The 57,671-nt window shown below is 64.6% G+C and carries 50 protein-coding genes, 2 tRNA genes and 1 pseudogene (2 of these 53 only partly in view); 33 read left to right on the forward strand and 20 right to left on the reverse strand.

Features of this window, described 5'->3' with window-relative positions:
- Together ABD791_RS02835 and leuA are read left to right on the forward strand one after the other, a co-directional pair.
- On the forward strand, positions 1-280 hold the end of the coding sequence (locus tag ABD791_RS02835; protein ID WP_345062085.1) for a phosphatidylglycerol lysyltransferase domain-containing protein. Its footprint begins 2,255 nt before the window's first position; only the last 280 of its 2,535 coding nucleotides appear in the window; its start codon lies beyond the left edge, outside the window; it ends in the stop codon at positions 278-280.
- Positions 281-436: 156 nt separating this feature from the next.
- Positions 437-2,203: a 2-isopropylmalate synthase gene (gene leuA / locus ABD791_RS02840; RefSeq protein ID WP_345062087.1), complete on the forward strand. Its 1,767-nt coding sequence runs from the start codon at positions 437-439 to the stop codon at positions 2,201-2,203.
- A gap of 255 nt (positions 2,204-2,458) precedes the next feature.
- On the opposite strand, the gene ABD791_RS02845 is transcribed toward leuA, so the two are convergent.
- Positions 2,459-3,133 carry a hypothetical protein gene (locus ABD791_RS02845; RefSeq protein ID WP_345062089.1) on the reverse strand — a complete coding sequence of 225 codons (675 nt, stop codon included), beginning with the start codon at positions 3,131-3,133 and terminating at the stop codon, positions 2,459-2,461.
- Positions 3,134-3,301: 168 nt separating this feature from the next.
- Positions 3,302-3,961 (reverse strand): trimeric intracellular cation channel family protein, encoded by a 660-nt coding sequence (locus ABD791_RS02850; RefSeq protein WP_345062091.1) that lies wholly within the window; start codon positions 3,959-3,961, stop codon positions 3,302-3,304.
- A gap of 78 nt (positions 3,962-4,039) precedes the next feature.
- Here ABD791_RS02850 and recO point away from each other — a divergent pair, with 78 nt between their 5' ends.
- The 4 genes from recO (at position 4,040) to ABD791_RS02870 (ending at position 6,553) form a co-directional block, all read left to right on the forward strand.
- Entirely contained in the window at positions 4,040-4,762 is a 723-nt protein-coding gene (recO, locus tag ABD791_RS02855; RefSeq protein ID WP_345062093.1) for a DNA repair protein RecO, read from the forward strand.
- On the forward strand, positions 4,759-5,601 hold the full coding sequence (locus tag ABD791_RS02860; RefSeq protein ID WP_345062095.1) for an isoprenyl transferase: 843 nt from the start codon (positions 4,759-4,761) through the stop codon (positions 5,599-5,601). The genes recO and ABD791_RS02860 overlap by 4 nt, the downstream gene beginning before the upstream one ends.
- A gap of 140 nt (positions 5,602-5,741) precedes the next feature.
- Complete coding sequence (locus ABD791_RS02865; protein WP_345062097.1) at positions 5,742-6,425, forward strand: DsbA family oxidoreductase; 684 nt, start codon at positions 5,742-5,744, stop codon at positions 6,423-6,425.
- A gap of 5 nt (positions 6,426-6,430) precedes the next feature.
- Positions 6,431-6,553, forward strand: coding sequence for a hypothetical protein (locus ABD791_RS02870; protein ID WP_345062099.1), 123 nt, complete (start codon positions 6,431-6,433; stop codon positions 6,551-6,553).
- Positions 6,554-6,721: 168 nt separating this feature from the next.
- Here the strand turns inward: ABD791_RS02870 and ABD791_RS02875 are convergent, their stop codons facing one another.
- Positions 6,722-7,240: an aminoacyl-tRNA deacylase gene (locus ABD791_RS02875; protein WP_345062101.1), complete on the reverse strand. Its 519-nt coding sequence runs from the start codon at positions 7,238-7,240 to the stop codon at positions 6,722-6,724.
- 34 nt (positions 7,241-7,274) lie between these two features.
- On the opposite strand from ABD791_RS02875, the gene dusB reads away from it, so the two are divergent.
- From dusB to ABD791_RS02935, 12 genes are all read left to right on the forward strand, one after another.
- Positions 7,275-8,450: a tRNA dihydrouridine synthase DusB gene (dusB, locus tag ABD791_RS02880; protein ID WP_345062103.1), complete on the forward strand. Its 1,176-nt coding sequence runs from the start codon at positions 7,275-7,277 to the stop codon at positions 8,448-8,450.
- A complete protein-coding gene (locus ABD791_RS02885; protein ID WP_345062105.1) occupies positions 8,443-9,693 on the forward strand; it encodes a deoxyguanosinetriphosphate triphosphohydrolase in 1,251 nt (416 codons plus the stop codon). Before dusB ends, ABD791_RS02885 begins: the two co-directional genes overlap by 8 nt.
- 52 nt (positions 9,694-9,745) lie before the next feature.
- Positions 9,746-11,614, forward strand: a complete 1,869-nt coding sequence (dnaG, locus tag ABD791_RS02890) for a DNA primase (RefSeq protein ID WP_345062107.1) — start codon at positions 9,746-9,748, stop codon at positions 11,612-11,614.
- Between the two features lie 154 nt (positions 11,615-11,768).
- A complete protein-coding gene (locus ABD791_RS02895; protein WP_345062109.1) occupies positions 11,769-13,412 on the forward strand; it encodes an ABC transporter substrate-binding protein in 1,644 nt (547 codons plus the stop codon).
- Positions 13,413-13,509: 97 nt separating this feature from the next.
- Complete coding sequence (locus ABD791_RS02900) at positions 13,510-14,601, forward strand: ABC transporter permease (RefSeq protein ID WP_345062111.1); 1,092 nt, start codon at positions 13,510-13,512, stop codon at positions 14,599-14,601.
- A 2-nt stretch (positions 14,602-14,603) separates the two neighbouring features.
- Positions 14,604-15,698 carry an ABC transporter permease gene (locus ABD791_RS02905; protein ID WP_345062113.1) on the forward strand — a complete coding sequence of 365 codons (1,095 nt, stop codon included), beginning with the start codon at positions 14,604-14,606 and terminating at the stop codon, positions 15,696-15,698.
- Positions 15,695-17,383, forward strand: coding sequence for a dipeptide ABC transporter ATP-binding protein (locus tag ABD791_RS02910; RefSeq protein ID WP_345062115.1), 1,689 nt, complete (start codon positions 15,695-15,697; stop codon positions 17,381-17,383). Before ABD791_RS02905 ends, ABD791_RS02910 begins: the two co-directional genes overlap by 4 nt.
- A gap of 4 nt (positions 17,384-17,387) precedes the next feature.
- Entirely contained in the window at positions 17,388-18,230 is an 843-nt protein-coding gene (locus ABD791_RS02915) for an ABC transporter ATP-binding protein (RefSeq protein ID WP_345062117.1), read from the forward strand.
- 2 nt (positions 18,231-18,232) lie between these two features.
- Entirely contained in the window at positions 18,233-18,601 is a 369-nt protein-coding gene (locus tag ABD791_RS02920) for a TfoX/Sxy family protein (RefSeq protein ID WP_345062119.1), read from the forward strand.
- A complete protein-coding gene (locus ABD791_RS02925) occupies positions 18,601-19,635 on the forward strand; it encodes a D-isomer specific 2-hydroxyacid dehydrogenase family protein (RefSeq protein WP_345062120.1) in 1,035 nt (344 codons plus the stop codon). Before ABD791_RS02920 ends, ABD791_RS02925 begins: the two co-directional genes overlap by 1 nt.
- A gap of 77 nt (positions 19,636-19,712) precedes the next feature.
- A tRNA-Asn gene (locus ABD791_RS02930) sits at positions 19,713-19,785 on the forward strand.
- A gap of 219 nt (positions 19,786-20,004) precedes the next feature.
- Positions 20,005-22,440 carry an InlB B-repeat-containing protein gene (locus ABD791_RS02935; RefSeq protein WP_345062123.1) on the forward strand — a complete coding sequence of 812 codons (2,436 nt, stop codon included), beginning with the start codon at positions 20,005-20,007 and terminating at the stop codon, positions 22,438-22,440.
- Between the two features lie 565 nt (positions 22,441-23,005).
- Here ABD791_RS02935 and ABD791_RS02940 read toward each other — a convergent pair.
- Positions 23,006-24,334, reverse strand: a complete 1,329-nt coding sequence (locus tag ABD791_RS02940) for an HNH endonuclease signature motif containing protein (protein WP_345062125.1) — start codon at positions 24,332-24,334, stop codon at positions 23,006-23,008.
- Between the two features lie 574 nt (positions 24,335-24,908).
- Positions 24,909-25,721 carry an EI24 domain-containing protein gene (locus ABD791_RS02945; RefSeq protein WP_345062127.1) on the reverse strand — a complete coding sequence of 271 codons (813 nt, stop codon included), beginning with the start codon at positions 25,719-25,721 and terminating at the stop codon, positions 24,909-24,911.
- 329 nt (positions 25,722-26,050) lie between these two features.
- Between ABD791_RS02945 and ABD791_RS02950 the strand changes: the two genes are divergently transcribed.
- From ABD791_RS02950 to ABD791_RS02960, 3 genes are all read left to right on the forward strand, one after another.
- Positions 26,051-26,929 carry a sensor histidine kinase gene (locus ABD791_RS02950; protein WP_345062129.1) on the forward strand — a complete coding sequence of 293 codons (879 nt, stop codon included), beginning with the start codon at positions 26,051-26,053 and terminating at the stop codon, positions 26,927-26,929.
- 139 nt (positions 26,930-27,068) lie between these two features.
- Positions 27,069-27,782 (forward strand): AzlC family ABC transporter permease, encoded by a 714-nt coding sequence (locus tag ABD791_RS02955; protein WP_345064457.1) that lies wholly within the window; start codon positions 27,069-27,071, stop codon positions 27,780-27,782.
- Positions 27,779-28,084, forward strand: a complete 306-nt coding sequence (locus ABD791_RS02960) for an AzlD domain-containing protein (protein ID WP_345062130.1) — start codon at positions 27,779-27,781, stop codon at positions 28,082-28,084. Before ABD791_RS02955 ends, ABD791_RS02960 begins: the two co-directional genes overlap by 4 nt.
- A gap of 17 nt (positions 28,085-28,101) precedes the next feature.
- On the opposite strand, the gene def is transcribed toward ABD791_RS02960, so the two are convergent.
- Positions 28,102-28,668: a peptide deformylase gene (gene def, locus ABD791_RS02965; protein ID WP_345062132.1), complete on the reverse strand. Its 567-nt coding sequence runs from the start codon at positions 28,666-28,668 to the stop codon at positions 28,102-28,104.
- Positions 28,669-28,708: 40 nt separating this feature from the next.
- Here def and ABD791_RS02970 point away from each other — a divergent pair, with 40 nt between their 5' ends.
- The 3 genes from ABD791_RS02970 to ABD791_RS02980 all read left to right on the forward strand — a co-directional run bounded on the left by ABD791_RS02970 (position 28,709) and on the right by ABD791_RS02980 (position 31,225).
- A complete protein-coding gene (locus tag ABD791_RS02970) occupies positions 28,709-29,623 on the forward strand; it encodes a DMT family transporter (RefSeq protein ID WP_345062134.1) in 915 nt (304 codons plus the stop codon).
- A 187-nt stretch (positions 29,624-29,810) separates the two neighbouring features.
- Complete coding sequence (locus ABD791_RS02975; RefSeq protein ID WP_345062136.1) at positions 29,811-31,070, forward strand: glycosyltransferase; 1,260 nt, start codon at positions 29,811-29,813, stop codon at positions 31,068-31,070.
- Between the two features lie 81 nt (positions 31,071-31,151).
- Positions 31,152-31,225: transfer RNA gene (locus ABD791_RS02980), tRNA-Ile, on the forward strand.
- A 70-nt stretch (positions 31,226-31,295) separates the two neighbouring features.
- Here the strand turns inward: ABD791_RS02980 and ABD791_RS02985 are convergent.
- The 4 genes from ABD791_RS02985 to ABD791_RS03000 are packed head-to-tail and all read right to left on the reverse strand — an operon-like array spanning position 31,296 to position 34,008.
- Positions 31,296-31,604, reverse strand: coding sequence for a dihydrofolate reductase family protein (locus tag ABD791_RS02985; protein WP_345062138.1), 309 nt, complete (start codon positions 31,602-31,604; stop codon positions 31,296-31,298).
- A gap of 34 nt (positions 31,605-31,638) precedes the next feature.
- Positions 31,639-33,111, reverse strand: coding sequence for an MFS transporter (locus tag ABD791_RS02990; protein ID WP_345062140.1), 1,473 nt, complete (start codon positions 33,109-33,111; stop codon positions 31,639-31,641).
- Entirely contained in the window at positions 33,098-33,691 is a 594-nt protein-coding gene (locus tag ABD791_RS02995; protein WP_345062142.1) for an SRPBCC domain-containing protein, read from the reverse strand. Before ABD791_RS02995 ends, ABD791_RS02990 begins: the two co-directional genes overlap by 14 nt.
- Positions 33,688-34,008: an ArsR/SmtB family transcription factor gene (locus ABD791_RS03000; RefSeq protein ID WP_345062144.1), complete on the reverse strand. Its 321-nt coding sequence runs from the start codon at positions 34,006-34,008 to the stop codon at positions 33,688-33,690. Before ABD791_RS03000 ends, ABD791_RS02995 begins: the two co-directional genes overlap by 4 nt.
- 103 nt (positions 34,009-34,111) lie before the next feature.
- Here ABD791_RS03000 and ABD791_RS03005 point away from each other — a divergent pair, with 103 nt between their 5' ends.
- The 3 genes and pseudogenes from ABD791_RS03005 to ABD791_RS21225 all read left to right on the forward strand — a co-directional run.
- Complete coding sequence (locus tag ABD791_RS03005) at positions 34,112-34,687, forward strand: dienelactone hydrolase family protein (RefSeq protein ID WP_345062146.1); 576 nt, start codon at positions 34,112-34,114, stop codon at positions 34,685-34,687.
- 339 nt (positions 34,688-35,026) lie between these two features.
- On the forward strand, positions 35,027-35,377 hold the full coding sequence (locus tag ABD791_RS03010) for a hypothetical protein (protein WP_345062148.1): 351 nt from the start codon (positions 35,027-35,029) through the stop codon (positions 35,375-35,377).
- A 129-nt stretch (positions 35,378-35,506) separates the two neighbouring features.
- Positions 35,507-35,881, forward strand: a pseudogene (locus tag ABD791_RS21225) (PLP-dependent aminotransferase family protein); the annotation flags it as partial.
- Between the two features lie 158 nt (positions 35,882-36,039).
- Here the strand turns inward: ABD791_RS21225 and ABD791_RS03020 are convergent.
- The gene (locus ABD791_RS03020; RefSeq protein WP_345062152.1) at positions 36,040-38,274 is read right to left on the reverse strand and encodes an ABC transporter permease; all 2,235 of its coding nucleotides are present in this window, start codon (positions 38,272-38,274) and stop codon (positions 36,040-36,042) included.
- Between the two features lie 160 nt (positions 38,275-38,434).
- On the opposite strand from ABD791_RS03020, the gene ABD791_RS03025 reads away from it, so the two are divergent.
- Positions 38,435-39,067, forward strand: coding sequence for a TetR family transcriptional regulator (locus ABD791_RS03025; protein WP_345062154.1), 633 nt, complete (start codon positions 38,435-38,437; stop codon positions 39,065-39,067).
- Positions 39,067-39,225 carry a hypothetical protein gene (locus tag ABD791_RS03030; protein WP_345062156.1) on the forward strand — a complete coding sequence of 53 codons (159 nt, stop codon included), beginning with the start codon at positions 39,067-39,069 and terminating at the stop codon, positions 39,223-39,225. The genes ABD791_RS03025 and ABD791_RS03030 overlap by 1 nt, the downstream gene beginning before the upstream one ends.
- 113 nt (positions 39,226-39,338) lie before the next feature.
- Here the strand turns inward: ABD791_RS03030 and ABD791_RS03035 are convergent, their stop codons facing one another.
- Both ABD791_RS03035 and ABD791_RS03040 read right to left on the reverse strand, forming a co-directional pair.
- Positions 39,339-42,116 carry an Ig-like domain repeat protein gene (locus ABD791_RS03035; RefSeq protein ID WP_345062158.1) on the reverse strand — a complete coding sequence of 926 codons (2,778 nt, stop codon included), beginning with the start codon at positions 42,114-42,116 and terminating at the stop codon, positions 39,339-39,341.
- A gap of 78 nt (positions 42,117-42,194) precedes the next feature.
- Positions 42,195-44,177 carry a hypothetical protein gene (locus ABD791_RS03040; RefSeq protein WP_345062160.1) on the reverse strand — a complete coding sequence of 661 codons (1,983 nt, stop codon included), beginning with the start codon at positions 44,175-44,177 and terminating at the stop codon, positions 42,195-42,197.
- 258 nt (positions 44,178-44,435) lie between these two features.
- Between ABD791_RS03040 and ABD791_RS03045 the strand changes: the two genes are divergently transcribed.
- Together ABD791_RS03045 and ABD791_RS03050 are read left to right on the forward strand one after the other, a co-directional pair.
- Complete coding sequence (locus ABD791_RS03045) at positions 44,436-44,732, forward strand: hypothetical protein (protein WP_345062162.1); 297 nt, start codon at positions 44,436-44,438, stop codon at positions 44,730-44,732.
- 453 nt (positions 44,733-45,185) lie between these two features.
- Complete coding sequence (locus ABD791_RS03050) at positions 45,186-46,835, forward strand: HNH endonuclease signature motif containing protein (RefSeq protein WP_345062164.1); 1,650 nt, start codon at positions 45,186-45,188, stop codon at positions 46,833-46,835.
- 9 nt (positions 46,836-46,844) lie between these two features.
- Here ABD791_RS03050 and ABD791_RS03055 read toward each other — a convergent pair whose 3' ends face one another.
- The 7 genes from ABD791_RS03055 to kdpF form a co-directional block, all read right to left on the reverse strand.
- Positions 46,845-47,615 (reverse strand): metal-dependent hydrolase, encoded by a 771-nt coding sequence (locus ABD791_RS03055; protein ID WP_345062166.1) that lies wholly within the window; start codon positions 47,613-47,615, stop codon positions 46,845-46,847.
- Between the two features lie 189 nt (positions 47,616-47,804).
- Positions 47,805-48,494, reverse strand: coding sequence for a response regulator (locus ABD791_RS03060; RefSeq protein WP_345062167.1), 690 nt, complete (start codon positions 48,492-48,494; stop codon positions 47,805-47,807).
- Positions 48,491-51,082: a DUF4118 domain-containing protein gene (locus ABD791_RS03065; protein WP_345062169.1), complete on the reverse strand. Its 2,592-nt coding sequence runs from the start codon at positions 51,080-51,082 to the stop codon at positions 48,491-48,493. Before ABD791_RS03065 ends, ABD791_RS03060 begins: the two co-directional genes overlap by 4 nt.
- Positions 51,083-51,085: 3 nt before the next feature.
- A complete protein-coding gene (gene kdpC / locus ABD791_RS03070) occupies positions 51,086-51,697 on the reverse strand; it encodes a potassium-transporting ATPase subunit KdpC (RefSeq protein ID WP_345062171.1) in 612 nt (203 codons plus the stop codon).
- A gap of 54 nt (positions 51,698-51,751) precedes the next feature.
- Positions 51,752-53,911, reverse strand: a complete 2,160-nt coding sequence (kdpB, locus tag ABD791_RS03075) for a potassium-transporting ATPase subunit KdpB (RefSeq protein WP_345062173.1) — start codon at positions 53,909-53,911, stop codon at positions 51,752-51,754.
- A 23-nt stretch (positions 53,912-53,934) separates the two neighbouring features.
- Entirely contained in the window at positions 53,935-55,608 is a 1,674-nt protein-coding gene (kdpA, locus tag ABD791_RS03080; protein WP_345062175.1) for a potassium-transporting ATPase subunit KdpA, read from the reverse strand.
- The gene (gene kdpF, locus ABD791_RS03085) at positions 55,608-55,697 is read right to left on the reverse strand and encodes a K(+)-transporting ATPase subunit F (RefSeq protein ID WP_345062177.1); all 90 of its coding nucleotides are present in this window, start codon (positions 55,695-55,697) and stop codon (positions 55,608-55,610) included. The genes kdpA and kdpF overlap by 1 nt, the downstream gene beginning before the upstream one ends.
- 418 nt (positions 55,698-56,115) lie before the next feature.
- On the opposite strand from kdpF, the gene ABD791_RS03090 reads away from it, so the two are divergent.
- Both ABD791_RS03090 and ABD791_RS03095 read left to right on the forward strand, forming a co-directional pair.
- A complete protein-coding gene (locus ABD791_RS03090; RefSeq protein WP_345062179.1) occupies positions 56,116-57,324 on the forward strand; it encodes a ScyD/ScyE family protein in 1,209 nt (402 codons plus the stop codon).
- Between the two features lie 118 nt (positions 57,325-57,442).
- Positions 57,443-57,671, forward strand: partial view of a COG4315 family predicted lipoprotein gene (locus ABD791_RS03095; protein ID WP_345062181.1) — the 5' end (the start) only. 323 nt of this gene lie beyond the right edge of the window; only the first 229 of its 552 coding nucleotides appear in the window; it begins with the start codon at positions 57,443-57,445; its stop codon lies off the right edge, out of view.

Genomic DNA, 57,671 nt, shown 5'->3' on the forward strand with positions numbered 1-57,671 from the left:
TGATCTGCCCGCGCGGATGCTCGATTTCTTGGGGCGGGTGCTCGAACCCGTCTATGGGTTTCGGTCGCTCTTCGCCTTCAAGCGCAAGTTTCAGCCTGAGCTTCAACCCTTGATCATGGCCTTCCCTGATGCCGTCGCCCTGCCCGCGATCGGCGTCGCGTTGGCCAGGGCCTATTTGCCGTCGCTCTCGGTGCGGGAGGCCCTGGCCTTCGCACGTGGACTTGGCGAGTCGGCCAACTCGAACAACGCCGGCTCCCACGCATCCGCTTCCCACTCGTGACCGGGCAGTGTTCAAAGGTCGCCCAAACGGTGATACCCTAGATTCGTGTTGTTTGGTGCGCTCCTCCTTAGCTGCCGCGACGAGTCCTAATCTGAGGCCTCCCTCGTCGCGGAGTTTGTCGTTGGCATCCCAACTTTTGCGAGGAGATCACAGATCATGAAAAACAACCAATCAGCATCGGCAATGCCGATCCACAAGTACCGCCCGTACCACGAGCAGTTCCGCGTCAATCTGCCGGATCGCACCTGGCCGAGCAAACAGATCACCGTCGCACCGCGTTGGTGTGCTGTCGACCTGCGTGACGGTAACCAGGCCCTGATCGATCCGATGAGTCCAGAGCGCAAGCGGATCATGTTCGACCTGCTGGTGCGCATGGGCTACAAGGAAATCGAGGTCGGCTTTCCGTCGGCCAGCCAGACCGATTTCGACTTCGTGCGCAGCCTGATCGAAGAGGGCGCGATCCCCGACGACGTCACCATCCAGGTGCTGACCCAGGCGCGCGAGCACCTCATCCGTCGCACCTACGAGTCGATCGTCGGCGCCAAGCAGGCCATCGTTCACCTCTACAACTCGACGAGCGTGCTGCAGCGCGAGGTCGTGTTCCGTCAGGACAAGCAGGGCATCATCGACATCGCCCTGACCGGCGCGCGTCTCTGCCGCGAGATGGAAGCACTGGTACCCGGCACCGACGTGTACTACGAGTACTCGCCAGAGAGCTACACGGGCACCGAACTCGAGTTCGCCGTTGACATCTGCAACCAGGTCGTCGAGATCTTCGAGCCGACGCCGGAGCGCAAGATCATCCTGAACCTGCCGTCGACGGTTGAAATGTCCACGCCGAACATCTACGCCGACTCGATCGAGTGGATGGGTCGCAACCTGGCCCAGCGTGAAAACATCATCATCTCGCTGCACCCGCACAACGACCGCGGCACCGCCGTCGCCGCCGCCGAACTGGGTTACCTGGCCGGCGCCGACCGTATCGAAGGCTGCCTGTTCGGCAACGGTGAGCGTACCGGCAACGTCGACCTGGTCGCCCTCGGGATCAACCTGTTTACGCAGGGCATCGACCCGCAGATCGACTTCAGCAACATCGACGAGGTCAAGCGCACCGCAGAGCACTGCAACCAGTTGCCCGTTCCCGAGCGCAGCCCGTGGGCTGGCGACCTGGTCTTCACCGCATTCAGCGGCTCGCACCAAGACGCCATCAAGAAGGGCTTCGAGGCGATGGCAGCGGATGCAGAGAAGCAGGGCGTCGAGGTCGACGACCTGGTCTGGGCCGTTCCCTACCTGCCGATCGACCCGAAAGACCTGGGTCGCAGCTACGAAGCCGTCATCCGGGTCAACTCGCAGTCGGGCAAGGGCGGCGTCGCCTACCTGCTGAAGACCGACCACAACCTCGACCTGCCGCGCAAGCTGCAGATCGAGTTCTCCGGGGTCGTGCAAGCCAAGACCGATGCCGAGGGTGGCGAAGTCTCCAGCGACCAAATCTGGGACATCTTCAACGACGAGTACCTGCCGACGAAGCACTCGGACCATGACGCCAAGTGGGGCAGGTTCGAGCTCATGTCGACCCGCACCGCCAGCGACCTCGCCGGATCGGTCGACCTGACCGTCGACCTGCGCGACGGGGACTCGGTGTCCACCGCCACCGGATCCGGCAACGGACCCGTCGCCGCGTTCCTCGGCGTGATGGCCGAGCGTGGCATCGAGATCACGCTCTACGACTACGTCGAGCACGCCATGTCGGCCGGCGGAGACGCTCTGGCCGCCGCCTACGTCGAACTCGATGTGAACGGCAAGCGCTACTGGGGCGTCGGCATCGACGCTGACATCTCGACCGCTTCGCTGAAGGCCGTCGTCTCGGCGGTCAACCGTGGTGTGCGTGTCGAGTCGGGCGATCGCACGCTCGCGACCGTTTAGTCTCCTTATACCTCGTTGGTCGACGAGGCCGCCCGCGGCCGTCTCGTGACCCCGTGAGCCAATGTTTGAACGCAACTCAAGTTCTAGGATTGGCTCGCGAGATCTCGAGACGCGTGCTCCTTCGTCGGCTGCTCCTCGATCAACGAAACGGTCATATGCCTAGTAGACGCGTGCTCGCGCGCTCGCGCGCTCGCGCGCTCCTCGACCAACGAGATGGTGCTCGGACGTTCAACCGACGACGTTCAGCCGCGCGAGTTAGACGCGACTGTGCGTTTTCGCAGGCTGCGGCGCGGGGGTGGCCAGAACCGCAGCGCAGTCGTCGATCGCGGCGGCGAGCAGCCGGTTGAGTCGGCCATCGGTGTCGGGGTCGCAGGCTTCTGCGATGCCCTGCACCGCGGTGCGCACGATCGAGTCGGCAGTGCGCGAGGTGAACTTGGCACGCGCAAAGGTTCCGGCATCTGCGATGAAGCGATGAGCCCACGGCTCGGTGTCTGGAGCGAGATCGAAGGCAGCCCGAATCTGCTCCGGCACTCCGGGAAGCGGCCGGCCCTCGAGCTTCAGCAGTGCATGCTCACAGGTCAGAATGCCGACGGCCAAGGCCCGCTGTCGTTCCATGTTGGCCACGGGAAGCGCCGACGTTGCAGCCCGCAGCGCCACGAGCAGCGCAACGCGCGGGTCGTCGCCGTTCAAGCCGATCACCGAGGGAATCAGCACGGCGAGTTTCGATCGTGCCGCATCCGAGGTGCAGTCGTTGGTCATGCGCGCCAGCGAGGCCAGCTGCGGATGCGTGCAGGCCGGATGATCGCTCCAGGATTCGCCCGCGAGGTAGGACGCGAACTCCATGAAGCAGCCGCCGCCCCTGGGCGTCCTGTGTTTTCCGCGCGAGAGCACCGGCATGAAGTCGGGCGTAGTGACGGCATGTAGCGACATCTGAAACCTCCCTGCACGGGGACAAGATGACTCCAGTCTGCTCCCCGGCCGGGCGAATGGCTAGGGTGTTTTAACGTGAGATCGACCCTGAGTCTGAGCGGGCGCATCCGAGGTCCGCACGCAGGGTGAGGTTTGCCGTCAGGTTCAGCGCCGGGCTCAGCGTCGGGCTCAGCGTCGTCGCCAGCGCGGCCAGCTGCCGATCGCGCGTTGCTGCGGCAGGCTCCAGCCGTAGCGAGCAGCGAGAATTCGGATGGCCGTTGTCACGACGACGCAGATGATGGCGGCAATCGTAATCTGCACGTTCAGCAGCACCAGAATGATGAGCAGTCCGCAGCCCACGCCCGCGGCCACCGCGTAGAGCGAACCGACGTGCATGATGGCGATCGGAACGTTGAGCATCATGTCGCGGATGATCGACCCGCCGACCGCAGAGACGACTCCGACGAACAGCGAGGGAATCTCCGGAAGACCCTGCGAGAGGGCCTTGGTCGTGCCGATCGCGCCGAACAGGCCGATGGTCACGGCATCGAGTCCCACGATGAGCGGATTCAACCGGTGGAACAACCGTTGCAACAGCATCCCGAGCAGAGCGAATCCGGTCGCGACCGGCAGGTACCAGTTGCTCTGCAGGGCGGCAGGAACGCCGCCGAGCAGGATGTCACGCAGAAGACCGCCGCCCAGCCCGACAACGATGCCGATGAGTGCGACGCCAAGCAGATCGAATCGGCGGTCGGTGAAACGACCGGCGAACATTGCGCCCTGGATAGCACCGATGGCGACCGCGGACAGGTCGATCCAGAGGGGGATGGTGAAGAGCGTCGGTGTCACTCACTATTGGTACCACGAATGGGCCTCTGAACCCGTCGCTTCGCGCGTGATCCCAGGCGGAAGTGGGAGAATTGGGTTGTGCCTGTTTACCGTGATGAAGCCGTCGTGCTGCGAACCCAAAAATTGGGCGAGGCCGACCGCATCGTCACGCTGCTCACCCGGCAGCACGGCAAGGTGCGGGCCGTCGCCAAGGGGGTGCGCCGCACGGCGTCGAAGTTCGGCGCCCGGCTCGAGCCGTTCATGGTCGCCGACCTGCAGCTCTACGAGGGCCGCAGCCTCGACGTCATCACGCAAGCCGAGTCGATCAGTTCCTACGGGGCGTTGATCACCGCCGACTATTCCAGCTACACCGCGGCCAGCGCGATGGTCGAGACGGCCGACAAGCTCACCGAGTCGGAGGGGTCGCTGCAGCAGTACCTCCTGCTCGTCGGGGCGCTGCGTTCGCTGTCACGGCACGAGCACGGCGCGAGCCTCACCCTCGACTCCTATCTCTTGCGCGCGCTTTCGATGGCCGGCTGGGCACCGAGTTTTCAAGACTGCTCCCGCTGCGGAGCGCGCGGTCCGCACTCTGCGGTGGTCGTTCAACTCGGCGGCGTGGTCTGTGACACCTGCGCACCTCCTGGTTCGCCGCGACTCACCGCCGACACCATCGCCCTGCTCGGTGCGCTGTTGACCGGCGACTGGGACTACGCCAAGCAGTCAGCAGAACAGACCAAAGCCCAGGCCACCGGGGTCGTCGCCGCATACACGCAGTGGCACCTCGAGCGCGGCCTCCGATCCTTGGAGCACGTCAGTCGATGAGCCGTAACCCCTTTTCAGGCGCAAAATCTACCACCGCGCCGTCCGCGCGGTACACCCACAAAGATGCGGTTGCGTTCAAGCCCCTCGACTGGACCGGTGTCTACCCGCCGGCGATTCCGGCCAAGGCGGTGCCAGAGCACGTCGCTGTCGTGATGGACGGCAATGGCCGCTGGGCCAACGGCCGCGGACTGACCCGTATTGAAGGGCACAAGGCGGGGGAGGCGGCGCTACTCGACGTCGTCGCCGGCGCCATTCAGATCGGCGTCAAACACCTCAGCGTCTACGCGTTCTCGACCGAGAACTGGAAGCGTTCGCCCGACGAGGTGCGCTTTCTGATGGGCTTCAACCGCGAGGTGCTGCACCGCCGCCGCGATCAGCTCAACGAGTGGGGCGTGCGCGTGCGGTGGGCCGGCCGCAAGCCGCGTCTGTGGGCATCCGTCATCAATGAACTCCAATATGCCGAGCAGCTGACCGCGCACAACAACGTCATCACGCTGACGATGTGCGTGAACTACGGTGGCCGCACCGAGATCACGGATGCCGTGCGCCAACTGGCCGAGGACGTCGCCGCCGGCAGGCTGAAGCCGTCGGGAATCACCGAGAAAGCCATCCAACGGCACCTCTATGCCGGCGACCTGCCCGATGTGGATCTCTTCGTGCGCAGCTCGGGGGAGCAGCGCACCAGCAACTTCATGCTCTGGCAGAGCGCCTACGCCGAGATGGTCTTTCTCGACACGCTCTGGCCGGACTTCACCAGGGTCGACCTGTGGCGGGCGATCGAGCTCTATGCCGCGCGTAACCGTCGCTACGGCGGGGCCGTGGACGCCCCGACGGCCTGACCTGCGTTTCCTCCCGTGAGGTGCCATCTTTTGCTAGTTGGAGTGCCTCGTAACTAGCAAAAGTTGGCACCTCACGGCCAATCCGGCGGGCAGGGTGGCGCGCGGGAATAACTTCGCGGACCGAGGACGTTGGGGCCAGAGTGAGTGAAACTATCAAAGTTGACATCTGGTCAGACATTCAGTGCCCCTGGTGCTATATCGGCAAGCGCAAGTTCGAAGCGGGCGCAGCCCAGTTCGGTGGTGATGTTGAGGTCGAGTATCACAGCTTCGAGCTGGCGCCCGACACACCTGTCGACTTCGACGGCAGCCCGGCCGACTACCTCAGCCAGCGCAAGGGCTTGCCCCTGCCGCAGGTTGAACAGATGCTCCAGAACGTCACGGAGATCGCAGCGAGCGTCGGGCTCGACTACGACTACGATTCCGTGCACCAGACCAACACGGTCAAGGCGCACGAGCTGATCCACTACGCCAAGTCGAAGGGGCGTCAGCTCGAGATGAAGGAACGCCTGCTCAAGGCCTACTTCGTCGAGGGCGGCCACGTCGGGCGCATCGAAGACCTCGCCGACATGGCTGCAGAAATCGGCTTTGACCGCGCCGATGTCGTGCGCGCGCTGACCGAGAACGAGTTTCTCACCGATGTGAAGGCGGATGTCGCGCTGGCCCAGGAGTACGGCATCCAGGGTGTTCCGTTCTTCGTCATCGACGGCAAGTACGGCGTCTCCGGTGCGCAGGACGCGGCGACCTTCGCCCAGGTTCTGGAACAAGTACGATCAGAGAAGGCAGAGTCAGCTGTGCCGACCCCGAACGAATCGACCAAGGAGTAGTCCGCATGAGCGAGAACACCATCACCACCGAGGCCCCCGTCGTCGAAGCCGAAGGCCGCCCCACAATCGAACTCGTCGGCCAGGCTGACGCCGGCGGATGCTGTGGCGGAGGCGCCTGCGGCGTCTAACTGACTCGCGATTCGCTTCGGCGCATCGCGAGTCTTTCTGTCTGCCCGAGTGCGCCCCCCATTCGACGGAGATTTTTGTCTGTGACCTATGAAACAGGCAGAAATCGGGCCAAAATGCGCAAATCTCCGTCGAATGGGGAGTTCGGACTGCTGGATGCGCGCGCGGCGCTACTCCGGATCGGTCAGGTCTGCGACGGTCGCGTCGAACGCTCGAATCAGCGCATCGGCGTCGACGAACGCGCTGTAGCCGTGCTCGCCGGCACCCATCGCCACCTCCTGGCCCTGCAGCGTCACATCAGCGAACACCGGCCACGCCTGCGTGCTGCCGAGGGGAGTGATGGTGCCGCGCTCATAGCCCGTCGCTTCCAAAGCAAGGGCAGCGTCGGGCAGCTGCAGCTTGTTCACCCCGACCAGCGCGCGCAGCTTCGGCCAGGAGATCTTGCGGCCGCCCGGCACCAACGCGAACAGAAAGTCACCGCTCGACCGCTTCACGACGAGGGTCTTCACGATGCCGGACGGCTCGATTCCGAGCAGCTCGGCTGCCTCGTGCAGGCTGCGTGCGGCGGGCCGTTCGATGATCCGCACGTCGAGGTTGCGCGCCGCGGCATCCTGCAACACTCGCTCGCGCCCGATCGGTTGTGCACCGACATCTGCAGTGGAATCTGCACCGGAATCTGGTTTTTGCATGAGCGGCCCGCGCTTTCTGGGAGAATTAGAGGCAATGATCACTCCCACATCCACGATAAGCCAGGCGGCCCCCCTTCGAATCGGTTCGCTCGAGCTCGACGTACCCGTCGTACTGGCGCCGATGGCCGGCATCACCAACACCGCCTACCGCCGGCTCTGCCGCGAGTTCGGCGCCGGGCTTTACGTGAGCGAAATGATCACGTCGCGTGCCCTCGTCGAGCGCACGCCGGAGTCGATGCGTCTGATCACGCACCACGAGAGTGAGAAGACCCGGTCGATCCAGCTCTACGGGGTCGACCCGAAGACGGTGGCGGATGCCGTGACGTTGCTGGTCGCCGAGGATCGCGCCGACCACATCGACCTCAACTTCGGCTGCCCGGTGCCCAAGGTCACCCGCAAGGGCGGCGGCTCAGCCCTGCCCTGGAAGAGCACGCTCTTTCGCCAGATCGTCGAGGCCGCGGTCAAGGCTGCGGGGCCCCTGCCGCTCACCGTCAAAATGCGCAAGGGCATCGACTCAGACCACCTCACCTACCTCGAAGCCGGCAAGGCCGCCGAGGGTGCCGGCGTTGCGGCGATCGCGTTGCACGCCCGCACCGCCGCCGAGTTCTATTCGGGCCAGGCCGACTGGGCGTCGATCGAGAAGCTGAAGAGCACGGTCACCTCGGTGCCGGTGCTCGGCAACGGCGACATCTGGTCGGCCGACGACGCCCTGCGCATGATGAGCGAGACCGGATGCGACGGCGTCGTCGTCGGCCGCGGCTGCCTGGGGCGCCCGTGGCTGTTCGGCGATCTCGCCGCAGCGTTCAACCCAGAGGCACATCCGGGGGAGGGCCTGATCCAGCCGAACCTCGGACGGGTCGCAGCCACCTTCCGTCGGCACGCAGAGCTGCTCACCGAATTCTTCGAGAGTGAAGAGCGCGGATGCCGCGACATCCGCAAGCATGTTGCCTGGTACTTCAAGGGTTACCCGGTCGGCGGCGACCTGCGCGCCAGCATGGCCACCGTGCAGTCGCTCGCCCAGCTGGACGACCTGCTCGGGCAGTTGGATGCCGACCAGCCGTACCCGGGCATCGGAGCAGAAGGCCCCCGCGGCCGCGCCGGAACGCCGAAAAAGCCGGCCCTGCCGGAGAATTGGCTCAACTCGCGCGAGCTCGACGGCGCGCAGCGTGAGAATCTGACCGAGGGCGAAGGGGACACCAGCGGTGGCTAACTCAACGGGCTACAGCGCACACGACGAGGCACGCTGGCTGCCAGAGAAGCACGGCTCGAAGCGCAGCGATTTCGCGCGCGACCGGGCCAGACTGCTTCATTCGAGTGCCTTGCGCCGCCTGGCCGCCAAGACCCAGGTGCTCAGCCCGTCGGCCGGTCTCGACTTCGCGCGCAACCGGCTCACCCACTCGCTCGAGGTCGCCCAGATCGGCCGGGAGCTCGCCTCCCGCCTCAACCTCGACCCCGATATCGTCGACTCGGCCTGCCTCGCTCACGACATCGGACACCCTCCGTTCGGGCACAACGGTGAAAAAGCCCTCAATACCTGGGCCGCCGATGTCGGCGGCTTCGAAGGCAACGCGCAAACCCTGCGCCTGCTCACCCGCCTGGAGCCGAAGGTGTTCGGCGCCGACGGTCGCAGTTTCGGGCTCAACCTCACCAGAGCCAGCCTCGACGCGAGCTGCAAGTACCCATGGCCCACCGACTCCTCTGTCGACGACCCGAGCGGGCGGGCCAAGTTCGGCTTCTACCCCGACGACGTCGATGCCTTCACCTGGTTGCGTGACGGAGCGCCGGAGCGCCAGCTCTGCATCGAAGCGCAGGTGATGGACCTTTCCGATGACGTGGCTTACTCGGTGCACGACTTTGAGGATGCGATCTTCAACGGCTATGTGGATGTCGAGGCGCTCGGTGACCGGGTCAATCACGACGAGCTCGTCTCGTCAATGTACGAATGGATCGGCGGTGAGATTCCGCACGACGAGCTGATTGCCGCGTTCGACCGCCTCGATTCGCTCGACGACTGGCTCGTGGGATGGTCGGGGAGCCGACAGGACCAGGGGCGACTGAAGAATCTGACCAGCCAGCTGATCGGGCGCTTCTCCGGAGCCGCGGTGCACGCGACGCGCGACGCCTACCCGGTGGCCAGCCTCATCCGTTTCAATGGCGCAGTGGTCGTGCCACGTGAGATCCAGGCGGAGATTGCCGTGCTCAAGGGCATCGTCGCCACCTTCGTGATGTCGACGACGACTCGCAAACCGATCTACCAGCGGCAGCGACAGGTGCTGACGAATCTGGCCGACACGCTCTACGCCTCGGGCGGCGTCGATCTCGACCCGGGGTTCACCGAGGACTGGCGGTCGGCAACCGACGATGCCGCGCGCAAGCGGGTCGTCGTCGACCAGGTCGCGAGCCTGACCGACCAATCGGCCCTGGCCTGGCACCAGCGCTTAATCGGCGACTAACAGGCGAGAGCGCTCGCGGTCCCTCGGCCACCGGCTCGTCTAGAATCGAGGTATGGCAGGCCTCATTAAACAAAGCGACATCGAAGAGGTCAAAGCCCGCACAAATATCGCCGACATCATCGGCGACTATGTGAGTTTGAAATCTGCCGGCGTCGGCTCGATGAAGGGCCTCTGCCCCTTCCACGACGAGCGCAGCCCCAGTTTTCACGTGCGCCCGCAGGTCGGTTTCTACCACTGCTTCGGCTGCGGAGAGTCGGGCGACGTCTACTCGTTCTTGCAGAAGATGGATCACGTCAGCTTCAGCGAAGCCGTCGAACGCCTGGCCGGCCGCGTCGGCCTGCAGCTGCACTACGAAGACGGCGAGGGTGCGCCAGACCACACCAACCGCGCGCGTCTGCTCGCCGCGAACCAGGCTGCCGCCGACTTCTTCGTCGCGCAGCTCGGGAGCCCAGGCGCCGAGGTCGGCCGTCAGTTTCTCGGCGAACGCGGCTTCGACGCCGCGGCCGCCGAACGATTCGGCATCGGCTTCGCCCCCAAGAGCTGGGACGAACTGACCAACCACCTGCGCGGCAAGGGCTTCAGCACCGAAGAGATCACCCTGGCCGGCTTGGTCTCCAGCCGCGAGGGGTCGAGCGGAGTCTACGACCGGTTCAGGGGCCGCCTCGTCTGGCCGATTCGCGACATCACCGGGCAAACGATCGGCTTCGGCGCGCGCAAACTGCTCGACGACGACAAAGGCCCCAAATACCTCAACACGCCGGAGACCCCGGTCTACCACAAGGCCCAGGTGCTCTATGGGCTCGACCTGGCCAAGCGTGACATCTCCCGCAGTCATCAGGTCGTCGTCGTCGAGGGCTACACCGATGTGATGGCCTGCCACCTGGCCGGCATCACCACCGCCGTCGCCACCTGTGGCACCTCGTTCGGCGTCGACCACATCAAAGTGCTGCGCCGCGTGCTCGGCGACGACAGCGGCATCGGCGAGGTCGTCTTCACGTTCGACCCGGATGCCGCCGGCCAGAAGGCCGCGGTGCGCGCGTTCGGCGAGGAACAGCGTTTCGCCGCGCAGACCTTTGTCGCCGTCGCGCCGGAAGGGCTCGATCCCTGCGACCTGCGGCTGAAGCGCGGCGATGACGCGGTGCGCCGCCTGATCGACGGCAAGAAGCCGATGTTCGAATTCATGATTCGGCAGGTGCTCAGCCAGTACAACCTCGACACCGTCGAAGGCCGCATCTCGGCGTTGCGAGCGGCGGCCCCCGTGGTCGCCGGCATCCGTGACCCCTCACTGCGTCCCGGCTATGTTCGTGAGCTCTCCCGCATGCTCGGTGTCGAGATGAGTGAGGTCAGCCGTGCCGTCTCGTCGGCACTCTCGCACCCCAAGGCCGAGACCCGTGAGACCCCACGCCGGTACGACGATCAGCCGGCCGAGCCACAGCCGGAAAAGCAGTTCTCTCTCGTCGAGCTGCCGACCGACCCGGCCACCCGGCTCGAGCGGGATGCCCTGATGGCGATGCTGCAGCATCCGACTCAGGTCGGCATCGACGTGATCGGGCGCGCGGTGCACACCAACTTCGTGCACCCGTCGCTCGCTATCGTGCGCGACGCGATCGCGGTCACGGTGAACACCGCCGCCGAACCGGGCTGGCTCGACCGCGTCATCGCCGAGGTACCGGACTCGCTGTCCAAACTAGTCACAGAGCTAGCGCTGGCCCCGCTGCCGGAGCGCACAGAACGCGACCTCACGCGCTATGTGAAAGACATCGCAGTGGCATTGATCGACCGTGACCTGCTGCGTCAGAAGGCCGAGCTGCTCGGGCGCCTGCAGCGCACGGATGCCACCGATCGCGAAGTATACGTCGCAATCCAACGCGAGCTCGTGCGCGTTGAGGCCGAACGTCGCAACCTGCGCGAAGAGGCGTAGATTCGGCCGCCGGCCAACATTGCAGCTTCGTAAAGACTTCTACCTTTTCTCCGACTGACCCGTTTTCTGTGCTAGTTCTTGCTCTACAGCACTGTCGCCGTAACCACTGTTTCGGCGACGCCGCATGAGATAACGACAGAAAGAGGTTACGGATATGACATCCGCATCCACGAACGGAAAACGCGTTTTCGCGGTCGCAGCAACAGCAGCTGCGGCCGCTCTCGTTCTCGCTGGTTGTTCGGCCGGCGGCTCCACCGAGGGATCCACCAATGCCGCAGGCGGTGGCACGATCATCATCGGCACCACTGACTTGGTCACGGTGCTCGACCCGGCGGGTTCCTACGACAACGGGTCATTCGCGGTCATGAACCAGGTGTTCCCGTTCTTGATGAACACCCCGTACGGCAGCCCGGATGTCGCACCAGACATCGCGACTTCGGCGGAGTTCACCGCACCGACGGAATACACCGTCACATTGAAGCCCGACCTCAAGTTCGTGAACGGCAACGCGCTCACCTCGTCCGACGTGAAGTTCACCTTCGACCGTCAGATCAAGATCAACGACGCCAACGGCCCGGCATCGCTGCTGTACAACCTCGACAGCGTCGAAGCGAAAGATGACACCACCGTCGTCTTTCACCTCAAGCAGGCCAACGACCAGATCTTCCCGCAGATCCTGTCGAGCCCGGCCGGCCCGATCGTCGATGAAGACGTGTTCTCGGCCGACGCGATCACGCCAGACAAAGACATCGTCGACGGCCACGCGTTCGCCGGACAGTACGACATCACAAGCTACGACTTCAACAACCTCGTCGCCTACAAGGCAAACCCCGACTACAAGGGCCTGCTCGGAGCACCGAAGAACGACGTCGTCAACGTGAAGTACTACACCGACGCGTCGAACCTGAAGCTTGAAGTGCAGAAGGGTGACATTGACGTCGCTTGGCGCAGCCTGTCGGCGACCGACATCGACAGCCTGCGCGGCGACAAGAACGTCCAGGTTGTCGACGGCCCCGGCGGTGAGACGCGCTACATCGTCTTCAACTTCAACACCCAGCCGTACGGCGCGACGACCGCAGAAGCCGACCCGGCCAAGGCGCTTGCCGTGCGTGAGGCGGCAGCGGACCTCGTTGACCGCTCTGAGATCGCGAAGCAGGTCTACAAGGACACCTACACCCCGCTCTACTCCTACGTTCCGGCCGGCCTGACCGGGGCGACAGAGTCACTGAAGCCGCTCTACGGCGACGGTAACGGCGGCCCGGATGCCGACAAGGCGAAGGCGACGCTTGACGCTGCCGGAGTGACCACCCCGGTCGTGCTGAACCTGCAGTACAGCAACGACCACTACGGCCCCTCCTCTGGCGACGAGTACGCGCTGATCAAGTCCCAGCTGGAATCGACCGGTCTCTTCACGGTCAACCTGCAGACGACGGAATGGGTGCAGTACTCGAAGGATCGCTCCAGCGACGTGTACCCGGCCTACCAGCTCGGTTGGTTCCCTGACTACTCAGACGCCGACAACTACCTCACGCCGTTCTTCCTCAAGGAGAACTTTCTGAAGAACCACTACGACAACCCTGAGGTGAACGACCTGATTCTGAAGCAGGCCGTCACCCCAGACGCGACGGAGCGCACCGGGCTGATCGAACAGATTCAAGACAAGGTCGCCGTCGACCTCTCGACCCTGCCGCTGCTCCAGGGCGCTCAGGTGGCCGTGACCGGCGCCGACGTGACGGGAACCTCCGACACACTCGACGCATCGTTCAAATTCCGTTACGCGGCACTCTCGAAAGGCTAGTCAGATCCACCGTTAGGGTTCGCCCTAGCTTGAAATGATGGGGGCATTCAGTCGCAACGGCTGGATGCCCCCCTCGCCTTGAAATCGTGAGGACAGCATGACCACTGTGGCAACGGCGCCGGCAGCACAATCAGGCACAACGCCTGGGCGCAAACGAACTTCATCGGGCGGGGGGATCGGGCGTTACATCCTGGTTCGGTTCCTGCTCATTTTTCCGACTATTTTCATCCTGGTTTCAATGGTGTTCTGGCTGATGCGCACCACCGGCGATCCGATCACGGCAGCGCTCGGCGGCAAGCTCGGCCCTGAGCAATTGGCCGAACGCATTCACGAGGCCGGCTACGACCGGCCAATCCTGATTCAATATGTCGAGTATCTCGGGCAGATCTTCACCGGCAATTTCGGCACGACGATCAGCACAAACCGTCCGGTCGTCGAGGTGCTGACCACCTATGGCGCCGCCACGGCCGAGCTGGCGTTCTACTCGCTCCTGGTGGCGTTCATCGTGGGTATTCCGCTCGGCATGGTCGCCGCATACTGGCGCGACAAAGGTCAGGATGCCGGCCTGCGCGTCTTCGCCATCCTCTGCTACGCCACACCGGTGTTCTTCTCCGGCCTGCTGTTCAAGTTGGTCTTCGCGGTCTGGCTCGACATTCTGCCGGTTTCGGGTCGGGCCTCGACGCGCGCCGAGCTCGAAATGCAGATGCTCCCGCACAAAACCGGGTTCTATACGATTGACGCGATCCAAACCGGTAACCCCGCGGTGTTGGCGGATGTGCTCCAGCACGCGGTGCTGCCCGCGCTCGCGCTCGGGCTCCTGACGGCCGGCGTCTTCTTGCGCCTGGTGCGCGCGAACGTGATCGGCACCCTCGGCACCGACTACGTCGACGCGGCACGTTCCCGCGGAGTCAGCGAGTTTCGCCTGGTGAGCAAGCACGCCTATCGGCCGGCGCTCATCCCGATCATCACCGTGATCGGGCTGCAGATCGCGCTGCTGCTCGGCGGCGCCGTGCTGACCGAAACCACCTTCGAGTGGAAGGGCCTCGGCTTCATGCTCTCCGAGTTCTTGAAAGCGCGAGACTTCGTTGCCGTGCAGGGCATCGTCGCCCTGCTCGCCGTGATCGTGGCGTTGTCCAATTTCATCGTGGATATCATTGCCGCGATCATCGACCCGAGGGTGAGGTACTAGCCATGACCGAGCTCATCGAAACGCCGGCTGCCGGCATCCGTCGCCCGTCGCTGTGGCAGCGGCTCCCCGTGGTGCACCAGGTGCGCCAGAGCATGGGGTGGCAGCGGGGCATGCTGCTCACCGGCCTGGTGATCACAGCCCTCTTTGTGTTCACCGCGATCTTTGCGCCCCTGTTGGCGCCGTACAGCTATGACCAGCTGCGCGATGCGAGCGGCGTCTTCGGCGCCCAGCTGCCCCCGGGCGGCGCTCATCTCTTGGGTACGACGGTCGGCGGCTACGACGTGCTCTCCCGGGTGATCTGGGGAGCACAGACCGCGATCTTCGTGATCGTCGTCGCCGTGACGCTGTCGCTCTTCGCGGGAGTGGCGCTGGGGCTCGTCTCCGGCTATTTCGGCGGCTGGCTCGACCGGGTGCTCGTCGTGGTCTGTGACGCGGTGTACGCATTCCCCTCGCTGCTGCTCGCCATCGTGATGTCCATCGTCATCTCTGGTGGAAAGTCAGACCTGGTCGGTGGCGTGTTTGCCGCGGCGATTTCGATCACCGTGGTGTTCATTCCGCAGTATTTTCGGGTGATTCGCGCGGAGACCGTGCGCATTAAATCTGAGGCCTATGTCGAATCAGCGCGGGTTCTCGGTGCGAGCAACAGTCGGATCATGTTCCGCCATGTGCTCAGAAATGCCACTCGTACCCTCCCGCTGATTTTCACTCTGAATGCATCGGAAGCGATCCTCACGCTCGCCGGCCTCGGTTTTCTCGGCTTCGGTATTGAGCCGTCTTCGGCTGCCGAATGGGGTTACGACCTGAACAAGGCGCTGTCGGATGTCACGAGCGGCATCTGGTGGACGGCGCTGTTTCCCGGGCTGGCCATCGTGTTGGCTGTACTCGGCATCACGCTCGTGGGGGAGAGCCTCAATGACCTCGCCGACCCACGGCTGCGCGGTCGGCGCCGAGTCGGCCAAGACTCCGGCCTTGTCGCCGAAACCTCGGTCGTTCCCGGCGGTTCGCTTGACGAGGTGCCCGGTATCTCGGGTATCGAGCCCAGCGGGATGCCTGACCGAAGAAGACCCGATGACGACGGATTCGAGGCAAGACTATGAACGACATCGTGACAATCACCAACCTCGGGGTGTCGTTCTCGACCGATGCCGGAGCGGTGAAGGCGGTCGACGGGATCAGCCTCACCGTGGCACCTGGCGAAGTTCTCGCCATCGTCGGGGAGAGCGGCAGCGGAAAAACCGTCACCGCCAAGACACTTCTCGGGCTCCTGCCCGAAACTGCGACAACCAACGGCGTCGTGATCGTGCGGAGCAAAGACGGGTCTGACCAGAACGACGTGCTCTCGGTCAGCAAGAGCCGGTTGCGCTCTCTGCGCGGCACGGATGTCTCGATGGTGTTCCAGGAGCCGTCAACGGCGCTGAACCCCGTCTACACCGTGGGGTGGCAGATCGCTGAAGGGATCATGGCGCACGGCAAGTTCAGCAAGGCCGAGGCGCGGGCGAAAGCCATCGACATCCTGGGCCGGGTCGGTATTCCCGAGCCTGAGGTGCGCGTGAACTACTATCCTCACCAGTTCTCGGGCGGCCAGAAGCAGCGAGTGGTCATCGCCATGGCCTTGGTGCTCGACCCGGGCCTGATCGTCGCCGACGAACCGACGACGGCACTGGATGTGACGGTGCAGGCCGAGATTCTCGATTTGCTGCGGCGGTGTCGTGACGAGTTCGGCACCGCGATTGTGCTGATCACTCACAACATGGGGGTTGTCGCCGACCTCGCCGACCGCGTTGCAGTGATGTACCAAGGCAAGTTGGTCGAGGAGGCCGACGTTCAGACTCTGTTCAGCAACCCGCAGGCCGACTACACCAAGCGCCTGTTGGCCGCGGTTCCGCATGTCGGGCAAGGAATCGTGTTCGCCAGGGCGCGTGCAGAGGCTCGCACTCCCGAATGGGAAGCGCAAGCGCCGGTCGTTGTCGCCGACAACCTGCGGATCGAGTACCCCGGCCGGTTCGGGCGTGCCGGGTTCACGGCGGTCGACGGGATCAGTTTCTCGATCAAACCGGGTGAAGTCTTGGGTCTGGTGGGGGAGAGCGGGTCGGGAAAGACCACGACCGGGCGGGCAATCGCCGGGCTGACGCGTGTCACCGGCGGGTCGTTGCAGGTGCTGGGTCATGAGATGAACGGAGTCAAGGAGCGCCAGTTCAAGAAGGTGCGCGGCAACATCGGGTTCGTCTTTCAAGACCCGGCGTCGAGCTTCAACCCGCTCTTGACCATCGCTGATTGCGTGGCCGAGCCGCTCGTCGTGCACGGCCGGGCTGCGAATCCGGCGGCGGCGAGAGCCAGGGTCAATGAGCTGCTCGAGGCGGTGCAATTGCCGCGTGCGTACGGCGACCGGTATCCGCACGAGCTGAGCGGTGGGCAGCGGCAGCGCGCCAGCCTGGCCAGGGCGCTCGCGCTGGAACCCGCGCTGCTGATCGCCGATGAACCGACATCCGCTCTGGACGTCTCAGTTCAGGCGCGCGTGCTCGAGCTCTTCGCCGAGCTGCAGCGCGAGTTCGGATTCGCCGCGCTCTTTATCAGCCACGACCTGGCCGTCGTCGACATTCTCGCCGACCGGATTGCCGTGCTGTACCGGGGCAAACTCGTCGAGGAGGGAACCGGAGCCGAGGTGCTCGGTGCGCCACAGGATCTCTACACGCAACGGCTCCTCGCTTCGCTTCCGGTGCCAGACCCCGCTGAGCAAGCGCTGCGGAGGGAAGGGCTTCGGCGCCTGCGTGCGGCAGGATAGAGGTATGACCAGCGGCAAAGCCTCAGCCTTTCCGATCTCGACGAGCGATCTGACGATTGAGTACCCGCCGCACGGCGCCAGCTCGGCGTTCGTCGCCGTGCACGGGCTCACTCTGCAACTCGCTCCCGGCGAGGTGCTCGGTCTACTCGGTGAGAGCGGATCGGGCAAGAGCACTGTCGCGCGCATTCTCTCCGGTGCGGCCTTGACCAGCGACTTCGGCGACGTACGCCCGGTGATCACCGGGGGAGAGGCGAGCGTGCTCGGCCACAAGCTGCGCCGAATCGGCCGTCGCGCGCTCAATGAGGTCACGTTCGGTGTCGGCATGCTGGCCCAGGATGCCGCCGAAACGCTCCCCGCCACGATGACGGTTGCCGAGATCGTCGCCGAGCCGGTGCTCGACCGGGATCGCCGGTACAACAGCGTTGCGCTGGCGACCCGGGTTGCCACCATGATCGACGCGGTGCGGCTTCCGTTGTCGGTGCTCGATAAGTTTCCCTACGAACTCAGCAGCGGGCAGCGCCAGCGGGTTGCTCTCGCCCGCGCTCTGGTCTTCGGACCTGAGCTGCTGATCGCCGACGAACCGACGGCCGGGGTCGACGCGACAGTGCGCCATGCGGTGATCGATTTGATCAGCGAGTTGCAGCGGGAGCGGGAGTTCTCAGCGCTGGTCATCAGCCATGACCTGGCCGTATTGCGGCGCGTGGCGAACCGAATCGCCGTCATGCACCAGGGAGTTCTCGTCGGCCTGGGAACGATCGAAGACGTCTTCACTGACCCGTGGCATCCGTATGTCGCAGAGATGGCGAAGGCGTTGACCATCACGCAGCACCACACAGAAAGCGTCTAAGCATGTCGACAAGCCCTGACGTCGTCGCCTTCATCGAAGACCAACTGGGCGGGCTCTTCGTGCGAACGCGAGCGATGTTCGGCGAGTTCGGCCTGTATTGCGATGAGAAGATCGTGGCACTGATCTGTGACGACGATCTGTTTCTGAAACCCAGCTCCATCGATCCGGTGTTGCTCGAGCGCACCGAGCTCGCGCCGCCGTATCCGGGCGCGAAGAACTACTACCGGGTGCCCGGTGATGCTCTCGAAGACCGGGACTGGCTGAGAGCGGTGGTGCAGGCCACGGCTGACGCATTGCCGCTGCCGAAGCCGCGCACGCCGAAGCAGGCCAAGCCGCGCAGTGTTACACCGTCGCCCTCGCAGGACTCCTGATGACCCCGTCGAACGCGCCCCGCCACCGCGCTGTCGTTCCGACAGACATCACGCCGCTCCCGGCCGGGCAGCGTCCGACGCCCGGTCCGATCGCGGTATTGGCGAATTCGTCGGGGGACGCGGCGGAGGAGTCGTCCGCCGCGGCGCTGTTCGCAGACGCGGTGACGGATGCCGGTGGCACGCTCGCCCCGCTTTCGAACGACACACGCGGCCTCGTCTGGCTCTCGTACTCCCGCTCCGACGAGCTGGGAGAGATTCTCGCGGCGCATCCGCAGATTGGCTGGGTGCAGCTTCCCTGGGCCGGTGTTGACGCGTTCAGCGGCATTCTGGCGGCCCGCGATCGCCCCGGGCTGATCTGGACGAGCGCCAAAGGCGCCTATGCGCAGCCGGTCGCCGAACACGCGCTCGCCCTCAGCCTGGCGCTGCTGCGGGTTCTGCACACGCGTGCCAGAGCGACGACCTGGAATTCGGTGCCGGCCGGACGTTCGTTCTATGGGCGCAACGTCGTGATCATCGGGGCCGGCGGCATCGCCCTCGAGCTGATCAATCTGCTGGCCCCGTTCGGAGCGCACGTCACGGTCGTGAGGCGCAGCGACGCTCCGGTGCCCACGGCCGAGCGCACGGTGACCACTCGCGACCTGCTGCAGGTTCTGCCGGATGCCGACGTCGTCGTGGTCGCCGCAGCGCTCACCGGCGACACTCGCCATCTCATCGGCACGGCCGAGCTGGCGGCCATGAAGCGCGAGGCCGTGCTCGTGAACGTGGCGCGCGGGGGCCTGGTCGACACCGCTGCACTCGTGCAGGCGCTGGCCACGTCAACCATTGCCGGAGCCGCGCTCGACGTGACCGATCCGGAGCCTTTGCCCGACGGGCATCCGCTCTGGAACGAGCCACGATGCCTGATTACGCCGCACATGGCCGACACGCCCGAGATGACTTCGCCGCTGCTCGCGGAGCGAATTCGCCTGAATGTGCGTGCGTTCCTTGAAGATTCAAGGTTCGTGGGCGTGGTTGACCCCGCCAGAGGCTACTGAAGTGGATGCCTGGACAGCCGAGTGGATTTGGTGATGCGGCAACCTTTGATAAAGTAGCAACGCTGCTCAGGCAGTATTCCTCGATAGCTCAATTGGCAGAGCAGCCGGCTGTTAACCGGCAGGTTGTTGGTTCGAGTCCAACTCGGGGAGCGAAAGGCCACCAAGGGCTCCACCCCTGGTGGTCTTTTTTGCTTTAACCCTCAGTAGCGGGCTGCGCCGCCGTGAGGGTCGTGCCCCCTACTGGGGCGTTGTATCCCCGATTGTGCCCCACTAGGTTTTTCGAGGGTCTAATCGTGAAGTTCAGAATTGTCGTCTGTGAGGGCGCGCCCCGCGAGGGGGACCACCCACAGCGACACTGAGGACTCCACGATGCCCCGTACAACGATCGACGCCGCTCCGAACCACGGGCGAGTTCGACGCATGCTGACTCGATCGATCGGGATGGCCGCATCCGTTCTTCTCGCCATGACTGGGGTGATTGCAATCGCCGCCCCCGCGCATGCGGATGCGCAGAGCATCGATGTCGACAATGTGACCTACTCATACGACGACGCCGATGTTGCGGCGGGTGCGACGGTCACCGATTTCGTACAGGTGGGAACCACGCTGACGATTCCGGGCACGATCGACGTGGCCGGCACGAGCTACGTTGTGACCGCCATCGGTGCCCATGCGCTTGAGGGCGCCCTCGACGGCACGGGGCTGACCTCCGTGACGTTGCCGGATTCGATCGCCACGATTGGCGAATACGCCTTCTACGGGAACGAGCTGACCTCGATCACGCTCCCCAGCACACTGACCGAGATCGGTGACAGTGTGTTCAGCTTCAACAAGCTGACCACGGTTGACATGCCGGACTCCATTACGACGATTGGCCCGTCGGCCTTCTTCGGCAACGAACTGACGTCGATTGTTCTTCCGAGCAGCCTGGTAACAATCGGAGACACCGCATTCGGTTATAACAAGTTGGCGTCGGTCGTCATCCCGGATTCCGTCACGACCATTGAGCAGTACGCCTTCGAGATGAACGGGATGACCTCGCTTCACCTCGGCAATTCCGTTGAGACGATCGGCCCGCTCGCCTTCACCAGCAATCGGCTGACCTCAGTCACGATTCCCGACTCGGTGACGAACATCGGCTTGTTCGCTTTTACTTACAACTGGCTGCAGAACGTCACCCTCGGAAACTCCGTCGATGTCATCGACGACGGCGCATTTACGCTGAATTTTGACTACGAGTGGGTGTACGGCCAGATCCCTGCACAAGACGAGTACAAATCAGCCACCTCCACCCTGATGAGCGTTGCCTTCACCGGTGCGGCCCCCACCAGTTTCGTCGAACCGTATGTCGACGGCGGCGACGCCTACGGCGGTTCCTTCGGTCAAGCCTTCGGCGTCATCGTGTCGTTCCGGTCGACTTTTGGTGCCACCTTCACCACGCCTCTCTGGAACAAGTACCCGAGCGTTTCCATCGCCACCGCAACCGTCAGCTTTGACATGAACGGGCACGGCGACCAGGTGCTGAGCCAGCCGGTCACCGTCGGCTCTACCGCCAGTGAGCCGACTGCGCCGGTTGCGGCGGGGTGGACGTTCACCGGTTGGTTCACGGATGCTGCGCCGACGGTTCCCTTTGATTTCGCGACGACGATCACCGGTGACACCGTGTTGCATGCCGGCTGGTCTCAGATTCCGACCACCGCGAACGTGAACTTCAATATGAACGGGCACGGCACCCAGGTTGTGGCTCAGATCGTGACGATCGGTGATGTCGCTGTCGAGCCGCTGACGCCGACCGCGGCGGGGTGGACGTTCACCGGTTGGTTCACGGATGCTCTAGCGACGGTTCCGTTCGACTTCGATACGAAGATCACTTCGGACATCCTGTTGACAGCTGGTTGGTCGCAGAACCCGGTGACGGCGAATGTCAGCTTTGATATGAAGGGGCACGGCACCCAGGTGGTGGCGCAGACCATCACGGTCGGTGGTGTCGCTCTCGAGCCGATGGCGCCGATCGCGGCGGGCTGGACGTTCACCGGTTGGTTCAGGGATGCCGCGCCGACGGTTCCGTTCAGCTTCGCCACGAAGATCACCGGTGACACCGTGTTGCGCGCCGGTTGGTCGCAGAACCCGGTGACGGCGAGTGTCAGCTTTGACATGAAGGGGCACGGCACTCAGGTTGCGGCTCAGACCGTGACCCTCGGCGATGTCGCGACCGAGCCGGCGGCGCCGGTCGCTGCGGGTTGGACGTTCACCGGCTGGTTCACGGATGCCGCGCTGACGACTGAGTTCGACTTCGCCACGAAGATCACCGGTGACACCGTGTTGCGTGCTGGTTGGTCGCAGAACCCGGTTGTGCCGACGACGGCGAGTGTCAGCTTTGATATGAACGGGCACGGCGCTCAGGTTTCGCGCCAGAGTGTCACGATCGGTGAGGTCGCGACTCAACCTGTCGAACCCGCCGCGGACGGTTGGACGTTCACCGGTTGGTACACGGATACCGCGCTGACGAGTGAGTTCGACTTCGCCACCAAGATCACTGCCAACACAGTGCTCATCGCCGGGTGGTCGAAGAACGCGGTGACTCCGACTCCGACTCCGACGCCGACTCCGACGCCGACCCCGACGACGCCCACCACGTCCACCCCGGTGCCGATTCCCGCGACTCCGACGGCAACACCTGGGTCGGGTGCTGCACTCGCCTCGACCGGAGCCTCTGATCCGAGCGGCCCGATCGGCATCGCGCTTGCCGTGCTTCTCCTCGGCGCTGGCCTCATCGCCGTGCGTCGTCGCTTCTCGCGTGGCTAGCACGCACGTCTGAGCCGAGGAGGCGGTGCGCACTATTGGGTGTGCACCGCCTCTGTGCGTTGGGCAGCGGGGGAGAGAGCGAAGCGCGACCTCCTCGTTGGTCGAGGAACGAGCGAGCGGAGCGAGCCCGTGTCTATTGGGCAAATGACCACTTCGTTGATCGAGGAGCAGCCGACGAAGGAGGCCGCATCTCGAGATCTCGCGAGCCAATCCTTGAACTCGAGTTGCGTTCAAATGTCGGCTCGCGAGGTCTCGAGACGGCCGCGGGCGGCCTCCTCGACCAACGAAATGGTCAAATTCGTCCACCACAATGCCGCTCAGCGGCGCCACAGCTCGAGACCTCGCGAGTGACCCCTCAGACGCAACCCTGGTCCAGAGATCGGCATGCGGGGTTTCGAGGCCCGTGCTCCTTCGTCGCGCGCTCCTCATCTAACAGACGCGCTCCTCACAACGGATTGGTCGGGTGTCGCGACCGGTGAGCGACCTTGTCGAGATCCGGTGACCGCGTCTCGAGGTCGGTGAACCCCGTCGTGACTGGTCGTCGGGACGGCCGTGGCCGCCGAATCTAGAACGGCGGTTTGTCGGTGTTGGGGAGTGCGACCGGTCCGATGCGGTGTTCGGGTTGGGTCGTGTAGGTGTGTCCGGTGGGGGAGGTCCAGATGATGGTGCCGGCGTCGCCGTGGATGTAGGACCAGCCGATTTCGTGTTTATCGCGATGGTCCTTGGGGCACAGGCTCGCGAGGTTGGTTAGGTTGGTTTCGCCGCGCTGGCCGTTTTCCCAAAACGGGATGCTGTGATCGATGTCGCAGTCCGCGGCGGCCCGGGTGCAGCCCGCCGACCGGCAGGTTCCGTCGCGGAGCCGCAGCACGGCGCGGAGGTCTGCGGGTGGTTTGTAGCGTTTGCGGCCGACGGAGAGCCATGCCCCGGTCTCGGGATCGGTGAGCACCCGCAGCCAACTGGGCGCGGTGCCGGCGAGCTCTTTGGCGGTGTCGAGGTCGATCGGCCCGTAGCCTTCGAGCACGGCCGGTTCGTCGCTGCGGCCGAGCAGCGTCAGCGCGGGGACCAGGATCACGACATCCGGTTTGATGCCCCGGCGACGCCGTGTCCGGCCGGGACCGTTCTTCGAGCCGTTCTTCGAGCCGGAAGTCGAGCCGTTCGTCGACCCGCCCCTTGATCCAGTGCCGTCACGGTCGGGTTCGTTCGGGTCGAGGATCAGATCGACGAGCACATCCGCTTTCAACTGGGTGAGGGTGCGGGGTTCGTCCGCGCGCTGCAGTGCCCGCGCGGTGCCGGTCAGGCGGGTGCAGATCGCGGTCGCCTGACCGGCGGGCAGGAACGCACTGACATACGCCATGCCGTCGGCGGCCGGTTCGAAGAACACCGCCCGATCCGCGACGCTGCGCTGATGGCGCACGGTGATCGACGCCGGGTCCAGGCGTTCTCGGGCTTTGCGGGTTTTCTGGGCGAACTGCGACACGATCAGGTCCCCGGCCCCGGGCAGCACCGCCTTCTCCAACTCGGCTTTGTCGTCCGGGCTGAGGCCGAACGATTGGTCGGCGAGGGCGACGGCGTGCCGGTAGCTGATCTGCCCCGCGTGCAACGCGGCGAAGGTGTCGGGCAGGGTGTGGATCAGCGCTTGGCTGACGGCGATGGTGGTTTCCATGGTGCGTTCCGGCACCCGCAGGGCGCAGGACAGTTCGGAGACGAGCACGCGTCGGTTCGCCCAGCGTTGCCGCAGGGTCGATTCGGTGTCCGGGAGGGTGCTCAGCTGCTCGCTGAGCAGCCGGGCCTCATCGATCGCGAGGGCGGTGTCGGCGGCCAACACGGCCTGCCGGCGGTTCAGATCGGCGACCACATCGATCTGTTCGCCGAGACGTTCCAACAACGGGTTCATACTGAAAGTCTGCCAGGCACCACTGACATTGGAGCCGCCAGAAAGACCTGCTGACCGGGGGTTGTGGATAACTTCGAGGCGGAGTTCCTGTGGAGGACGGAGTGTCGACGGGCTTGACCAACGAGGTGGTCGGGTGTGGAGGCCGGCTCGCGAGGTCGACAGGCTCGACCACCGGCCTACCCTCCGCGTGTGCGCTTGAATCGTCGCCTACGCGGTCGCGACGCGACGATTTGAGCGCACGCACGGAGCTGGCGGCCGGATAGGCGAAAGGGAGCTCGAGACGCGGCCGACTCCGTCGGCGGGCGCTCCGCAATCAGCGAGGCGGGCGCATCCGTCGCGATGTGCGCGGCAAGCACATCGGGCGCAGACGGGACCGAAATCAGGAGTGGAGTGCGTGTCGCGGATGCGGCGGCCCGGGAATCCGGGAGCGGGCCAGGGCCGACACACCTCCACTCCTGATTTTGGTACCCCGTGGGAGAACGATGGGCGGGTTCAGAGCCCGGCTCACGGGGGTATCGACGGGCTCGACCAACGTGGAAAGCAACGGCCGCGGGTTGGGGCGCAAGCTTTCGAGTCAGCTCCTGGCTGAGCGTGTCGAGGGACCGGACGCCGCAACGTCCAGCGCCCTGCGAGCAAGAAATGTCGATCCGGCAACGGCAGCCGGCATGGTGAACACGGCGCCGAGCGGAACCATGAACAGCAGCTGTGTGGCCACACCGAAGCCGAGCAGCTGCCAACGGATGCCGCGGCGGAGCGATCTCTGGGCCGGCCCGGGAATTCCACGTGCGTCGAACGCCCGGGCGCTGAGTTCCACGGCCAGCAGCCGCCCCGAAAGCACGACGCCCGCAACGGGAGCCAGCACACCGCCGATCAACGGGATGAAGCCGAGAAGTCCGACGCCGATCGCGGTGATCACGCCCAAACCGATGAGCCCGAGTGAGCTGCGCACCGCACGCCAGATGCCCGCTCCCGCTTCGGGAATCACACCGCCCTGATCGAGTTCAACGGCACGCCAAATACGCTCGTAAAACGGGTCACCAACGGCCAGCGTCAGGGCCGTGAATGTGACGGCGGCGAGCACGATTGCCGCCGCAAAGAGAACAGTTCCGGTGGCGGCGCTCACAATGGCAGGCCAAGGGGCCGGCCACGACTCGTCGAACGGTGTCAGCCAGTCGACGATCAGAGGCAGAGAGAAGCCGAGCGTGATCAGAGCGGCGAGCATGAACGCGAAGACAATGGCGGCCGGAACGAGACCCAGCATCATCGCGCCGGGGCGGCGCCTCCAGAAGCCGAAGCCGTGCATCAACTGGCCGACACCAGTGAAGAACCCGCTCAGCACAGTGCAGATCTCGGACGGAGGGTGATCGTTGGGCTGGCACAGGCGCATGGCACGGGCCCAGCCTAGACGAAGGCGAGCGGAGGGAGCCGGGATGCTCGCTCCGTGGCGCGCGCGTTTCGGTCTGCACTTTCCGGTCGGCACGTCCCGGTCGGCACTTCGAGGCTCCTGCCCGTATAGTTGTGACGGAGCAATCGCTCTCTATCAGCGGAAATCCGCGGATTTTTAGCTCTTCCTGAATCACGCAGGGCTGCAGAAGTTTCGCGGCAGGGTGTTGATTCGATTCCTACTCGGGAGCGAAAGACCACCAAGGGCCTTACCCTGGTGGTCTTCTTAGTTTCCCGCGCACGGCACAGGTCGTCGCACGAAAGGCGATTCGGATGGATCTCTGGCTCCTCATCAGCGTTGGACTCGCGGTACTGACCGTCGTCTTCATCGTGCTGTGGATTGTTGCCGCACGAAAATCTCGGCGCACCACGTTCGACCGCACGGAGGCGGAGCGCGCGCGCATCGACCTTGAGCTCTCCTTGGCCGAGCAGCAGGGGCGACTCGGCATCATCCGTGAGCTGCAGGATGTCGCGGTGCTGTCGATCTCTCGGCTGATCACTCGGGCAGAAGGCGCTCGGTACACCGCCGAAAGTGACCCGTCGACTGCGGTGCGTGCAGTGACCGCCGTCGTCAGCGAGGGTCGCGACGCCCTGGCCGACATGCGCCGCGTTCTCACCATCGCCCGCGAAGGCGAATCGGTGGCGGCCCTCGGCCCCGGCCTGCAGTCAGCCCGCGACCTGTTTCGGGTCATGCGCGACGCCGGACTCGTGGTGAGCTTCACCGAGACCGGCGAGCGATTCGCGTTGAAGCCCGGTGCCGAACTCGCCGTCTTCCGCATTCTGCAGAGTGCGCTGGCCAACACACTGAAGCACGGCGGCATCGGCACAGAAGCCCGCATCTCCTTCACCTGGACGCAAGACGGCCTGCAGCTGCTCATCGACGACGACGGCATCCGTGCCGCGGCACGTCGTGAGAGTGTCGACGCCGGTGAGTTCGCCGCCCGCACGAGCTACACGATCGACGATGACCTCAAGGCTCTGAGCGAGAACATCGCCGGCGCCGGTCTCACCCAGATGCGCGAGCGTACGCAGCTATTCGGTGGCGTTTTCAACGCCGTCACCGTTCCAGGAGTGGGTTTCACCGTCTCGGCTGTCTTTCCGGCACTCCGCTTTCACAACGGCGTCCACGGTGTCGATCTCGCCAACCGGTAGTACGACTGACGGTAGCCCTGCGTGCGACGACGAGGTGTCTGCTGAGGTGACTGCCAACGGTTCCGCTGACGGCCCCGCTGACTTCTCTGCTGATGAGGGCGCGGATGCCTCCGCTCAGCTGCGCAATCGTCAACAAGCGATGAGGGCGTCGCTCGCCGTCGGAATCGCCACCGCTGCCTATGGGATATCCTTCGGCGCCCTCGCCGTCGCATCCGGACTCGATATTTGGCAGACGTGCTTCTTGAGCCTCGTGCTGTTCTCCGGTGGCTCGCAGTTCGCCCTGATCGGCGTGATCGCATCCGGGGGCCTGGCGGCCGGGCCATCGGCGATTGCCGGTGCGGTTCTTCTCGGCACGCGCAACAGCATTTACGGGATGCGCACCTCGGCGATCGTGGGCCCCGGTTTCTGGCGGCGCGTGGCCGCGGCCTGGATCACGATTGACGAGTCGACGGCGGTTGCTCTCGCACAGCCAACGCCGCGCAGTAGAACCATCGGGTTCTGGGTGACGGGACTCATTGTCTTCGTCGGCTGGAACATCACCACTCTGCTGGGCGCGCTCATCGGCGACGCGCTGGGCGACACCAGCGCCTATGGGCTGGATGCGGCGGCGGCCGCCGCCTTCGTCGGTCTGCTCTGGCCTCGGCTGAAGCGTCGTCAGCCGATTGCCGTCGCGATTGCCGCTGCTGCAGTGGCGGCGCTGCTCACGCCCGTGCTGATGCCGGGGCTGCCGATTCTCGCTGCGGCGGTCGTTGCGCTCGTTGTCGGCTGGTTCAACTGGTTGGGCGACCCTGCTCCACAGAACCCTGCTCCACAGAACCCCGCTCCGAAGACCGGGCGGGAGGAAGCGCGATGACAATGTGGCAGATCATTATTCTGGCGTCGATCGCGTGCCTCGCGCTCAAGCTCGCCGGCTACCTCGTGCCGCCATCGCTGTTGGCGAAACCGGCTCCTGCCCGCATCGCAGATCTGCTGACGGTGGCGTTGCTGGCGGCGCTGATTGCCGTTCAGACGTTGGGGGCGGGGGAGGCGATCGTGTTCGACGCGCGGATTCCCGCGGTGCTCGTCGCCGTCGTGCTCTTCGCCCTGCGCGTGCCGTTCATTCTGGTGGTGATCGCGGCGGCCGGGGTGGCCGCCGCGATTCGGGCCTTCGTCTGAGTCGTTGAGAGTGAGGCCTAGCCCTCCAGGTCGTCGACCCCAGGCATCCAGCTCAGGCCATCGACGCCCCAGCCGTTCTTGCGACGTACCTTGATGGCGATCTTCGAGTAGTGGTGTTCCAGGCGGTCCACGTAGAGGGTTCCGTCGAGGTGGTCGAATTCGTGCTGAAAAATGCGGGCCAACCAGCCGTCGGCACGAATCTCAAACGGCTTCTGGTCGAGGTCGACAGCCCTCAGAATTGCTGACTCGGCGCGGCGAAGCGGAAAGCGTTCGCCGGGGAACGACAGGCATCCCTCGACGTCTTCGTCTTCATCGGCCTCGTCGGCCGGAACCGGGGTGATCCACAATTCTGGGTTGATTGCGACTCCGCGCCACGTCACATCGTCGTCATCGAGATAGCCGAAGGTGAAGAGCCGGAGCGGCACTCCAACCTGGGGCCCGGCCAATCCGACGCCGGGGGCGGCATCCATCGTCTCGAACATGTCTTGCACCAGTTCGCGCAGTGTGTCGTCGAAATCGACGACGGGTTCTGCGGGGGAGTGAAGAACGGGGTCACCTGAAATAACTATCGGTCGTACGGCCATTCAGCAAGAATATCGTGCTCGCGCTCGATAGGGTCGTTGAGTGACTCCCGACCTGATCGACCTCGCCGTGGACATCCCGATCGACCCGCGTCAAGCCATTGGAATTCCGCTGGCCTTGATCGGAGCTGTCTTTCTCTCGCTCGGTGCCCAGTTTCAGCACCGTGGTGTGAACAAGGTTGAGGCGAAGACCGAAGAGGTGACCGGCGGACTCAACGTTCGCCAGCTGACCTTGCTGCTTGCCCGGCCGTCCTGGGTTCTCGGAACGATCATGCTCGGGCTTGCCATCGCATTTCAGCTCACGAGCCTGGCGTTCGCACCACTCATCGTGGTGCAGCCGCTCGGCGCTTTCGCGCTGGTGATCACGGCGATCCTGAATTCCCGCATCTCGAAGGTCAAACTGAACAGGTCGTCGATCATCGCGATCTGCATGTGCGTCGGCGGCGTCGGACTCTTTGTCACAGTGGCGGCATTCACTGCCGTCGACAAGCCAGTGACCAATCAGAATTTGATCACGATCCTGATCATCCTTGCTGTTGTTCTCGTTCTTGCCGGCGCAGCATTTATCTTTCTGCGCAAGAAGTTCAAGGCGATTTTCTACATCATCGCGGCCGGAGTTCTCTACGGTTTCGTCGCCACACTGGCGAAGGTTGTCATCAACCGCTTCCAGCACGGCAACGTCGAGAATTTGACGTTGATCTGTCTGGTCGGCCTGCTCACAGCGGCGGCACTCGGCGGGTACTTCGTGCAGAACGCCTACGCGTCGGGACCACCTGACCTCGTCATTGCCGGTCTCACCGTCGTCGATCCGCTCATCGCCGTTGGCATCGGAATCATTGTTCTCGGGGAGGCGTCGCAGGCTCCGCTGTGGGCCGCGATCGCTTTCGTTGTTGCTGGCGTCGTCGCGATTTGGGGAGTGTTCTTGCTCGCGAAGTTCCACCCGCAGGCCGAGAGCTAAGCGCCGATTTGCCCCTCTTCTCAGCGTGTCGGTATGTCACTCGATGACGGCTCGCCAGCGTGGATCGGGACTCGTTCAGCGGCATCGGATTAGAATGGGGTACGAGCGAAGCTGATCGGCGGGGGCCGTCGACACTCATTCTTAGCCGGTCGACATTCCCGGCCCACCAACGTAGGGATTTTTCCTCTTGACTGATTCGACCAATTTGCCGAGCACCGTGCCTCCGCGCACAGAGCCGGTGGCGAAGAAGCCGATCCGGGTATTGATTGCCGCTGACACGTTCGCGCCCGATGTGAACGGTGCGGCTCGGTTCGCCGAGCGCTTGGCTGCCGGCCTCGTGGCACGCGGGCACGATGTGCGCGTTGTCGCCCCGGCGGCATCACGGAAGCACGGCACCTTTGCCGAGACCCACGAGGGCCAGCCGCTCACCGTCTACCGCCTGCACAGCTGGCGCTGGTATCCGCACGACTGGCTGCGATACGCCCTGCCGTGGATCATCCGTCGCAACGCGCGTCAGATTCTCGACACGTTCCAGCCCGATGTCGTGCACTTCCAGTCGCACATCCTCATGGGCCGCGGCATGACAATTGAGGCTGAGAAGCGCGGCATCCGCATCATCGGAACCAACCACTTCATGCCCGAGAACATGCTTGAGTTCTCGATGGTTCCGAAGGCGTTGCAAGAGCGTGTGATCGCTGCCGCGTGGAAGGCCGCGCGTCGCACCTTCGGTCGGGCTGAAGCCGTCACCACGCCCACCCAGCGCGCCGCACAGTTTCTGGAGAAGTACACCGGGCTGACCGGCGTGCTCGCCATCTCCTGCGGCATCAACGCCGACAACTATGAGCCGAGCTTCAAGCCGCGCACCGAGAACCGTATCCTCTTCGTCGGTCGCGTGACCGGCGAGAAGCAGATCGACGTTCTGCTCAAGGCTGTGGCTCAGCTTGATCCGCAGCTGAAGACTCAGCTCGAGATCGTGGGCGGGGGAGACCAGAAACGCAACCTTGAGAACCTGGCCGATGCCCTCGGCATCCGTGACCGGGTCACGTTCACCGGTTACGTGACGGATGCTGAGCTGCGCGCGGCGTACACGCGCGCCACAGTGTTTGCCATGCCGTCGATCGCCGAACTGCAGAGCATCGCGACGATGGAAGCAATGGCTTCTGGATTGCCGATCGTTGCGGCGAATGCCATGGCGTTGCCGCACCTCGTGCACGACGGTGAGAACGGCTTTCTCTTCGAGCCGAGCAACCCGCACGACCTTGCGGCGAAGCTGACGACGGTGCTCACTGCCGGGCCGGACGAGCTCAACACGTGGAAGAACGAGTCATTGAGGCTGATCGAAGCTCACGACATCAACCGCACTCTCAACACGTTCGAGAATCTGTATCGCGGGGAACCGGTGGCCGACAACGTCAACAACGGCGCGTCCGCGCACGCGCCGGAGTAGCTGGTTCTCGCAAACCTGTATCGTTGATCTTCGATGGTCGAACCGGCCGTCGAGAGACGTGGGCATCGAAGATGCGCACGCGGGGCGGTAGCTCAGCTGGTTAGAGCAGCGGACTCATAATCCGTCGGTCATGGGTTCAAGTCCCATCCGCCCTACAAAAATTAATCTGATCAGGGTTTCTTGTCTTAGCACAAAGGCAGAGGCTCCTGCATTGCGCTCCATCTGTCAGCCGTCATTCTGCAGGGGAGAGGTGAGGGCTCCGCGCTCTACGAGGAAGTGTCCTCCGGGCAAACACTCGAGGTGTGTTCGGCCGAGTTTTCGCCCGGCGCTGGCGATCGCCGGTGCGACTACGAGTTTGAGTTCGTCGACGACATGTGCGGCCAACAGTGTCTGCGCGACCGAGATGCTGGCGTGGACGCCGATGTCGCCTCCGGGCCAGTTCTTGAGGTCTCGCACAAAGTCGACCAGATCCCCGTCGATTGCGCTCGCGTTGGCCCACTCGGGATCGAGCCGTGTGGATGTCGCTACGAACATACCGTCAGCTCGTAAACGACGACGTTTCTCGGACTCATGTCGTGTTAACTCCTGTGTCTGGGGTGGGTTGCGCCGCGGGTTTGGCGACCAAGACTGCAGCGGCGACGCCCGCTAGGAACATGCTGAGGGAAGCGATACCGAGGGCGAGGCCGAAGCCCGCGAGTTCTGCTTCCGGCGAGGACGTGCTCGTCGCTCCGACATCGGATGCGTATCGCACGGCAATGCTCACGAGTATTGCGAGACCAAGAGCCCCGCCGGCGTGGGTCATGGTGGCTTGGATCCCCGATCCGAGCCCCGCATCTTGTTCGCCGACGCCGGACAGTGCCGTGGTCGTCATTGAGGGCAAGAGGAGACCCTGGCCGAGGCCAACGACCACCATGCTGGGTGCAATCTGCCACCAGTAGTTTGCGTCCGGTGACAGGAGGGCGACCGTCAACCCCAGCCCGAGGGCGGTGACAATGCAACCTCCAGCAAGGACGATGCGGAGGCCCACGCGAGGAATCATGGCCGAGCCGAGAACGAGACCCGCACCGATTGCGATACCGATCGGCAGGTACGCGAGTCCGGCGGCCAGCGGGGTGTAGTGCAGGATGCGCTGCACGTAGAGGCTCAGGATGAAGAGGAAAGAGCCGAAGGCGGCCGCGTTCACGAGCGTCACCGCGTTGGCGGTGAGTCGGGTTCGGTTGGCGAAAAAGGCGGGCGGGATCAAGGGTCGGCTGCTTCGGGCCTCGATGAGGAACATCAGCGCAAGCAGCACTACTCCCACGATGAGCGGGACTACGACGTCAAGGGCAGTCCAAGAATTCGCTGATGCCTTCAGTAGCGCGTAGATGACGGCGGCAAGTCCGATGGTTCCGGCGATCATTCCGGAGAACTCGGGTCGTGCGGCGTGCGCCATCCGACTTTCCTTCACAAGGCGAGGTCCAAGCACGAGAACCAGGAGCACGACGGGAAGGGCGATGAGGAAGACATAGCGCCAACTCGCTACGTCGGTGAGCACGCCGGAGATTACGGTGCCGGTCACGCCACCGATCCCTGCGAGCGCACCCCATATGCCGATCGCCTTTGCTCGTTCCGTCGTCTCGGGGAAGAGCACGACGATAAGTGCGAGTGCGGCGGGTGCGGCGATCGCATCGCCGATCCCTTGGATGACCCGGCCGGTGACGAGGATCCAGCCAGTTGGCGCGAGGCCCGCGAGGGTGGAGCCCACGGCGAAGACGATGACTCCCGTAAAGAACATCCTGCGTCGGCCCGCGAGGTCGGCGATCCTTCCGCCGAGCAGCAGTAGCCCTCCTGCGGTGAGCGCATAAGCGTCGACGACCCAAACGAGGTTTGCGGGGCTGAGGTCGAGGTCAGTGCCGATTCGAGGAAGAGCAATGTTCACAACGGTGAGGTCGAGAACGAGAAGGAATTGCATGGCCGCCAGAACTCCGAGGGCCTTCCACCGGTGTGGATCGGCCGGTATGGCGACGCCGTTCGCGACGGGCCGCTTTTCAGAGGTTGACATCGCCGCTTCCGCTTCCGATTTGCTCCCGCAGGCTGCGCCCAGTCTCGAGAAGACTCTTCAAGTCGCGCAGCATGTACGGATGGCCTCCGCCCGCACCGAGGCGTTCGAAATCCCCGCTCACCACTGCGGCCAGATGAGGCGCTCCGAGGAGATCGTGCGTTACGGTCAGGCGGGAGCGGCCATCACCCAAGCGCTTGATCGCATATCGCACCTCCGTGGCAGGCTCATCGGCGGATTCCGGATCAACCAAGAAGCGCATTTTCGTCGCTAGCAGCGAGGGTGGATCGTATGCAGTAACGACACCCTCGATGATGATGTCGGGCGCGGGAACCGTGCCGTCTCCGGCAACAACGCGAAGGTGCGGCGGTTTTTCAACGAAGTAGCGACCTCCGACCCGCGGCTCGACCACGGCACGTCCGCCGTAACCGTATCGGGCTGTCCAATCGGGATCGGTGATTGCCTCCCAAATGCGCTCGGGCGAGACGGCGATCTCGATTCTGTAAATTTGAGTTGTACCACGGCGTGAGGCGGCCAGGTCTTCATCGCGCAGTCGCGGCACAACAGGAGTGTCGTCATTCATTTTCCATGCTCCAATGTCTCTTTCAGTTCGGTCAGCGCTCCGACGCGCTCGGCCGTGTACTTGTCGATCCAGCGGTCGTGGATGAGCCGGATGGGCACAGGGTTCAGGTAGTGCAGCTTCCACCGTCCGGATTTTTTGGTCGTGATGAGTCCGGCCCCCTCAAGCACACCAAGATGTCGCATCACACCAAACCGGGTGAGTTCGATGTCGCGCATCAGTTCCGCAAGACTCTGCCCATCGCGGACGAACAGCCGATCAAGTAGCAGCCGCCTCGTCGAGTCGGCCAACGCTTTGAACACCAGTTCGTCGTCTTCCATAGAGCCAAATATAGGTGCAAAGTTTGTCACGTGTCAAGATAGTCACCTATGATGCATGATAGATCGATCGACATCGCCGATCGACGCGGACGAAGGAGTCATGATGGCCGAAGTACTGCTCTTCCACCACGCGCTCGGCCTCACGGAGGGCTTGCGCCTCTTCGCGAACGAGCTACGTCAAGCGGGCCACACCGTGCACACGCCCGGTCTCTTCGAGGGGCGCACCTTCGACTCGATCGAGGCCGGTGTCGCATACGCCGACGAGGTCGGTTGGGATGAGATCATCGCACGCGGCGAGCGCGCCGCGCATGCGCTGACCAACGAGCTCGTCTACGCAGGCTTCTCGCTCGGGGTCATGCCCGCGCAGAAGCTCGCCCAGAACCGCGCCGGCGCGAAAGGCGCGCTGTTCTTCTACTCCTGCGTCCCCGTCGCGGAGTTCGGCGGGTGGCCTGCCGGTGTACCAGTTCAGATCCACGGGATGGATGCCGACCCAATCTTCATGAAGGAGGGCGATGTGGAGGCCGCCCGTGAACTCGTCGAGTCAGCCGACGCCGCCGAGCTGTTCCTCTATCCGGGCGACCAGCACAATTTCGCGGACCCCTGCCTGCCGAGCTACGACACCGCCGCGACGAAACTCCTCACGCGACGCGTGCTCGAGTTCCTCGCGCGGTGTCAGTGATGACCCTCCCTGCACCGGGCCTGCCGTACCCGGCGGGTCCGCTGGTGGGGCCGGACGCATCACTTATCCCACTCAATCGGAATAACTCGCGGATTTGCCGCACACCGCCCATCTGGCCTCAGTTGCGCAGATCGAAGCCGCCACCCAGGCGATCGTCGCAGTGGACTCCTCGACGCGCCTCAAACATCCGTCTCAAAAGAATTTCAAAAACTTTCCAAAACTCGCGTAACCGTTCGCTGCATCCTGCGTCTCTTAGATGAAGGGCAACGCAAACAGGCCCACCGCACACGAGATGGAGAGAAGACAATGGGACGGCGAATTCGTTCAGAAGAAGAAAAGATGCGAGCTTTCAGCGGGCTGCGAGACGCCATCTCTGAAGAGATCATCGACAAGCTTCCTCCTGTAATGAACATTCGCGATCTGCAGGCAGTGGCCGGAACCAGCGCCAGCTACTTGCGCAGCTCGCTGACGGCCGGCCGCCTGACCGGCACCCAGGTTGGCAGCCAGTGGAAGCTTCCCCGCGACGAGAACCGTCCGTTTCTCAAGCGCCGCATTCTCAAGCAGATGAACGACAAGGCGAAGCCGGCGGACGTTGCCGAGATCTCGCACGCACGCACGGCACGTAACCAGCCCGCTGCCGCTACTGAGCCCGTGTGCGTTGCCTGCGGCCACCACGCGCTCAAGGCCTGAGCGGGCGCCCGGATTTACGCCTGAGCGACCGCAGAGCATCACACCCTGTCGGGTACTGCTTGCTTTGACTATCACGATGAATGGATTTCGCATGAAAATGCGAAGACGCGACAACTGCGCAGACAGACTTATGTCAGCGGGGTCCTTCAGGCTGCAGCCCTCGACGTCGTCACTCAGCCGGGCTGGAATACCCACCTGCGGCAGCTGCGTCTGCAACTTCGTTCTCGCCGCGATCTCCTCGCCAATAGCCTCGCTGTCTGGGCGCCGCGCGCACATCTTGAGCAGATTCCATCGGGAGGGCTCAACCTCTGGCTCCGCCTCCCCGACGGCACCGACGTCTCCACGCTCGTGCGTGGCTGTGAAGAGGAAGGGCTGCTCATCGCCGCCGGCCCCGAGCGGTTCCCGGCTGAACACGCCGGCCCGTACGTGCGTCTGAACTACTCCGGTCCGCACCCGGCCGCGTTTGAAGAAGACGCCCGAATCCTCGGGCGGGTGTTGGGCTAGTTGGGCACGTCACGTGAGGTGCGCGGGATCGACCGGCACGGCGCTGAAACGCCCTAGATGCGGGGAGACCCGGGCTTCTGCGGTGCGGCAGACCGCATCCGTTCTCAGAAGCCCGGGTCTCCTCGTTGCCGCTTCGCGGCGGGGATCCGTTATGGAGCTCAGGCGGGGATGAGCTCCTCAGCCTCCTCGCGTGCCGACTCCTGCGAGGCGGGCGCGTTGAGCGTTGACTCGGGCGTCGATTCGTGCGCAGGTGTACCGACCACTGGTACCGCACCGGTGGGCGTCACCACTTCGATCGCGGTGCGAGGCGGCCGAATCCTGTCGATGATCAGAACGAGCAGCAGCGAGACCGAGCCCCAGACCCCGAGCACGAACATATTGTGAAGCACAGTGTCCCCGCCGAAGTAGAGGATGGACCTGATTGCCTCGAGCGAGGCCGGCATCGGCAAGATGCTGTGCAGCCACTGGAATGCCGGAGGGAGCATGAAGACGGGCAGCGCGCCTCCCGACGCGGGCATGCCGAGGAACATCAGGATGCCGATGACCGGGATCAGTGCCAACATGCCGAGCAGACGTTCGAACAGCGTCGCGAACAGAGCGATGCAGAAGATTGCGAAGGCACCCACCCCGAACATCTGCCAGAAGTGTCCATCGATCGCGCCGATGATGGGCCCCGCCAGGAGCCAGATCCAGGCGGATCCAATCATGGACCATGCCGCCAGGATCGGGAGGTGGAACTTCAGCGGCCGCATTGCAGGGGCCGCGTTGGCCGCCACGATGACGATCAGGAAGCCGGCCATGACCCAGCCCATCGCCAGGTAAAGCAGCGACGTTCCGTTCGGGTCGCCATCAGGCAACGGGGCGACGTCGTCAGTCTCCACCGTCATTCCCTGAGCGGCGGTGACTGCGCTGAAGACGCGGGTCACTATCAGCTGGCTTGTTGTGCCGGCTGCCTGGTTTGTGACCAGCACAGCCGTGGGCGATTCGGCGGACGGCAACACAAACGCACCGGCAATCTCACGGTCGTAGACCAGGTCACGGGCCTCGTCGGCGCTGTCCATGATGCTGAAATCGAACATGTCACCCGTTTGCTCGCTGAGCGCATCGACGAGCTGCTCAGCCTGCTCCTGCACGCCAACAATTGCCACGGGAACATCGCGAGGCGTGGTCGAGTGCATGGCGCCGAGCATGCAGGTGAGCATCATGGAGACCATCAGGAACGGCAGAGTGAACAGGGTCACGTACCGGGTGACCTTCGACTTCGGGCGCTTGCCCGCGTGCAGCGCTGGCATGTTCAACGAGGGAGCAGGCGGGTTGGGATTGCGCCGCGCACGCCGCCCATCGATCAGCAGGGTGAGCAGTAGGCCGCCCAACGCGCCAATGACGAGCACCAAAATGTGCGGGCTCGCACCGACGCCATCAAAGTACAACACCGACCGCAGCGACTGGCCAATGGCTGGTGCGGGCAGGAACTGCTGCAAGAAAGAGTAGAAAGGCGGCATCGTGTAGATGGACATGCTCACATTGGATGCGGGAACGCCGAGCACCATGAGCAGCCCCATTGAGGCGATCGCAGCCATCGGGCCGAGAATGCGGGTGAGGAAAAGCTGCACGCTGCCCACTGCGAAGATCGATATCCAGGCGACCGCCATCAACGGCAGGATGCGGTCGCCAGGCACGACGTCGAGAATCGGTCCAGTGATCAGGGCAATGAGGCCTGAGATCAGCAGCGCCCAGCCAGCCAACAGCGGGACTGCACGTCGGAAACGCAGCAGTTCGGGCGAGTTGGAGTAGACAAAACTGAACGGCAGGTAGCCGGCCATCAGCAGTGCGGACATCAAGAACACCGCGCCCAACCCGGCGAGATCGGTTGAGGGCAAAGGCACGAGATCCTTGGTCTCGAGCGAGAGGCCCTGCTCAATCACGGTGGGGGTGACAAGGGCGGTCACCGTTGAGGCCTGCGAGGTGCCGGCCGCACCGGCCGTGTACAACGTCGCAACGCCGTCTTCGATCACGACGGCTCCTGCCGCGTCGCGGTCGATCACGAGCTGTTGCGCCAAGTCGGAAGAACCAACCCGCTGGAGGTCTGTGGCCCCCGGGTCGTTGGTTTCAAGCGAGGCGGCAAACGCCTCAACGGCCTGGGCGTCGCCGGCAACGGCGATGGGCATGTCGTGCGCGGACGGCGCATGCATTGCGAAAAGGTATCCGCCAATCATGAGCGTCAGAATGAGGAACGGCATGACGAAGACGGCGACGAGCCGCCCGATCTTCTCGCCCTTCTCGCGCTTCTCTGCTTTCGCCTTCGCGGCGCTGGCAGATGCCTCAGCTTCGGGCAAACGGTGTTTCGCTGCCGGTTGAACGTCGGCGTTGGACGAGGTTGGTCGATCGGTCACGATTCACTCCCAGAAGTATCACAGCCAGTATCTAAGTCAGGTGGCGTAGAATTATGACACGACCAATGATGTGAATTGGCTGAGACGTGGCAGGGCCACGCTCTCGAAATGAGAAGGAGCACCGATGGGGCAGCGCGGCGAGAACGCTCGGGCCGTATTGATGGATGCGGCCGAAGAACTCTTCGCTCGCCATGGCATCGAGGGCGCATCCAGTCGGCAGATCGCGGAGCTGGCAGGGCAATCGAATCACTCGGCTGTTCGCTATCACTTCGGCACGCGCGATGACCTCGTGCGTGCACTCGTACTGCGCCACCGCTCTGTCACCCACACCCGGCAAGCGGAGATGATTGCCGGGCTGAACGACGCCGCAGACGTGCGAACGCTTCTGGCCTGCCGCGTCATGCCGTGGATGGAGATGATGGCGACGCTGCCGGCGCCAAGCTGGCACGCCCGTTTTCTGGCACAACTGTACCTATGGCCGCAGGGGCGAAATCTGCTCGTCGAAATCGGCAGATCCGCGGATGTCGTCGCTCCAGTCGGCGATCTGGACGCGCGCATCGCCACGCACCTGCACGGCATCCCGCCCACCGTCCTGCGAGGACGCGCCGATATTCTCGGCCATATGATGCTGGGGGTCTGCGCTGCGTACGAGGGCGATGTTGATTCGGGCGCCAAGCAGCCGAACTGGATCGGCGTTGGCAACTTTGTCATCGACTCGAGTGCCGGCATGCTCACTGCTCCCGTCACGCACCAGAGCGACGCGCCGGTCTCCGCGCCCGCTACCTTCATCTGATGGTCCAGGTTCAGCCCATCGACGACTTTCTCGACGGCCCGCCGTGCCCGGCCTGCGGCGCTGAAATGCAGCCAGACGGTGTCGACACCGCTCTCGGTCTCGAATCCTGTCACCGTTGCCCGCGCTGCAAGCTGGTACTGCTCATTCCCAACTACTGAACTGCTTCAGTAGTTCGAAGGCCTCGAGTAGTCGGAGAGCGTCGCCGAGCGAAATTTCAGAACGGGGCCGGATCGTGCGATCCGGCCCCGTTATCTGCGTGGTGCTGCGTGACCTACTTCTTCGTGATCTTCTGGGTCGCCGAAGCCGACTTCGCGTTGACGTTCAAGGTGCCCACGAACGTCGCCTTCACCGTGACGCTGGCACTGAGCGCCTTCGGTGCCGTGACCTTGATGATTCCCTTGTGAGTCGCCGTCAAGGTCACCGTCGTCTTGGTCGAACCGAACGTCACTTCGACCTTGCCAGTGGGGTAGTTACCGCTATTGAGCTTGCCCAGCGTGACGGTGGCCGTCGGGCGCGTGCCCGCCTTCGCCGCCTTCGTGCTCACCTTGGCCGAGCTCACCGAGGCCTTGGACACCGTGAGCAGGTTGCTAGCAGTGCGCTTGGCCGAGTCGGCATAGGTGTCGTCACCGAGGAACTGGGCACTCACGCGGTACTGGCCGGGAGCAAGCGTGGGGAGCTTGAGCGTCGCGACGCCGTTCGATACCACCTTGGCCGTGCCAAGTTCCTTCGACCCGGCGGTGAACAGCACGGTGCCGCTGGAGGCCCCATCGACCGTTACCGACACGGTCGGGTGCACGCCGTAGACCGCCTTGGTGCTGCTGAGCCTCACCGCAGAGATGTACACGGGCACGTTCGAGATCGTGATCCGCTTCGTCTTGGAGGTTGTTGCGACGTACCGGTTGTCACCGGCGTACTGGGCGCTCAGCTGAAAGCTCGTGGCCACCGCAGGGGTGTACCCAAAGGTCGCCACGCCACGCGTGATTGCAGCGGTACCGAGCTTTGTGGCGCCGGCGTAGAAGGTCACGTCGCCGGTTGCGTCGGTGGGCAAGGTCGCCGTGAACTCGAGCTCGTCCTGGGCGCTGCCAGACGCATCCCCGCCCAGCACCGGCTTGACCGAGATCTTTGCGACCTCCGCAGTGACCTCTGCCGCGCTGTCACCGAAGATGTTCGTGGTGTCGTGGAAGGTCGCAGCGAACGTGTGCGTTCCTCCGGTAGCGAAGGATGCGACGGTGCACGTCGCCGTGTTCTGCGAGACCGTGACGGCGTCACAGCCGGCGACGGGAAATCCTTCAGCGGTGAATGACACCGTGCCCGTGGCCGCACCGGCAGACGGACGGGTCGAGGAGACGGATGCCGTCACGGCGCCGCCGTCAGCGACCGAGAGCTCGCTTGACGCAAGCGCGAGCCCGGTCTTCACCGAACCCAGGAGGAAGACTGAGACGTAGTCCGTTCCGTTCGCACCGCTGACGACATCAGGAACACCGTTGCCGTCGAAGTCGGTCACGCTGCCGACTGACCGGCCGAGCTGCGCACCGGCAGAAGACCCATCGAGGCGCAAGCCCTGCGCGGAGGCGAGGGCTGCTGTCGAGATGGTGCCGTTGCCGTTCGGCTGGCCGTAGACGACGTAGACGGCGCCGGCATTCGAGCCGGCGGAGTCGTGGCCATACGCGCCGAGGAGAACCTCGGGCACGCCGTCGCCGTTGAGATCGGCGATGCCGGCGGATGACCAACCGAGCTTGTCGCCATCCGCCGCGCCGTCGATCCAATAGCCACGAGCGAGAGTGCCGGATGCGCAGACGCCGCTCGTGTTGAGCGCCGTGTCGGTGCAGCTGTACACCGAGCCCGACGTCGCGCCGGGAACCGTGAACACGGTCTGCGTTGAGTCCGAACCGAACACGACGGCCGCACCACCGTTGCGCGCGCCGGTCGCCGCGTTCGTCACCCCATCGCCACCGACGACAAAGTCCGCCTTGCCGTCGCTGTTGATGTCACCCAGTGGTGCGATCGAGGTTCCCAGCCGGTCACGACCGCGCTGCCCGCCATACACCGCGAAGCCATGCTCGCCGAGTGACCCAACGTTCAGACGCTGGGGCTGGGTGGAGCCGAAGACCGCGTAGGCGGCGCCCGCCACGGGTGCGCTGGTTCCCCATGGCGTGGCGGCGTAGCTCCCCAGCACCACGTCGGCCAGCCCGTCGCCGTTGATGTCTCCGACGTTCTCGGCCGAGATGATCTGGCCGCCGTTGCCGTCGATCGTGAAGAGCACGCGTGCCGCCGCGCTTTCTGAGGCGACATCGACCTTCTTGACGTCGGTGGAACCGGCGATCACCCAGACGCGACCGATGTTCAGGGCGGCGGGGGTTCCCGCCACCTCGTCGGCCGGGTGGTCGTACAGATTGTCGACGATCGCGAAGTCGGCGAGGCCGTCGCCGTTAACGTCGCCGAGGCCGGAAACCGCGTATCCGAAGTTCGCGCTCCCGCCGGGAGCCGAGTTCTCGGCGACCGCGTCCAAGTTGGTGACCTCGAAACCGCGCGTGCCGAGCACGTCCACGTCGACCGGCTCGAAGTCCGCGGCGCCGAGGATGACCCACACGCGCTGGGTGCGGTTTGAGCCGACGATCACGTCGTCATAGCCGTCACCGTTGATGTCGTTGAGGCACGACACGCTCATGCCGGCAAAGGCGTTCGGGATGTTCGGTCCATCGATCCGCACCGTGCCGACGGCGCCGCCCGTGCCGATCTTTCCGCCGACAGGATCGGCTGTGCCGAGCAGCACATAGGCGGCACCGGCATTCGAGGTCGGGCCGCGCTTCCAGAACCAGTCACCAGTCACGGTGTCCTCGTGGCCGTCGCCATTCACATCGCATGACGACCGGCTCACGCTGGAGCCAAGGTCGCCACCGGTTTCGGCCGTCCAGCTGACTTCGGCAACCGGCAGCGCCGGGGGAGTTTCGGCCGCGATTGCGGCGCTGGGAACAAGACCTGTCGCGACCAGGCCGAGCGAGATGGCCAGGGCTGCTCCGGCCTTGCCCAGGGTGATTTTTCCTTGCACGGAAAAGCCTTTCTTTGAACTCTTGAGTGTGTGTACGTGTGTAAACGGATGCCGCGACCGCCGATGGGCGGACACCGATTAGTTCGGTGCGTGAACGCCGTTGTTTTTGCCGTAATCCGCCTTCGAATCGAACTTCTGACGCGCGAGCGAGACGGTACCGAGCACGCTGCCCGGCTTGATGAGCTGTTTGATCGAACCAGTCGTCTCGGTGCTGTTGGCACCACCGCCGTACGGATCGCTGTAGACGACATCCGTTGCACCCGGTGAGGTGAGCTTCAGATCGCCGAGGTAGAAGTCGCGCTGCGCGCCATCGAAGGGCGAACGGGGGTCCTGGTAGTCGAACGGATCGAACGCACTCAGGCCTGCCCAGAAGTAGTCGGTCGCGGCGCCGGTGGCCAGCCAGGCCAGGGCGAGCGGACGGCTCACAGCGTTCGTGGTCGACGTGCTCGCCATGGCGTCGTACATGCGGCTCGGGTTTCGCACGCCGTACCAGGGGTCAAAGCTCGCCAGAACCTGGCCGTCGGTCGTCTCGACCTTGCTCGCGCCTTCCCACAGTTCATACAGCGACCAGTCGGTCGGATTCTCCTCGACGCAGTCAAGGGTGGGGATGATGCGTCGGCCGCCGTCACCCTCCGGAAGTGTGCTGCCAACGGTCGCGATCGCCGTGTTGGTCGCGCAGGTGCTGAAGATCTCGTTCGGGTTGCCAAATCGCGAGAACATCGTGGTGATGATCTCGGTGCCATCGTTGCAGCGGGACGCGAACAGCGTCTCGTGGGCGTTGTTTGATGTCGCGTCGGGTGAGTGGCTACCCTGGTGCTGTTTGATGAGATAGTCGCACTCAAGCTGAGTGCCGTCGGCGAGCTTGAGCCAGTCGTTGTCGGCATCGAGCATCTTGACGTTGTTCGCGACGAACACCTTGTGACCGCCGTTGTCCTCGTGGCGCATGGACATCGTGCTGTGGTCGTGTTCGCCATCTTGGATGTAACTGTCGAGGACTTCGCTCACGTAGCCGAACGGAAGCCCGGTCGGCTCACCTCGCATCAGGTCGGCCGGAGCGTAGCGTTCGGCCACCCACTCGGCGATGTCTGAGTTGGCGGGGTCGGCGCCGTGCTCGTGGCCGAAGGTGCACGTCAGACCGGTCGTGGGGTCAGTCGCCGTCGCGGGGTGCCACGTCGGGTAGTACTTTCCGTCGGGGCCGAGCACCCGGTAGCTGGCATGCAGTTCTGCCGAGCATGTGTCGTAGGCGGTCGGAGTCCAGTTGCGTTGTGTGTATGCCTTCGACAGTGCGCGCGGCGTTGCCGTGGGCGTTGCGGTCGGGGTGGCCGTCGGCTTTGGCGTTGCCGTGGGGGTCGGCGTCGGCGTCGAGACCGGCTTGGTTTTCCGCAGCGTGACGCTGGTCGAGTGTGAGATCGCGTCGGGCTTCGATTCGCTGATGACGACGGTGTACTTCGCCCCAGCCGTCGTGAGCTTGTTGTAGCTGGCGGCCGGGAGGGTGAGCTTCACCGTTGCCTTGCCCTTTGCCGCTTTCACGGTGGCCTTGGTGACCGTGTTGCCCGCGAGGCGCAGGTCGACCTTCGCGGCGCATCCGCTGCTCGACGAGCACTGCACTGCCAGAGGCACGCTGCGCCCCGTTCCCACGGCGTAGGTCTTAGTCGACAGGGCGAGCTTGGCCGATGCGACCTTGAGCGTGGCCGTCTTGGAGAGCGTCGTCTTCGAGGGCTTCGTGGTCTTGCCTGAGGCAGTCAGAATCGCCGTACGTTTCGTGGTGAAGTTCGTGTAATCCTTCTGGGTAAGCGTCCAGTTGAGCGTCTTGCTCGCGCGCTTGGCGATGCTGTAGCTCAGCGTTTTCGTTCCACCCGTCGAGAGCTTCAGCGTGAGGCTTCCCGCGCATGACGAGGATGCGTTGCAGGTCACGGTGAGTGTGACCACACGGTCGGTGCCGATTGTCGATTCCACCGCGACGCTTTGCGGGGTTGCGGCTTCGGCCTGATCGGCGGCCACCACGGTCGCGGAGACGATCACGAGCGTCATCGCGCACGCCAGAAGGAGCGCCTTCTGCAACCTTCCCAGTCTCGGCCGTCTGGCGCCGGGCTCAATTTGGCGATTCATCTGTACGTCACTCCCATGTGGTGAGGCTGACTGCACTGAGCTGTCAGCTAATTCTAAGAACTTTGTAAGGTTAGCCTAAGCTAACATGCGACGTGGTGGTGCCCCGGCACGATCGCCGAGTCATTGCGCCGTAGTGGTGCGACGGAGCGCGGCGTACGCTGACAGCGCGGGGCTCGGGACCTGCCTGGGCTTCGTGTCCAGGAGGACATCATGAGCGTCATCATGACGATGAGAGTCGCGGGGGATGCGGCCAAGGTTGAGCTCGAAGACCACGCGCTGATGCAGAGCATCGCCGCCAAGGCCAAGGAACATGGGGTGATCTCTCACCGCTTCTACGGCAACGAGAAGGAGATTCTCGTCGTCGATGAGTGGCCGGACGAGGAGTCATTCCGACGGTTCTTCGACGCGACCCCGGAGATCGGCGGAATCATTGAACGCTCGGGCGCGCGGGCCGAGCCGGATGTCACGTTCTGGAGGACCCTCGATACGGGGGACGCCGTCGGTTGATCCGCATCCGCGGAGGCGCCGCGCCGTCGACAGGGGGCTGGCACGGGAATCGGCAGCGATCCCGAAGCGGAGACAATAAACGGGGTTTTGCGGGTTCGCCGACTGGTAGTTTCATGAAGGTTTGCTCCACGGGGCAGTCTTGGTGGAACTCGGCGCAACGCTTGCCCTCGTCGCGATCCGACGTCGCAGGACCTTGCCAGGTGAACGTCGTCCAGGCTCGACTCTTCGGAGTCGGGCCCGGACTGCGTTCGGCCTTCCCCGCCCGCTCTCGCTCGCCCCGATGCAGCTACCCAACTCGGTGGTCGAGCTTGTCGAGACCCGGCGGGTCGACCCCTCAGCGCGCCCAACGACGCCTGTCAGGGCGCAGTTATCCACAGAACATACGTTAGAGAAGTTATCCACCGATCCTGAGAAATGCTCGCATTCCAGTTCCCATTTTGAGAGAATTGAGGTATGGAATCAGAGCCTGTTTCCCCCATCATCGCCCCGACCACCGACACTCCGGTGGCCGCGGTCATGACGCAGGTTTCGGCTCTGACGGCCGGGCTTTCGACCGCTGAAACCCTCGAGGTGACGACGCTGATGGCGGCCCGGTTCTCCACCGATGACTCCCTTGAGCTCGCCGCCACCGTGATGGCCGATGCGATGGGCGGACTGCACGCCCACCTCCGTTCCGACGACGACCTGTTGGCTCTGCTCGGGTCGATGGAGGCCGTGGGCCGGTTGACGGATGCGGGCCGGGTCGCCCTGGCCGCGGACGTCGAGGTGCGCTCTGACACGAGAATTCAGACGGTGTCCCTGGCGCGCACGCGTGGCAGTGTCACCGGCACCGACTTGATCACGACGCTCACCCGCGTCTCGGCCCGGGAGGCGAAATGTCGGGTCAAGCTCGGTGAGAAGACCCGGGTCCGTCAGATGGGCGGCAGCATGCTGCCACCGCGGTACCCGGTCGTCGCCGCGGCCCTGACCGCCGGAACCATCGGGGTGGATGCGGCCGAAGCGATCGTCGCCGGCCTGAGCGACCTGCCCAGCTCCCTCGCCCCGGCCGATGTCGAAGTGGCCGAACGGGGCCTCGTCGCCGCCGCGACCGGTGCCATCACCGCCGAGAACGAGGGCCTGCCCAACGCCGGGTTCGCATTCTCCGCCGACCTCATCCGCGGGCAGATGCAACAGTGGAAGGCGCTCCTGGACCCGGACGGCACCGCCCCCAGCGAGGGAACCGTGCTGGCGGCCCGCAGCACCCTCGGCTTCGGCACATTCCGCGACGGCCTCTACCCCCTGCGCGGCGGGGTCACCCCGGAGCTCCGCGGGGTAATGAACGGGATCTTCGACACCTACCTCAGTGCTCACTCAACCCCAGCTCATGCGCAGCCGGTCCCGGCCGAGCCGGGCCGGTTCCCGACCGCGGAAGAACAGGTTGCCACGGAAGCCGCGCAGGCCGAAGCAGACGCCGAGCAGCAGGCCCGCATCGACGCCGGCGAGGTCATTCCGGGCGCCGACCAGCTCGACGCCCTCGATACCCGCACCGGCGGGGAGAAACGTGCCGACATCCTCCGTGGGCTCTTCGACGCGGCCGCCCGCGACGCCGGCACCCCGCAACTCGGCGGCGCCGCACCGGTCGTGATGGTGCATGTGAATGCGAGAGACCTTCTCGATTCCACCGGGGTCGGCTGGGTCGACGGGGTGGAAGCCCCGGTCTCCATTGCGACCGTGCAACACCTGGTCTGTGCGGGTGGGATGCAACGGATCGTTTTCGCCGAGAACGGCGAGATCCTCCACTCCGATTTGAAGCAGCGCTTCTTCACCCGGGCGCAACGCCGGGCGATTATCGCCCGCGACGGCGGTTGCGTCGTCTTCGGCTGCACGTCCCCGCCGGGCTGGGCCGAGATGCACCACGTGGTGCCCTGGTATCGCGGCGGTAAAACCAATATCAACAACGGTGTCGCCCTGTGTTGGTATCACCACTCCACCATCGACACCTCCGGTTGGCTGATCCGCATCCTCGACGGCGCCGTGCAAGTCAAGGCGCCACCCTGGATGGCCCCCAGCGGCGACTGGATACCCGCCCGCAAGCACCGCGCCCACACCACACTCGGCCGCTGACCCGCTGAGCTACCGCTGCATCACCCGCCACACCTCGAGCCCGACACCGGCCAGCGCATAGAGTCCCAGCGGCACCATGAGACACCATTCACGCCAGGAGCCGGTGTTCCCGAGCACCGGCAAGGCGAAGTAGCCTCCTCGAGACCAGAATGCCTTGAGCACCGGCGTTCGGGAAATGGCGCGCGGGGCCTTGAACTTCAGCGGCCAGAACAGCGGCAATCCACCCGTGGTGAGAAAGTCACCGGCGAGATGCGCCGCCCAGCCGATGGCGATGCAGAGCGGCAGCCAGTCCCACTGATGCGGGCTCAGCCAGCTGATCAACGCTGCGATCGTTCCTCCGATCGCCCAGGCCTGGCACCATCCCGGCACCACGGTGAGAACCTTCACCGCGAACGCCAGCAGTGCGGCGGCTGCGATCGCCGATGCGATGAAGACGACTCCGGTGCGGTCTTCGCTGAACCAGCTCGATTGAGCGAGCCAGAGCGCAGTGCCGAGCACCAGAACCGCGGAGAGCAAGGAATGCGTGCCGTGCCGATGCCCGCCCGACGCAGCCCGAACCGCTCCGGTGGCGAGTTTTCCCACACCCGGGAGCGAGTGGGCGATGGTGGCGTTGTGGTGGTCGGCGTCAGGCAGCAGTGCTGCGCCCGCGCAGACGACGGCACCGAGCGCGATGCTCACGGGGCCGAGCGGATGCCAGCCGAACGTCGGAATCTGAGTGGCGGTCGAGGTCACAGCGACCCACGCGGCGGCGCCGGTGATCGCGTGATGGGTTCCCATCATGGTGGTACTGCTTTCGGGTCAACGGGCACAGCTCCGTTGCCCCGGGTTCTCCGGTAACGCCCACCACCAGCATGACAGCCACCACTGACACGACCCTCATGCGGGCAGGATGCGACCACGAGTGTAGGTCGCGACCACCAAGTGCAGGTAGCGACCCAAGTGCCCCCGAGATGCCCGCGCGTAGCGCTCCTACGCGTCCGGCGTGAAGCGATAGCCCATCCCGGCCTCGGTGAGCAGATACCGCGGGCGCGAGGGGTCAGCCTCGAGCTTCTTGCGCAACTGCGCGAGATAGAGCCGCAGGTAGCCGCTATCGCCGGTGTGATTCGGGCCCCAGACCCGGGTGAGCAGCGCCTCACGGGTGACAAGCCGACCGGGGTTGCGCAGAAGCTCCTCGAGAATGAGCCACTCCGTTGGCGTCAGTCTGACGACATCCGCTTGGTCAGCGATGCCACGGGTGACCTGCTTGGCCGCCAAATTGACGGTCACGTCACCGAAAGCGATCACCGGATCGTCGTCGGGCGCGACGACGCGCCGGGTCAGGGCGCGAATGCGCGCGAGCAGCTCGTCGATCGAGAACGGCTTCGTGACGTAGTCGTCGGCGCCGGCATCGAGGGCGTCCACCTTGTCGGCGGCGCCACTGCGCCCCGACACCACCAGAATCGGAACCTGCGACCAGCCGCGCAATGCGGTGATCACCCCGATGCCGTCGATGTTCGGCATGCCGAGGTCGAGCATCACCAGGTCGGGATGGTGTGCGATCGCCGCGTTCAGCGCCGCCGCGCCGTCGTCAGCGGTGACGATCTCGTAGCCGCGCGCACCGAGGGTGATCCGCAGGGCGCGCAGAATCTGGGGGTCGTCATCGGCGATGAGGATCTTCATGCGTCTGCCTTTGCTGGTGAGCCGGGTGACTCGGATGTGCCTGGTGTGCCTGATGTGCCTGGTGTGCCTGATGTGCCTGGTGAGCCCGGTGAGCCTGGTGAGTCCGGCGAACCCGTGGTGACGGCCGGCAACGAGATCACCATGGTGAGACCGCCGCCGGGCGTGTCGTCCGCCTCGAGCGTTCCTCCCATCCCGTCGACAAACCCTTGGGACAAGGCCAGGCCGAGCCCGAGACCCGTGAGATTGTCGGTGTCGCCGAGGCGCTGGAACGGGATGAACACCACATCGCGGCGGTCCTCGGGGATGCCAGGCCCGTGATCGATCACCCGAATCTCGACGGTGCCGGCGAACTCACTGGCCGAGATGCGGATGCGGCGATCGGGTGGGGAGAACCGGGTGGCGTTGGCCAACAGATTGACCAAAACACGTTCGAGCAGCCCCGGATCGGCGAGAATCAAGCTGAGATCGGTGGGTAGATCAAGCTCGACATCGTCGGGCCCGAGACCCAACTCGTCGAGCGCCGGAAGAATGACCTCCGCCGCTTCAACCGGCTCGGCTGCAATGGCCAGGGCTCCCGCCTGCAGGCGGCTGACGTCGAGAAGATTGGTGATCAACGCAGCGAGCGAATCGAGACTCTCACCTGCGGTCTCCAGAAGCTCAGCTCGGTCAGCCGACGACAGCGCGACATCCGTCGCTCGCAGCCCGCTGACGGCGGCTGTGGCGGCAGACAACGGCCGACGCAGGTCATGGCCGACCGCGGCAAGCAAGGCACTCCGGATGCGATCGGCTTCGGCCAACGGACCGATCTCACTGGCCGTCTTGGCCAGGTCGTTGTGCTCGAGCGCGGCATCCATCTGGCTGGCGATGACGGTGAGTAGCCGGCGCTCCGACGAGGCCAGGTCCGGACCGTGAAGTTCCAGCAGGGCACGGGTGCCGACCGGAATGGTCGAGGTGTGATCGTCGACCTTCGACTCGCCGTCCGCGTAGAGCACCGCATCGCCCACCATCAGCTGCACGGCCGTGAGACCGAAAGCCTCGCGCGTGCGGGTGACCAAGGCCTGCAGGGCATCCTCGCCGCGCAGAACGCTGCTCGAGACGGTGGACAGAAGCTCGGCCTCGGCGGCGGCGCGCTTGGCCGTGCGACCTCGGCGCGCACTGATGTCGACGACATAGCTGACGAGCACCGCGTTGACGATGTAGAGCGCGAGGGCAATGAGATGCAGCGGGGCCGCGACGGTGATCGTGTAAAACGGCTCGACGAAGAAGTAGTCGAGCGTCAGTCCCGACAGCACGGCGGCGAACAACGCCGGCCACAGGCCGCCGACGAGGGCAACGAGCACGACGAGAAGTTGATAGGCGAGCACATCGCTGGTGATCGACTCGGTGCTGCGCACAGCCACGAGCAGCCAGGTCAGGAGCGGGCCGCCGACGAGCGCGAGGGCGAAGCCGAGGATGCGTCGGCGCAGTGAGAGGGCGCCGCCGAGGCGGGGGAGTGCGAACTTGCCGCCCGCCGCCGAGTGCGTGACGATGTGCACGTCGATGTCGCCGGATTCCCGAATCACCGTCGTTCCGATCCCCGGCCCGGTGAAGGCGGCCATCAGGCGCGTTCGGCGGCTGACACCGATCACCAGTTGGGTGGCGTTCGCTGCACGGGCGAACTCGACGAGCGCGCGCGGGATGTCGTCGCCGACGACCTGGTGATAGCTGCCGCCCAGTTCTAGCGCCAGTGCACGCTGGTCGGCGAGGGCCTGCGGATGCGGGGCGCGCAGGCCATCCTGACTGATCACGTGCACGACGAGTAGCTCGCCACCGGCCGACCGGGCAATGATGCGCGCACCGCGGCGAATCAGGGTTTCCCCTTCTGGGCCTCCGGTGAGTGCGACGACAACGCGCTCCCTGGCTTCCCACTTGTTGCTGATGCCGTGCTCGGTGCGATAGATCTTCAGTGCGCTGTCGACCTCGTCGGCCAGCCAGAGCAAGGCCAATTCGCGCAGCGCCGTCAGGTTGCCGAGCCGAAAATAGTTGGAGAGAGCGGCGTCGATGCGCTCGGCCGGGTAGACGTTTCCCTCGGCCAATCTGTCGCGCAGAGCCTGAGGGGCCAGGTCGACGACCTCGATCTGGTCGGCCTCGCGCAGAACGGCGTCTGGCAAGGTTTCACGCTGCACGACGCCGGTGATCTGTTGCACCACATCGTTCAACGATTCGATGTGCTGGATGTTGACGGTCGAGATCACGTCGATGCCGGCAGCGAGCAGCGCTTGCACGTCTTGCCACCGCTTCAGATTGAGCGAGCCGGGGGCGTTGGTGTGCGCGAGTTCGTCGACGAGTGCAATCTGCGGGTGCCGTTCGAGCACCGCAGCCAGGTCCATCTCGGTCAGCTCGATGTCACGGTGCGAGACGGTGACGCGAGGAATGACGGGGAGACCATCCAACATGCCGGACGTGGCCGCGCGACCGTGGGTTTCCACGATCGCGACGACCACGTCTTTGCCTTCTTCACGGAGGCGTTTGCCTTCTTCGAGCATGCTGTAGGTCTTACCGACGCCAGGAGCGGCGCCGAGCAACACTCGAAGTCGGCCGTGTCTCATCGGTTACTGATCCATCTCTGCAAGGGCGACGTTCAACTGAAGAACATTCACTGTGGGATCGCCCAGAATGCCGAGGTCCCGTTCCTGAATCTTAGACTCGACGAGGGTGCGCACGCTCTGTGCGGAGACTCCGCGTGCCGCGGCGACGCGCTCCACCTGCATCAGTGCGTTGGCCGGGCTGATCTGTGGGTCGAGTCCCGATGCGGATGCCGTCAGCGCGTCGACGGGGATGCTGTCGGGGGTCACGCCGTCTGACGCGGCGATCTCGGCCTTGCGGGTTGCGATCGCGTCGATCAGGTCGGGGTTTTCAGGGCCCCAGTTGCTGCCGCTCGACGCTGCAGCGTCATAACCGTCGCCGGCCGCCGATGGACGCGGCTGAAACCACTCGGCGAGCGGCTGGCCCTTCTCGCCGGTGAAGGACTGCCCGATCAGGGCGGAGCCGACCGTCGTGCCAGCGGCGGCCACCGGCGAACCGTTGGCCTGCCAGGGGAATGCGAGCTGGCCGACCGCGGTGATGGCGAGCGGGTAGACCACTCCGAGTGCCACGGTGAGAACCAGCATGGCCCGTAAGGCGACCCAGTAGTGCCGGGCGGTGGAGCGTTGTGTTGAACTCATTGTCTTTCCGTTCGAGTTGTCATGTGAGCTTCGCGAATTCTGAGCGGTGCCAGTTCACAAGCCGGGGATCAGACTGACGAAGAGGTCGATCAGCTTGATTCCGAGGAACGGGGCGATCACGCCACCCACGCCGTAGATCAGCAGGTTGCGGTTCAAGATGCTCGACGCGTTCATCGGCCGGTACTTCACACCGCGCAGCGCCAACGGGATCAGCACGACGATGATGATCGCGTTGAAGATGATTGCCGAGAGAATGGCCGACGCCGGGGAGTGCAGCTGCATGATGTTCAGCAGCGCGAGTCCGGGAAACACCCCGGCGAACATCGCGGGAATGATGGCGAAGTACTTCGCCACGTCGTTGGCGATCGAGAACGTCGTCAGTGCGCCACGGGTGATCAGCAGTTGCTTGCCGATCCGCACGATGTCGATCAGCTTCGTCGGGTCAGAGTCGAGGTCGACCATGTTGCCGGCCTCTTTGGCCGCCGACGTTCCTGTGTTCATCGCCACACCGACATCCGCTTGAGCGAGAGCCGGAGCGTCGTTGGTGCCGTCACCGGTCATCGCAACGAGGTTTCCGCCCTCCTGCTCTCGTTTGATCAGCGCGAGCTTCTCTTCGGGAGTCGCTTCGGCCAAGAAGTCGTCAACACCGGCTTCGGCGGCGATGGTTTTCGCCGTCAGAGGGTTGTCTCCGGTCACCATGATGGTGCGGATGCCCATGGCGCGCAGTTCGGCGAACCGCTCCTTGATGCCTTCCTTCACGATGTCCTTGAGGTAAACGACGCCGAGGATGCGCGCCTGACCGGTCGCTGATTTGGTCGCGACGACGAGCGGTGTTCCGCCGGCCAGTGAGATGCGCTGCACCTGAGCGTCGAGCTCTGCCTTGGCCTGCGCGGTGACCGTGCCGGAGCCACGCGGACCGGATGCGAGCATCCAGTCGATGACCGCGGAGCCGGCGCCCTTGCGGATCTCGCCACCACCGGTGAGGTCGACGCCGCTCATGCGGGTCTGAGCCGTGAATGGAACGATGTCGCCGCTCAGGGTCGTGGGTCTGACGAATCCTTGCAGCTCGGCCAGCTCGACGATCGAGGTGCCCTCTGGCGTCGGGTCGCTGAGCGAGGACAGCGCTGCGGCCTCGACCAGGTCGGTCATCGCCACGCCGGACAGCGGGGCAAACTCTGCCGCCCGTCGGTTGCCATAGGTGATGGTTCCGGTTTTGTCGAGCAGCAGTGTGGTGACGTCACCGGCCGCTTCAACCGCACGGCCAGACATGGCGAGCACGTTGCGCTGCACCAGGCGGTCCATGCCGGCGATGCCGATGGCCGAGAGCAGGGCGCCGATGGTCGTCGGAATGAGGCAGACCAGCAGCGCGATCAGAACCGGCAGGCTGACGGATGTGTCCGAGTAGCTGGCGATCGGGTTCAACGTGAGGGTGACGACGACGAAGACGATGGAGAGGCTGGCCAGCAGGATGTTCAACGCCATCTCGTTCGGCGTCTTTTGGCGGGACGCTCCCTCGACGAGGGCGATCATCCGGTCGATGAAGGTTTCACCTGGCTTGCTGGTGATTATTACGACGATGCGGTCGGAGAGCACCCGGGTGCCGCCGGTGACGGCACTGCGGTCACCTCCGGACTCGCGCACGACGGGGGCCGACTCGCCGGTGATGGCCGACTCGTCGACCGAGGCGATGCCCCAGATGATGTCGCCATCGCCGGGGATCAGCTCGCCGGCCGTGACGACGACGATGTCTCCGAGCTGCAGTTCAGCAGAGGAGAGGCCGCGCGCCGTGGCGTGCAGGGCGGCCGGGTCGCGCAACGGGTCGTAATCGGTGACCCGGTTCGCCGTGGTGTCGGTGCGGGTCTGGCGCAGGCTGTCGGCCTGGGCCTTGCCGCGACCCTCGGCCACGGATTCCGCCAGATTGGCGAAGAGCACGGTGAGCCAGAGCCAGACGGCGATGCCCCAGGTGAAGGTGGGCGGAACTGCGGAGCCGCCCGATTCGCCTGGGCCGCCGAGGAACGGCTCGGCGACGGCCAGAGCCGTGGTGAGAACGGCGCCGATCTCGACGATGAACATGACGGGATTGCGCCACATCTGACGGGGATCGAGTTTGGTGAACGCACCGGGAAGGGCGGCCACGAGCTGTGCGACGCTGACCGCGCTTTTCTGCGGGGGGCGGTGCGAGGCGTCGGGCGAGTGCTCGGGTGCGTGAGACATGCGGGTGAGCGTTGACATGGTTGTTACTGCAACCCTTCAGCTAGGGGACCTAGCGCAAGAACGGGGAAATAGGTGAGTGCGGTGAACACGATCGTCACGCCGATCAGCAAGCCGACGAACTGCGGCTTGTGAGTCGGCAGAGTTCCGGCGGTGGCCGGTACCTTGTCTTGGGCGGCAAGCGAGCCGGCCAGGGCCAGCACGAAGACGATCGGAATGAAACGGCCGAGCAGCATCGCCACACCGAGCGCGGTGTTGAACCACGGGGTGTTGGCGGTCAGGCCGGCGAAGGCGGAACCGTTGTTGTTGGCCGCCTCGGTGAACGCGTAGAGCACCTCGGAGAAGCCGTGAAGTCCGGGGTTCCAGATCGACGTGGAGAGCACATCTGCTCGCACTGCAGGAATCGCGAAACTGAGCGCCGTTCCGAGCAACACGAGGGTCGGCGTGACCAGGATGTACAGGCTCGCGAGCTTGATCTCGCGGGTGCCGATCTTCTTGCCGAGGTACTCGGGGGTGCGACCGACCAGCAGCCCGGCGAGAAAAACCGTGATCACGGCGAGCACCAGCATCCCGTAGATACCGCTCCCCACGCCACCCGGTGCAACCTCACCGAGCATCATGTTGATCATGGGGATCATGCCGCCGAGTGAGGTGAACGAGTCGTGCATCGAATTCACCGCACCGGTCGAGGTCAGTGTGCTCGTGGTGGCGAACAAGGTCGATCCGGCGATGCCGAACCGGGTCTCCTTGCCCTCCATCGCGCCACCGGCTGCCATCGGCGCGGTTCCGGCACCGGCGTACTCGAGCAGGGTGAGTGCCGTCAGCGAGACGACGAAGATGGTCGCCATCGCGGCGAGGATCGCGTAGCCCTGTTTGCGGTCGCCGACCATCTTTCCGAAGGTGCGCGGCAGAGCGAAGGGGATCATCAGCATCAGCACGACCTGAAAGAGGTTGGTCCAGGCTGTCGGGTTTTCGAACGGATGCGACGAGTTGGCGTTGAAGAAGCCGCCACCGTTGGTGCCGAGCAGCTTGATCGCCTCCTGCGAGGCAGCGGGCCCGCCCGGAATCGACTGGGTGCCGCCGCTGAGGATTGTCACGTCGGTGAAACCGTTGAAGTTCTGAATGACACCGCCGGTGATCAGGATGATGGCGCCGATCACAGAGATCGGCAGCAGCAGGCGCAGGGTGCCACGGGTCAGGTCGACCCAGAAGTTGCCGATCGTTCCCGACTTGCGGCTGGCGAACCCACGAATCAGCGCGATGGCAATGGCGATGCCCACCGCGGCAGAGACGAAGTTCTGCACGGCGAGGCCGGCGATCTGCACGGTGTAACCCATGGTCACATCGGGTGAATACGACTGCCAGTTGGTGTTGGCGACGAAGGAGGCCGCCGTGTTGAACGAAAGCCCTTCAGGAATCGCCGGAAAGCCGAGCGAGTAGGGCAGGATCGCCTGAGCACGCTGGAGACCGTAGACGAACAGGAGGCCGATTGCCGAGAACGCGAGAACCCCGCGGAGGTACGCCGGCCAGGCCTGCTCGGCCCGGGCATCCACCCCGATCAGACGGTAGAAGCCGCGTTCGATCTTGAGGTCTTTCGGGCTCGTGTAGATGTGTGCCATGTAGTCGCCCAGGGGGCGATACAGTGCAACGAGAATGACGACCAGTGTGGCGGCCTGGAGAATCGCGAACCACGCTGCCATTAGAACTTCTCCGGTTTCACGAGGGCGTACACAAGGTAGGCGATCGAAGCGACGGCGAGCACTGCGGCCAGGATGTTGAAGAAGATCACAGCTTCTCAACCCCCCAAGCGACAAGGCCGACGAGTGCGAAAACGGCGATGATGCCGAGAACGTAAACAAGGTCGAGCACGGAAACTCCTGCTGTTTGAGCGACGCGCACACCCGGTCGGGGCGCGTGCACCACGGGGGTGCAGAGAACGATTAGATACCCGGCGGCCTGTCGTGGCGCCGGCCCTCACGGTTTCCTCACGGTGCCGGCGCACAACCTAACGGTTTTGCTTCACGAGGGTGTCCTGTCGCTCGTCGTCGGGTTCATCGTCGGTGCATTGCCGATGCAGAGCGCGCCCGGGGCCATCCCTAGAAACACCCCCCAAATGGGGGTATTCTTCCGGGGGTCAAGTCCTCGACCTGCGAGGCCATTGCGAGCCGCCCCTCGAGGTATCACCCGTCCAAGACCGGGAGGATCCAATGAAAAAGACACTGTTCATCGCCGCAGTCAGTGCGTTTGCGCTCGCCGCGATGACCGTTGCCGCACCGGCGCTTGCCGACGGACGCGACAGAAACTCGCCCCCACGACCGGGAAGTCCGGTCACCCTCACCGACGGCCTGATCTCTCCGCTGAGCCTCGCCGTGCAGCGTGACGGAACCGCGTACACAACCCAGAACTTCATCGGGCAGCTCACCAGAGTGACCAGGGACGGCACAGCCTCAGTTGCGGCGAGCGCGCCCGGTCAGGAACTCAGTGCAGTCTCTGAGCGCAATGGCACCGTGTACTACGCACAGAACGCGATGGATCACAGCAGTTCCGCGCTGATGGAGATGAAGGACGGCGGCGCACCGACGCCGCTTGCTGACCTGTGGGCTTACGAGAACTCGGAGAACCCCGACCAGATCAACACCTACGGATTTGAGGGGTTGCCGCAATCCTGCGCCGATCAGTTCGACGCGTCGGCTCCGCCGTTCCTGCCGGCCAGCTACACCGGCACCATCGATACCCACGCCTATGGCTCTGTCGCACTCGACGATGCGGTCTATGTGGCGGATGCCGGCGCCAACGCCATTCTCCGAGTGGGCTATGACGGCACGGTGTCGACGACGGCCGTTCTGCCGCCTGCCGATCCGGTCGTCGCCACCGCCGACGTGGTTGCGCAGTTTGGCTTCCCCGCCTGTGCGGCCGGCCACGACTACCGGTTCGAGCCGGTGCCGACGGATGTCGAACTCGGGCCAGACGGGTGGCTGTACGTCTCGTCGTTGCCGGGTGGCCCGGAATCGGCCGCACTCGGCGCCCGCGGGTCAGTCGTCAAGATCGACCCCGACAGCGGTGAGATCGTGAAGGTGGCTTCCGGGTTCGTCGGAACGACGGGTCTCGCCGTCTCACCAACATCAGGAACCGTCTATGTTGCCGAGTTGTTCGGGGGACCGACCGGAACCGGCCAGATCTCGGTGGTCAAGCGCGGAGCATCCACACCGACCGTGCTGATGGCCCTCTCGTCACCGGCCGCCATCGAGCTGCGCTCGGGAAGCCTCTACGTCACGACCGATGCGTTCGTGCCTGACGCGACCGGAAACCCGCAACCCATCGGCAAGGTCACCATCGTTCCGCTGCGTGGCAGCGGATCGTCTGAAGATTGCGACGACCCCGGCCACGGCAACCACGGAGGTAACGGTCACGCGTGATCTCTCGCCCGGTTCGGCACACCCCTGCTGAACCGGGCGGTGTCATGTCTCGTGTTCATGAGTGGGGGTTTCCCAATAGTCATCGGGGAGTCGTCAACCGGGGGAGAAGGACCTACTCATGAACATCAAGTTTCGAGGGGCACTTGTCGTCGGAGCGTTGGCCGTGCTGGCGCTCGCCGGGTGTGCCCAGAGCGGTGGGGCTGGTGGCTACGGCGCACCTCCAACCTCGTCGTCTGGCAGTTCGTCGTCGGGCAGTTCGTCGTCTGGCAGCCCGTCGACGGTGATGCCTGGCGCCTCAGCGGCGGCCCTCACTACCGCGTCGAGTTCGCTCGGCATGATTGTCGTTG

The sequence above is a fragment of the Glaciibacter kafniensis genome (assembly GCF_039538945.1).
GTDB classification, from domain to species: Bacteria; Actinomycetota; Actinomycetes; order Actinomycetales; family Microbacteriaceae; genus Cryobacterium; species Cryobacterium kafniensis.

What these genes read in the sequence shown, in the direction of transcription:
- ABD791_RS02950 (WP_345062129.1), top strand. Translation starts at nt 26,051, where the DNA reads ATGGATCTCTGGCTCCTCATCAGCGTTGGACTCGCGGTACTGACCGTC.
- ABD791_RS03000 (WP_345062144.1), bottom strand. Translation starts at nt 34,008, where the DNA reads ATGGAAGACGACGAACTGGTGTTCAAAGCGTTGGCCGACTCGACGAGG.
- dnaG (WP_345062107.1), top strand. Translation starts at nt 9,746, where the DNA reads ATGGCAGGCCTCATTAAACAAAGCGACATCGAAGAGGTCAAAGCCCGC.
- ABD791_RS02935 (WP_345062123.1), top strand. Translation starts at nt 20,005, where the DNA reads ATGCCCCGTACAACGATCGACGCCGCTCCGAACCACGGGCGAGTTCGA.
- kdpB (WP_345062173.1), bottom strand. Translation starts at nt 53,911, where the DNA reads ATGTCTCACGCACCCGAGCACTCGCCCGACGCCTCGCACCGCCCCCCG.
- ABD791_RS02900 (WP_345062111.1), top strand. Translation starts at nt 13,510, where the DNA reads ATGACCACTGTGGCAACGGCGCCGGCAGCACAATCAGGCACAACGCCT.
- ABD791_RS02985 (WP_345062138.1), bottom strand. Translation starts at nt 31,604, where the DNA reads ATGTTCGTAGCGACATCCACACGGCTCGATCCCGAGTGGGCCAACGCG.
- ABD791_RS03055 (WP_345062166.1), bottom strand. Translation starts at nt 47,615, where the DNA reads ATGATGGGAACCCATCACGCGATCACCGGCGCCGCCGCGTGGGTCGCT.
- ABD791_RS03090 (WP_345062179.1), top strand. Translation starts at nt 56,116, where the DNA reads ATGAAAAAGACACTGTTCATCGCCGCAGTCAGTGCGTTTGCGCTCGCC.
- ABD791_RS02995 (WP_345062142.1), bottom strand. Translation starts at nt 33,691, where the DNA reads ATGAATGACGACACTCCTGTTGTGCCGCGACTGCGCGATGAAGACCTG.
- ABD791_RS02915 (WP_345062117.1), top strand. Translation starts at nt 17,388, where the DNA reads ATGACCAGCGGCAAAGCCTCAGCCTTTCCGATCTCGACGAGCGATCTG.
- dusB (WP_345062103.1), top strand. Translation starts at nt 7,275, where the DNA reads ATGATCACTCCCACATCCACGATAAGCCAGGCGGCCCCCCTTCGAATC.
- ABD791_RS03005 (WP_345062146.1), top strand. Translation starts at nt 34,112, where the DNA reads ATGGCCGAAGTACTGCTCTTCCACCACGCGCTCGGCCTCACGGAGGGC.
- ABD791_RS03065 (WP_345062169.1), bottom strand. Translation starts at nt 51,082, where the DNA reads ATGAGACACGGCCGACTTCGAGTGTTGCTCGGCGCCGCTCCTGGCGTC.
- ABD791_RS03030 (WP_345062156.1), top strand. Translation starts at nt 39,067, where the DNA reads ATGGTCCAGGTTCAGCCCATCGACGACTTTCTCGACGGCCCGCCGTGC.
- ABD791_RS03050 (WP_345062164.1), top strand. Translation starts at nt 45,186, where the DNA reads ATGGAATCAGAGCCTGTTTCCCCCATCATCGCCCCGACCACCGACACT.
- def (WP_345062132.1), bottom strand. Translation starts at nt 28,668, where the DNA reads ATGGCCGTACGACCGATAGTTATTTCAGGTGACCCCGTTCTTCACTCC.
- ABD791_RS02875 (WP_345062101.1), bottom strand. Translation starts at nt 7,240, where the DNA reads ATGCAAAAACCAGATTCCGGTGCAGATTCCACTGCAGATGTCGGTGCA.
- ABD791_RS02920 (WP_345062119.1), top strand. Translation starts at nt 18,233, where the DNA reads ATGTCGACAAGCCCTGACGTCGTCGCCTTCATCGAAGACCAACTGGGC.
- ABD791_RS02845 (WP_345062089.1), bottom strand. Translation starts at nt 3,133, where the DNA reads ATGTCGCTACATGCCGTCACTACGCCCGACTTCATGCCGGTGCTCTCG.
- ABD791_RS02945 (WP_345062127.1), bottom strand. Translation starts at nt 25,721, where the DNA reads ATGCGCCTGTGCCAGCCCAACGATCACCCTCCGTCCGAGATCTGCACT.
- ABD791_RS03010 (WP_345062148.1), top strand. Translation starts at nt 35,027, where the DNA reads ATGCGAGCTTTCAGCGGGCTGCGAGACGCCATCTCTGAAGAGATCATC.
- ABD791_RS02990 (WP_345062140.1), bottom strand. Translation starts at nt 33,111, where the DNA reads ATGTCAACCTCTGAAAAGCGGCCCGTCGCGAACGGCGTCGCCATACCG.
- ABD791_RS03025 (WP_345062154.1), top strand. Translation starts at nt 38,435, where the DNA reads ATGGATGCGGCCGAAGAACTCTTCGCTCGCCATGGCATCGAGGGCGCA.
- ABD791_RS02870 (WP_345062099.1), top strand. Translation starts at nt 6,431, where the DNA reads ATGAGCGAGAACACCATCACCACCGAGGCCCCCGTCGTCGAAGCCGAA.
- ABD791_RS02910 (WP_345062115.1), top strand. Translation starts at nt 15,695, where the DNA reads ATGAACGACATCGTGACAATCACCAACCTCGGGGTGTCGTTCTCGACC.
- ABD791_RS02955 (WP_345064457.1), top strand. Translation starts at nt 27,069, where the DNA reads ATGAGGGCGTCGCTCGCCGTCGGAATCGCCACCGCTGCCTATGGGATA.
- leuA (WP_345062087.1), top strand. Translation starts at nt 437, where the DNA reads ATGAAAAACAACCAATCAGCATCGGCAATGCCGATCCACAAGTACCGC.
- ABD791_RS02905 (WP_345062113.1), top strand. Translation starts at nt 14,604, where the DNA reads ATGACCGAGCTCATCGAAACGCCGGCTGCCGGCATCCGTCGCCCGTCG.
- ABD791_RS03060 (WP_345062167.1), bottom strand. Translation starts at nt 48,494, where the DNA reads ATGAAGATCCTCATCGCCGATGACGACCCCCAGATTCTGCGCGCCCTG.
- kdpC (WP_345062171.1), bottom strand. Translation starts at nt 51,697, where the DNA reads ATGAGTTCAACACAACGCTCCACCGCCCGGCACTACTGGGTCGCCTTA.
- ABD791_RS02860 (WP_345062095.1), top strand. Translation starts at nt 4,759, where the DNA reads ATGAGCCGTAACCCCTTTTCAGGCGCAAAATCTACCACCGCGCCGTCC.
- ABD791_RS02940 (WP_345062125.1), bottom strand. Translation starts at nt 24,334, where the DNA reads ATGAACCCGTTGTTGGAACGTCTCGGCGAACAGATCGATGTGGTCGCC.
- ABD791_RS02895 (WP_345062109.1), top strand. Translation starts at nt 11,769, where the DNA reads ATGACATCCGCATCCACGAACGGAAAACGCGTTTTCGCGGTCGCAGCA.
- ABD791_RS02960 (WP_345062130.1), top strand. Translation starts at nt 27,779, where the DNA reads ATGACAATGTGGCAGATCATTATTCTGGCGTCGATCGCGTGCCTCGCG.
- ABD791_RS02925 (WP_345062120.1), top strand. Translation starts at nt 18,601, where the DNA reads ATGACCCCGTCGAACGCGCCCCGCCACCGCGCTGTCGTTCCGACAGAC.
- ABD791_RS03045 (WP_345062162.1), top strand. Translation starts at nt 44,436, where the DNA reads ATGAGCGTCATCATGACGATGAGAGTCGCGGGGGATGCGGCCAAGGTT.
- kdpA (WP_345062175.1), bottom strand. Translation starts at nt 55,608, where the DNA reads ATGGCAGCGTGGTTCGCGATTCTCCAGGCCGCCACACTGGTCGTCATT.